Consider the following 56927-nt stretch of genomic DNA (forward strand, 5'->3'; position numbering starts at 1 on the left):
GGCCAAAAAAAGATGCTTTCCTATTTTTTAGGAAAACATTTATGTTTTTGATCGGTAAATTAAATTGTTACTTATGAACCTATAAACCGCATGAAATCAACGTTTGTTTCGTTAAATTTAGGTTATCACAATTCAAATATACACGTCAAATAGTGATTTTTATTTAAAAAAATAATAAAACAAGCAATGAAAGGGTGATGAAAGTATGATTTCAAATGAAGACAAAAAACAAACAGCTTATGAAATGTATAAAAGCGGAAAATACTCATTTAAAGAAATCGCAGCAGAATTAGAAGTCAAAGAGAGTACGCTAAACAATTGGCGTTACCGTTACAAGTGGGTAGAACTATCGGCAAATGTAGATCGTCAAAAGCTTTATGATTTACTGATGTCTAAATTGAAAGATAAAGGTCTAGAAAACGAAATGCAATTCGTAGACATGGTGAATACGTACATGAAATTTTTCGATATCAAAAACAAATTGATTGAAGATATTGAAGAGCGCGGCGTATCTGTAATGGGTGTAACGGGATCAGTCAAAAAGAATGATTCTATTTCAGAATTAACAAAAGTTATCACGTCTATGTCAAGGTTGTTGGAGTTTTTAGGTATCGACATTGAAGAAGCTGAAGACGATGAAGAACTTTATATATAAATAATATAACAGGAGGTCATGAAAACATGGCACATTTAGAAAAAAGTTTAAAATTGAAAGAATTATTGTATCAACGAATCAAAACAGAAGAAAGGAGCCTTCCGGTCCTGGAAAAGCTAAAATTAGCAGAAGAGTGTCAAAGAAACGTTACCTCACGCGATGAATATGACCATATTACAAAGATCTCTGAAGAACTAAAAAAAGAGTATGCAGCCGAGAGGAAATTCGGTTACAAGCCAACAGTTATTTTTGGTGAAGAAGACAAAGCCCAGGCGGCGAAAGTGATTAAGAAAGATATCAAAGAAATGGACAAACGGTATATCGAGTTACGCAAACGAAAAGATGACTTAGAAACGTCTATTGCTGATGAAGTTGCCGCTATTAATGTAGAACTAAATGAAATGCATGAAGCTCACAGAAAGTTAATGCATTGTAACGAGACTTACGGAGGATATTACTGTGAACTATATGAAATGGTTACATCTACGAAATCGGAGGTATTACGATAATGATTACAATATATGAAAAAATTCTATCGGCACGAGAAAGAAAACATGCTTATCATACTTATGATATTGAACTAATGCCGCTAACAGATGCAGGGAAAGTATTATTCGGTCGTATGGACTTATTAAAGGGAGAAATGGACGGACAAGTTAAAAACTGGTTAAAGAATGCTTTATCACGTAACAAAAGCAACTTTAAACCTAATGATAAATATATTTTTTACTATGATGATCCGAAAGAATCAGAAGATCAGCGAGTAAATGAAGTGTTACGCTATGTAGAAAACAAGATTTATAGAAAATGGGAAACAAGTACAAAATGGGGTAATTTAAAAACGCCGGTACTTGGAGTCGACTATTCAGTGAAGATTGGAAAGAGAGTTGACGTGATCGACGCGCCGCAAAAGTCAGGTTCGAGACAAAAACCGTTAAAAAATCCAGCGATTGATGTAGAAGGAAAAGAAGTAACCGATACATTAGTTACTGAAGGTTAACGCTTGAAAAAAATCAGATGGATTGGAAATTGAAGTTATGAAGGAAATGTATACGAATGTTAATGAAGTAGGATTGAAATTATACAACCTTCTCGACGGGAAGCTAATCTATTCAGAGGTAGAACCAACTGTGTATCGTTTGGAGATTTAACATGTAAGCCGGCTTTTTTATAAGATAAAAAATACACTCACTTTTCAGCGTGAGTGTATTTTAATATTTATTTACTTTCACATTAGATTATGCTTTTTTTATTTCTTTAAAATAATTAATTTGATCAAGAATTTTTTGTTTTTCTTTTTCTCTACAATAAATTGTCTCCTTAATATTATCAATGTTAGATTCTAACTTAATCAATAAGTTATCTTTGAATTTATATATATATTCAGCTTCAGTATGATCTTCTAAAAAACAAAAAACGTGAGCCTCAAGTATTCCATGAACTTTCTCGAAATTAATTTTTGTATAGTTATCTAATGCTAAATTAGATACTAATAGTTCAGGTGTCAGCTTAGGAGAATATGTCTCCTCATATAACTTTTCAACAATTTTTATCATTTTTTCATTTCTCCTTAAAATGATGTTTTAATGTTTGAACAACATATTCAGAGTAAGTATCGACTTGTTTAATTGCACGTTCGTAATCATCAAGTTCCCATTCATTACGACTTTTTCTATTAAAATTCCTTAAGGACGTATTAAGATACTTTCCTAAGGTAGCTCCATTATTATCTTTATTATCATAAGGCTTTTGATTAGGATTAGCAATAAATTCATGGCGTAATTCTGTAATTTCAGTCCCAGTTAAATCAAGTTCGAAATATGTAATAATATCAGGTACAAGTTCTTCTCTAATTTTTGAATCAAGCATGGATCGGAGGTTCTTTTGATATAAGTCTGGTCTTAGTAATCGTTCAGTTTTTGCATTATCTTCAACATTCATCTGTCTACTTAAATTAATTGCTAATTCTTCATTGATTCCGAATTCGTTCATTAATTTTTGTATTCGTTCTTGTTCTTCCTTTAATTTCGTCTCTCTTAGTTCTAACAGATCAGTATTCATAAAAGCATCCGCATCGGTTAAGTACTCATTTGATTCTTCGGTATTACCAAAATCTAAATCTTCAAGTGGGGTGGTTGGTTTCAAAGCTTTTTCTTTTCTAGCAAATTTTTTTATTTCTTTGATAACATCACTTTTACGTATCTCATTTTTGTAGTTATCCCACAATGCATCTAAATTTAATTCTTGATGATGTACAACTTGGGCAATATTATCTTCCTCGTTAATATTATATCCATCACTTATTGAAATTGTTCTTAAAACTCTTCCGATAAATTGCTGATAAGGTAGATCAGATTTAAAAGGTCTAAAAATAGCAGCAATAGATAAAAATTTATGGTCATATCCCTCACCTAATAATGCTACGTTTACGACTACATCTACATCATGTCTTTCAATTTTATCAAATTCTTCATTTAATGAACTCTTGTCCATTTTACTGTGAACAATCGCTACTCTCATACTTCTTTTTTCATAAATATCTTTTAACTGTAATGCGTGTTCAATACTACATGCAACAGCAACGATTTTATGAGGATTATTATTGGTTTTCTCTTTTTTCTGTTTTAGCATTTCAATTGATCTATCAACAACACTGATATTACTTTTTGGCGATAAAGCGACACTCCGTGTAATCCAGTCATCTTTTTTAATTTTTAAGATTTCTTCTAAGGAATAAAATTCATCATCTTTTTTATCCAAAGTAAAATACATTTTTTCTGGAACGTATTTAAATCTCTCAAGAGATTTTACATATCCATTTGCCATAGCCTGTCCGAGGTTATATCTATATATTTCTTTTCCTTCAATTTGTACACCATCACTCCTAAATGGAGTACCAGTAACCTTCAATACTTTAGCATCTGAAAAATATTCTATAGCTTTTTTCCAGGTATGTGCTTCTGAATGGTGGGCTTCATCAATTATTATGAAATCGAAGAATGTAGAATCAACTTTATTTAATAAAGAACTTTCTAGTCTTTCCTGTAACTTATGGACGTTTAAAATAACTATATCTGCACTCTCTAAAATACCATTGCTTATCTCTTTGGAATATTCTATTACGGTTGGAAGCTGAGGTTTCCCAGTAAAAACTTTGGTTGATAACCAAAAATTCTTTGGATACATTGGATCTAATGAACCTAAAACAGTATCTTTCACAATTGTCTGAGGTGTAATTATTAATACCCTTTTTTTAGCTATTCCATATGGGGCAATTGCCATTAAGCCTGTTTTTCCTGTACCTGTTGGTAATACTACTAAGGACATTCTGTCATTTTCTTGGTTAGAGTAATGTTGTAATAAACTTTCATAGGCAAAAACTTGAGGATCTCTTAGATTTACATTACTTCTAATATGTGGATTTGCAAGTGAAAAATGATTCATAGGTAATTTTCCTTTCCTAGTTAAGACACTATAACTCTATTAGTTTTTTAATTAGTTGCATGGTGTAATATGTATTTATTTCCATCATACCATATTCTATATTTTAAAATAACAGTAGAATACTAGATTCACTTAAATGAAAAATGCATCATACTAGAAAAGGATATATTTGTGTAATAATCTTATAAAGTTATTCAATGTTAAAAGAGTAATTCCTTTATTTCGGAAGCCCCCCTATCAAAAGTTAAAATTTCCTCTCTGGGGAGGATAGGTAGCGTAGGGGGCATCTCTATCGTTAGACAACATTTTCAAAAAATAAAAGTGGGTGTGAAATGTCTACGAAATTCTATAAATTATTACATAATAAAAGCCACAACTCATATGAGTGTGACTTAAATGTTTTTATTCAACCTCAGCCTCGAAGTGTAAAGTAATTAAAACTCAAATGAAACCATAAGATACCTAGCAGGATTTATTTTCCTAGATTTGAAATTGTTATATCAATTTTGTTTCTTTTTGCAGTGTTTAAAGCGTTGCTTAGTAAATCTAAAAAAGTTGTACCTGTTGGAGTAGCATGGTAATTGGCTAAACTAGTTATTTTATTAGGGATTTTATTTCCCCAAGGTGGCTGTTTTTCCATGTGCTCAATATCCCAAATGACTTCTGCAGGAGGTAATTCACTTAAAATTTTTCTTATCTCTTCTACATTTTGAAGTGCTTCTTCTGTGTCCTCCCAACGTAACTTGTCGAAATATAAATTCTTCATTAATAGTGGGTACTTAGTGCCCCAACCTTCAGACTCTGTATGATATGACATGGTTGAAAAAAAGCTATGTAAAAAATCAGGGTGTCCTGTTTCATAGAAAAATATATCTACTTTAAATCCTACTGCCATTAATATCAATCCTCTCGCTTAAATATTACCTCGGGTGTTTCTTTAGACTTTTCTCTTATTTTTCTTACGATATCAAATAAAGCCTCTTCAGGAACAGTTTGTCCTCGTATATCAATGATGACAGTTTGCTTTGTACCTATAGGTAAATTATCAACCCTATCATTAACTTGTTTAACAATAACTCTAACTAGATTACTTCTTTTTGATGAAGTAGACAAGTCATAATTTTTCACTTCCAAGCTGTGACCCTTTGTGTAAAAATCAGGTCTTGTACTACCTTTTGTAACTTTTGAAACTTCTTCTCTATCTTTAAAAGCAACTTGGTCGTCATAATTAGGATACTCCTTACCTACGTCAAGTTCTGATTGTCTCCAAGATGGTCTAGCAAACATAAGATAACCGCTTAAATAATTAACCCAATTTCCTGATGGTGGAAGTGTGCTTACTATTGCTTCACCAGTGAGACCAACACCTGCAAAAGCAGGTTGTAAACGTGGTGGAAAAGCTTCAGTTACTTTGTACATGTTTGCTCCTCTAGCAAGTTTAGAAGCCTTATCAAGACCTTTCCCACCAAGTAACCCTAGACCGACTGATGTTACCAAATAAGAACCCCAGCGGAATCCACTTTCGACATCGCCATACCAAACGTCATTCATAAAAGAATCTGAGAAAGCGTTCCACATAGCAGGAAGAGTCTCATCATAATTGACAACAGCATCCCACATGTCTGACCATGTTTCACCGTCACCTAACGCTTTAAATCCATCCCAAGCATCTCCAACACCTTTTCCTGCACCATCATAAAGACCATCCCAAGCTTTCTCTAAATCAGATTTTGGTTTGCCACACATTGCACCTTCTTCAATTGAATTATCAGCCTGACGATTCCTATCTTCTGCAATCACTTGAATTGAAGTCGCCCACTCCATATTTAATCCTTGTGTACTAAATGTACCACTTGCTGGACTAAAACCTTTCCCACTTTGGACTTCAGCGAGACCCGTCGCAATGCTAGCGGCTAATTGAATTGCTGTATTATAGTTATTACTAGATGTTTGGTTGAACTGATACAAATGATCTAACTTTTCTTGAAGTTTGCGCCTCATGGCAATAAAAAGATTTACCATAGCGTCCATGCCCGAAATTGGCATAGTTTGATGGAGTGCTTCTGTACTTGCTATCATTCGGTCAATTTCTCGAATTTGTTCTAATATTTCTTGTTCAATAACATCTGTTGAAGCTACCTGTGATTGAAATTGACTTGGAAAGGCATCGTTCTGATGAATTAATTCCTCACATAAGTAAATGATTCCTTGTGCCAAAGGACGAAAAGTTTCTGCAAAGAATGCTTTTGCGCTATCGTATGTTTGCCCTTGTAGAACAGTATCGCTTGTAAAAGCATCAATCGACTGAATAGCTTGTTCCATACCTTGAATAGTAGCGGTACAGAAAGCATTCATACTTTGTGTTTGAGCCTGTACTTCCCCTAGATACATATTTAAACTCAAAAATCTCCCCCCTTTAATAAGTAAATGATACCAATTTAAGGAGAGAACTGTAAATGTTACATTGCAATGAGTTTATTAGAGGTAGTAATATACCTCAAAGCGAACTTATCCATATTCCAATGGAAAGGATGATTCGATGATAATTAGAGAAGGTATTGAGGTAACTAAAATAATCTTAGATGGTTATGAATTACCGATTCCACAAGGATATTCTGAATTTCTGCTTCTTGCTGGATATTGGGGAGTTGGCGAAAAAGTAGAAAGAATAAATCGTGAGGAAATCCTAGCGGATTATGACAGAAAAGTTGTTGTGGAAGATGGTAAGTTGTGTACGATACTCACTTATAAAGGGGATAAATAGAAAGGGGTAAAAAATCTCATGAATGAAAGGGAAGAGCTTATAGAAAGAAAAGAACGAACTATATTAGATAATCCACCAAGTGAAGAAACGAGGCTGAAAATGTTTTTTTATGAAAGAGCACCTCTAATGGATGCTCCTTTTGGTTGGTTACATTTTGGTTGAAGATATTTTTCTTATTTTCATTTTTGAATACTTTAGATACACCTTGGATGAAAAGTCACATACGTAAAAAATTTCATCTTCTTCTTTGTATCTTTCGTGGAATACACTTCTTTTATCATCGATAATAAAATTATGTATCAGTTGCAACTTGGATATTTCTTCTTCACTTATGATTTCCATAAGGTATTGTGGTTGAGAAGTTTTATTGAATCGTCTGCTTAAATATAGATAAAAGAAGCTCATAAATAAAGGAATAATGATAGCAATTAGTATAAAATTGTATTTATTACTTTGAGGGATATTTACATGGAAAAAGCACAAATAAGAAAACATAAAACTAAACATGTGGATCATAGCAATCAATCTTATAATTCGATTAAACCAACTGGCTTTATTTAGTTTAACTTGAGGTAGAAGTGCTATCGGTAAAAGTATAAAAAATAGCCAAAAAAATAATAAAAAGCTTAGATTATACAGTGGTTCTAATATAAAGGTGTAGTTGGGAATGAGATTGGGCATGAAAAATTTCACATAACATGCAGGGATAATGAATACGGATATTGCAAAGGTAAGAATATCTTGGCAATATGTAAAAATATTTATTTGTTTTCGTGTGTTTTTATCTTTAAATAATTGATCGAATTCCTTGGTAGTTGAAGATTCTATGTAGAATGAACCAATCCCTTTTAAAATCCCCCAAATTCCTATGACTGCAAGAATAATTCTGGATATATTTGTCATTTCAGTAAGTGACATAAGATTATATAGCCTCGCTTATCTTTAATTTAAGTAACACGTAAAAATTATTATATCATAATATTTACATTTTGTTGGTTACGGTATGTAAAATGAAAGGGAGAGTTTTTATTATGGAATGGAAGAAGTACAAATTTTATATTTGGAAATCTGTATTTTGTTATAACTAATTATAAGCTGTGGAGGTTAGACTATGTGGTATAGTATATTTTTTGACAAAAATGGTGTTTTTCAGTGGGCAGGTGTAGCTGCGATTGTGTCATTTTTAGCATTTGTTTCAACTGTGATTTCTCTTGTGGTTACATGGATACAAGGAAAGAAAACTAGAAAATCTACTACTCTAGTAAATTTAAGAATTCAAGAATTAAAAGAAATAAGAGAAGAAGGAGCTGCTTTAATATCAACGATAAGAGTTTTTTTGAATGAAAGAAATGTGAGGATAAATCCAGAGAATAAGGTTATTTTAGAAACGGATCCAATAGTTAATAAATTGGATGCGCATTTTAATAAATTGTATTCCAAATTATATAGACAGACATTGCATGGTGGTGATTTATCAATTCAAATAAGTACAAATCAAATTTTATTATATATGTTAAAAGAAACCGATCAGTTAGTGGAAATACAGATAAATATTTCTCAGGCTCTTGATACATATTCAAGAGTTGAATATATGGAGATAGAAAACTCGATTTAAGGATGGTTAAAATAACCATATTTTTTTGTAACTTAGAATTGGCGTTTATATGATTGAAATTAGAAAAGACTTAAGTTATGAGATAATTAACTAAATAAAAAATGAACGATTACGAAAAATATTCGTTCATTTTTTATCTTATTATTTACGTTAGATGTAGTTCATAATCCCCGTCAATACTGTTTAGTCTTCCAAACAGTTCCTCGTATGGACTGTGTTTTTTTGAAAATCCATTTTTTAATGCAAAGTGGTAACCTTCTTCAGTTATAACTTCTTGTAATACTAATCGTTCGAATCCTTTTTCTTTAGCGAATGTTTTAAACCATTCAAAAACAATACTTCCCTTACCTTGATTACTTGGTGTAATGTTTATAGCAGTAATCGCTAAGTATGGATTGGGGAAAAATTCGCTTCTAAGGTTAATGGTGACTTTAGATTTTTTAGAAGAAATATCTAAAGAATACTTAGAAAGACCTTCTATGAACATTGTTTCATCTTGTACTAATTCGTCTAATAACATTTTTAATTCTTGAAAGTCTTGTACATGAAGAGGGATCTTGGTGAGTGTTTCTTTCAAAATAAGTAACTCCTTTTATCATCTGTTTTTTTTTTTGCACTTATCCATTTCTATACACACGCCAGCCATTATATTTTTTGTCCCAAAATAGCCCCACTTAGCCCCAGGTGCATACTTTTTAATGCTTTATTTTGCATTATTAGTGACAAATAAAAAAGCCCAGAACCCTTGATAAACAAGGTTTCTAAGGCTTTTAATAATACTCTTTGCAGAGTACCGAGATTAACGAGAGTAGAACTCTACGATTAATGCTTCGTTGATTTCAGCTGGTAACTCAGCACGCTCAGCGTGACGAGTGTAAGTAGCTTCTAATTTGTCAGCATCGAAAGTTAAGTATTCTGGTACGAAGTTGTTAACTTCGATCGCTTCTTTAACAACAACAAGGCTGTTAGATTTTTCGCGAACGCTGATAGTTTGGTTAGGTTTTACACGGTAAGATGGGATATCTACGCGAGCGCCATCAACCATGATGTGACCGTGGTTTACTAATTGGCGAGCTGCACGACGAGTGCGAGCTAAGCCCATACGGTAAACTAAGTTGTCAAGACGAGCTTCAAGAAGGATCATGAAGTTTTCGCCGTGCTTACCAGGCATTTTACCTGCTTGGTCAAATGTGCGACGGAATTGACGCTCAGTCATGCCGTACATGTGACGAAGTTTTTGTTTCTCTTGTAATTGTAAACCGTATTCTGAAAGTTTCTTACGTTGGTTAGGACCGTGAGGACCTGGTGCGTAAGGGCGTTTTTCTAATTCTTTTCCTGTGCCGCTTAGAGAGATTCCAAGACGACGAGACAGTTTCCAAGCTGGACCTGTATAACGAGCCATAGTTGACTCCTCCTTTAAAAATGTTTTTATTTACGTAAAATAAAAACAGACGTAATCGATATTTACGGGCATTTTGTTTTCATGTACCTTCGCTCCAGCAGCAGGGAGTTACGAGATACACCTCCGTAGAGGAACAAAATACAAACGATAAACTCACATTACAAGGCTGCCTTTTTATTTTACACAAACGCTATTATATCTTTTACCCAGAGTTTCGTCAAGCGAGTACGTTTTTGTTTTATGCATATAAATTTTGGAAATTAATATAAGAAGGAATTTAAAACAATATAAAAGAAGAGATAGAAACACAAATAAAACGCTTACATAAAATGTAGTAAAAACGTTCATCAGTTTTTATTGGTGAATATGCGGGATAAAAACATAAAGGGGATGTTTTTATGAAAAAGAAGCATATGGAGACAGCGTTAATTCATCACGGTTATACACCTGAGGAACATAAAGGAAGTTTAACACCACCTTTATTTCAAACTTCTACATTTACATTTGAGACTGCGCAGCAAGGAGAGGCGAGTTTTGCGGGAGTGGATCCATCTTATATTTACTCACGGCTTGGAAATCCAACTGTGAAATTATTTGAAGAACGTATGGCGGTGTTAGAAGGAGGAGAAGAGGCACTTGCCTTCGGATCTGGTATGGCAGCTATTTCAGCAACTTTAATTGGTTTTTTAAAGGCTGGAGATCATATTATTTGTTCAAACGGATTATATGGGTGTACGTACGGTTTTTTAGAAGTGTTAGAAGAAAAATTTATGATTACGCATTCGTTTTGTGAGATGGAGACAGAGGCTAATATTGAAAATAAAATTCGTTCGAATACAAAGCTTATTTTCGTTGAAACACCGATTAATCCAACAATGAAATTAATCGATTTAAAACAAGTGATTCAGGTTGCGAAGCAAAATGGCTTACTTGTCATTGTTGATAATACGTTTTGTTCGCCTTATTTACAAAGACCGCTTGAGCTTGGCTGTGACGCTGTTGTGCATAGTGCGACAAAATATATTGGTGGCCATGGTGACGTTGTAGCGGGTGTAACGATTTGTAAAACGAAAGCGTTAGCTGAAAAGATTCGCCCGATGCGAAAAGATATCGGCGGTATTATGGCGCCGTTTGATGCGTGGTTATTATTACGCGGGTTAAAGACGTTAGCAGTAAGAATGGATCGTCATTGTGATAATGCAGAAAAAATTGTATCGTTCTTAAGAAAACATGATGTGGTAGAAGATGTTTGGTATCCAGAAGGGGAGTTAGCATCTCGTCAAATGAAACGCGGGGGCGGTGTTATTTCTTTTTCAGTAAAAGGCGGAAAAGAAGAGACGCAAGCGTTTATTAATGATCTTCACTTTATTACAATTGCGGTAAGTTTAGGCGATACAGAAACATTAATTCAGCATCCAGCAACGATGACGCACGCTGCAATTCCGGCTGAACTAAGAAAAGAAATGGGCATTTTCGATAATTTAATACGCTTATCGGTCGGTTTAGAATCGTGGGAGGATATCGTTTCTGATTTAGAGCAGGCATTAAAGAAAATATCTACTGTTAATCAATAAAAAAAGAGTGAGCTATCGGTTTTGTACAGGACGTACTAAGTCGATAACTTGCTCTTTTCTTTTTACATATGTTTTAGGAGTGTCTCCACAAACTTTTCTAAATAGCGCTGATCTACTTCATCAAAACGATTTTTTTCAGGACTATCAATGTCAAGTACACCAATGACAGCTCCTTCTTTCACAATCGGTACAACGATTTCCGAATTAGAAGCACTATCGCAAGCGATGTGACCTGGGAATTGGTGAACGTCCGCTACAAGCTGAGTTGTTTTCGTTTCAGCTGCTACGCCGCAAACGCCTCGTCCAAATGGAATGCGTACGCAAGCAGGCAGTCCTTGGAACGGTCCAAGGACAAGCTGATTTCCTTCTGTTACATAAAAGCCAACCCAATTAACGCGATCTAAAAATTGGTTTAATAATGCGGACGCATTTGATAAGTTTGCGACTACGTTTGATTCGCCAGTTAATAACGCATCCAGTTGTTTAATTACTGTCTCATATTGCTGCACGCGAGATCCTGCATAACTTTCTTTAGTAAACATGGAAACAGCTCCTTTTTTATCGAGATGTGTAAAATATTAGCAAAATACGATGTATTTCACATGACTTTGTCGATAGAAAATTAAAGGAATTTGTCTTAAAAGTCAAGAAATTTAAACTATAGCTGTTCATTGAGAGGAAGTGAGCGCATGAAGCAGACGAAACAAAAAGTAATTGATGCGGCAATATCGTTGTTTAATACGAAAGGTTATGATGGAACGTCGGTGCGAGACATTGCAAAGCGAGCGGATGTGAATGTAGCGAATATTTCATATTATTTTGCTGGGAAGCAAGGTTTATTAGAACAGCTTATTACTGATTTTTTAGAAGGGTATATTCATGTGATTGAAATTTCGTTTGAACAGAGAGAGTATTTGTCGACTAAAGATGTGATGGTGCAAATGGTGCGTGGGATGTTACGATATCAATTTGAAAATAGAGAACTAACACGTTTCTTCTACCGAGAGCTTTCGCTTGATACGACATTAATTCGTGAAGTGATGACCGTTTATTTTTCTAAAGAAAGATATTATATAGAGCAAATTATTAGGCAAGGACAAATAAAACAAGAATTTCAGAAAGTATCATTTACAATGTTTATGACGCAATTAAAAGGCATGATAAATATGCCGTTTTTATATCCACAATATATATCAGAAGTACTGCATTCTTTCCCGTCTGAGACATTTTTCATAGAAATGTACACGAAAGAGATTGAGCAATGGATGGAACAAGCATTATGTAAAGCGAATATGTACCATGAATGGCCAAGAGCTGTTCATATGTGAAGAATCCCCACCTAACGAACTGAGGTGGGGAGTTTTATGTTTATTTTTCTTTGCCATAAATTGTTACATAATAGCGCGATAATTGTTAACGTTGCTCCAGCGATTTCAATTTTATCGACTGTATAACCTCGAAAGATAGAACCGATCAGTGCAAGAATAGGAACTAAATTCATAAATAATATGCCGTTAATAGATGAAATATAGCGATTTCCCATATTCCAGCAAAATACAGCGATAACTCCTGCGATAATCGACATATAAAAGAGCTCAAAACGAACGCTTACAACTTTACGCAGTGACGGCATAGTAACTATATTTGTGTACGTTAAGAAAGTAACAATAACGATGAGTGAAATGGAGCCAAATAAACAAGTTAATGTCGTGTACCTAAGTGGTGACCAGGATTGAAAACGAGCACCTCCGTTTGTATAAATGACCCAGCAAGTAACGCCGCATAGCATTAATATGTTTGTCGATAAGTGGCTTGCAGCTCCAAATAATAAGTGAATATTTCCTTTTGAAATGACAAGCATAACACCAAGTAATGCAACGAACATACAAAGAAATGTGTAGTTTTGTGGGCGACGATTTTTCGTTACCCATTGCAGTGATAAGGCGATCAGTGGCATAAGAGACTGAATCATAGCTGCATGAATTGCTCCGGAAGGTCCAGCAAGTTGTTGTCCGTAGAAAACGAGAAAACCATATCCTGCGAAACCGACTGTCCCGTAAAAGAACAGAGAAAGTGTTCTTTTTTCTAAGCGGAGTGAAGTCTTCCCTTCAGTAATTAATAGCAAAATAAGAAAAATAATAGCTGCTGATCCATAGCGAATCGTTGTGAAGAAGAACGGATCGATAAATTGCAGAGCATTTGCCATTACAGGAAACATAAATCCCCAGGCAGTGACGGCGAGTAAGCATAGAAAGGATCCGAGTAGCATTTGTTTTTTGTTCAAGAGTATCTTTCCCCTTTGCATTTCGTTATAGTAAGTTGATGAAATAAGTATAAAGAGTAATTGTTTATAGGAGGAAATATCGATTTCTTATAACGGTTATAACTTTTTGTTAGAGGTGTGTACGATGGATTTGGAGGCAGTACGATCGTTTATCGAAGTGAAGCATACGCGAAGTTTATCAAAGGCAAGTAAAATTTTACATATATCTCAACCAGCGCTTAGTAAGCAAATTCAAAAGTTAGAAGCGGATTTAGAGGTTACTTTACTTAAGCGTTCTGCGCAAGGAGTGGAGTTAACGGAGGCAGGAGAGTTATTTATAAAAAGAATGCTACCGATTTTGGAACAAATAAATGAAGTGAAAACAGAAATGAGGGGGTATCAAGAGAACCGAAAGTTTTCAATTGGTATACTACCGAGTTTAGCAGAGCATTACATATTAGAATGTAAAGATGTATTAGGTGATGAGTTCGAAGTAGAGTGGCAAATTGGACATACGGAAGTATTAAGAGATTTATTTAAAGCGCGGGAGATTGACGCGATGTTCATCGATTCCGTAGTAGAAGGTGCTACGTATATAAAAGAAGTGCAACAAGAGAAAATTGTTTGTTCCGTTTCAAATAATCATCCGTATAAAGAGAAGAAAGCCATTCAAATAGAAGAGCTGCAAAATGAAAAATTAATTGTATATCCAGAAATATGCGATGTAAGGAAAATGATTATGAACATGTTTCATGAGATAGGTGTAAAGCCAACTATAGCTGTGGAAACATCTTACGCACAACCGATGCTTACAATGGTAAAAGCCGGACTTGGTATCACGTTACTTCCAGAAAGGGCAGTAGAGCAGTCTGTAAGGCAGGGAAATGTACATGTAATTTCTGTTGAACCACCACTCATGCGGAAAATTTATTTCGTATCTCATACGAAAGATTGTTTGTTATTACAATCATTTGAGGATAGGTAGTGAGGTAGGCGGAATATTGAGAAAGATTACAATCGCATTGAAAGAAACATGAAATTTTAAAAAAAACTAGGTCAAAAACAAGCCATTACATGGTATGATTAGTACATTGTTAGTTGTTAAATATAGGGGAATTCCCTTTTTATACATAATGCCTTCCATTTCATAAACGGAACGGACAAAAAAAGAGATATAACTAGGAGGCTTTTTTGCATGGATTCTATCCTGACGATCGTTATCATTGTAGTAAGCTCTATTCTAGTGCTGCTCATGATAGAGCTTGTGATAAGAAATCGTTCATATAAAGATATTGAAGCACTGGAGCAGTGGAAACAAGAGATAAAAGATAAACCTGTGGCAGATGAACTAAAACGGGTAAAAGATTTAAACATGACGGGTCAAACAGAAGAACTGTTTGGTAAATGGCGTGAAGAATGGGATGAAATTGTATCAACAACCCTTCCGAAAGCGGACAAAGATTTAGCGCAAGCGCGAAAATTCGCCTCGCAATTCTCCTTCCGAAAAGCAAAGCATGCGATGAACGAATCCATAAGTGGTTTAGATGACGCTGATAATCGTATTACAGGTGTTTTAAATGAATTACAGCAATTGTTAGAAAGCCATGAGAAAAATAGCTCGGAAATTGAAGGATTACGTGATACATATCGTAGTATGAAAAAGAGTGTTCTTGCTCATAGACATATGTATGGAGCAGCAGAGCAGAAAATCGAAGAGATGCTAGACGCTGAATCTAATAAATTTAAAAGCTTTGAAGAAGCAACAGATAATGGTGACTACTTAAAAGCGAGAGAAATTGTTATTAGTTTAGAAGAAGGTTTAGCAAGTTTAGAAATCATTATTCACCAAATTCCAGATTTATTAGTAGAATGTCAAGCGACGCTACCAGTTCAACTGGAAGATTTATTACAGGGTCATAATGATATGGTAAGACAAGGTTATGTATTAGAGTATTTGGAAATCCCTAAAGAAGTTCGTGATATGACGACACAACTAAACACATGTTTAATGGATATACAGGAGCTTCATATAACAGAAGCGGCTGAAAAAGTGGAAGACTTAAAAACTCGTTTAGATGGTTTCTATGATCAACTTGAGCAAGAGGTACATGCGAGACATTATGTGGAGCAAAAAACACTTTCTGTTTATGAAGACTTAGAAGAAATGCGTATCGAAACGATTGAAACGAAAACAGAAACACAACTTGTGAAACAAAGCTATCAATTGCAAGATAAGGATATTGAGTCTCAAAAAGTAATTGAAAAGCAAATGCACATTTTAACGAAACGTTTTGAAATGCTACAATTACGCGTTGCTGAACAAGATATTGCCTTCTCTATTATTCGTGAGGAATTAGAAGAGGTTTATGAGCAATGTGAAACGTTAAAAATACTTCATGCAGAATATAAAGAAATGCTGCAAACGATGCGTAAAGAAGAATTTGAAGCGCGTGAGAAGTTACAAGAAATGCGAAATACTATTTTCGAAACGAAACGCTTTATGCAAAAGTCGAATTTGCCAGGTCTTCCAGAGAGTATTATGGAAGATTTAAAAAGAGGGCAAATGGCAATGCAAGCTGTATATGAACAATTAGAAGTGAAGCCGTTAAATATGAACGCTGTAAATAGCAGTTTAGAAGAAGCATACACAACTGTGAACGGTGTAGCTGAAATGACAGAAGAGTTAATTGGACAAGCGTATTTAGTTGAAAAATTAATTCAATACGGTAACCGTTACCGCAGTCATGATGAAAGCCTTGCAGAAAGCTTAAATTATGCGGAGAAATTATTCCGTGAATATCAATACGATGCAGCTTTAGAACAAGCAGCTTCTGTACTAGAGCAACTTGAACCTGGTGTTGTTCAAAAAATAGCTGAATATGTAGACAATGAACAAACCCTTTCATAAAAGGGTTTGTTTTTTTGTGTAATTTTGCAGACGATGTTGCTATAATGAATAGCGGAATACAGTAAGGTTATTCGTTTCAAAATAAAGTGAAACTGTAATCAGTGGGGGGGATTCATCCTCCACTGATTACTAGTTGAACCAATCGGGCATTTACGGGCAGTTGATCTCCTACCTAACTTCTTTGCTCTAGTTGAACTTTGAGGTGAGAGTCTTACTGCCCGTTAATGCGGGGTAAAGTGAAACTGTAATCAGTGGGGGTATCTCACTAATTATTATTATTCACTAATCGGGATAAAACGGAACCTTTGCGTAGTCTTAGCGTAATGACACGTATTTATGATATGATTATATGATGTGATAGCGCTGAAAGGGGAAGAACGATGATCTATTTTGATAATAGTGCGACGACGAAGCCATATCCAGAAGCTCTTCAATCGTACGTGACGGTTGCTGGGAAATATTTTGGTAATCCTTCTTCTATTCATTCGCTTGGAGGAGAGGCAGAGCGTCTATTAACACAATCAAGAACGATTGCAGCGCAGCTTCTTCACGTTAAACCTTCTGAAATTATTTTCACATCAGGTGGAACGGAAGGGAACAACCTTGCGATTAAAGGGATAGCGATGAGGAATCGTTCGCGCGGCAAACATATCATTACAACAAATATTGAACACGCGTCTGTGTTTGAGGCATATAAGCAATTAGAAGAACTCGGATTTGATGTAACATATTTACCGGTTAACGAGCATGGTGTTGTATCGGTAGAGGATGTAAAACGAGCACTTCGTGAAGATACGATTCTTGTATCAATTATTCATGTGAACAACGAAACTGGAGCAATTCAGCCCGTTGCTGAAATTGGAACGTTATTATCGAATCATCCGAAAATAAGATTCCATGTAGATCATGTACAAGGGATAGGAAAAGTACCGCTTGATTTATATGCTTCTCATATTGATCTTTGCTCAATATCTGGACATAAATTCCACAGTGTAAAAGGAACGGGTCTTCTTTATATACGTGATGGCGTAAGATTAGATCCGATTTTATCAGGTGGTCAACAAGAGCTTAAGTATCGCTCTGGTACAGAGAATTTACCTGGCATTGTAGCGATGGTGAAAGCACTTCGCATGACAATGGAACAAGTGAAAGAAAAGGTAGCTCATTTGCAAGGTTTACAAGCGGAGCTTGTCAGCTTCTTTAAAGAGATGGAAGATGTGACGATTAATACATCGCTTGCATATGCAGCACCGCACATTTTAAATGTATCATTTGTTGGTTTAAAACCAGAAGTAGTCGTTCATGCTTTAGAAGAACACGGTGTATATGTGTCAACGAAATCAGCTTGTTCTTCAAAAGCAAATGAAGTAAGCAGAGTGTTAGTGTCGATGGGAGTGCCGCATGCAGCAGCTGCAAGCGCTATTCGTATTAGTTTGGCACCAGATAACACGATGGAAGAAGTAAAACAATTTGAAGGTATTGTAAAAGAGACAATGCCAAAATTATATGAAGTGATGAGGTAAAGAAATATGATGACATATGAATATATTTTAGTGCGTTACGGAGAAATGACGACAAAAGGTAAGAACCGTTCTAAATTTGTAAGCACATTAAAAGATAACGTGAAGTTCAAACTGAAAAAGTTCCCAAACATTAAAATTGATGCAACGCATGACCGTATGTACATCCAGTTAAACGGTGAAGATCATGAGGCAATCTCTGAAAGGTTGAAAGACGTATTTGGTATTCATAAGTTTAACTTAGCGATGAAAGTACCATCAGAATTAGAAGACATTAAAAAAGGTGCATTAGCAGCTTTCTTACAAGTAAAAGATGATGTGAAAACATTTAAAATTACAGTGCATCGTTCTGATAAGCGCTTCCCAATGAAGACGATGGAGTTACTTCCAGAAATCGGTGGGCACATTTTAGAAAATACAGAGGATATAACAGTAGATGTTCATAATCCAGATGTGAATGTACGTATAGAAATTCGCAGTGGTTATAGTTATATTATGTGTGGTGAGCACATGGGAGCTGGCGGTTTACCAGTTGGCGTTGGTGGAAAAGTAATGGTACTTCTTTCTGGTGGTATTGATAGCCCGGTAGCAGCGTACTTAACGATGAAACGCGGCGTATCTGTGGAAGCAGTTCACTTCCATAGCCCACCTTTCACAAGTGAGCGTGCAAAACAAAAAGTAATCGATTTAGCACAAGGGTTAACGAAATACTGTAAACGTGTAACGCTGCACCTTGTTCCGTTTACAGAAGTGCAAAAAACGATTAATAAAGAAATCCCATCTAGCTATTCAATGACGGTTATGCGCCGTATGATGATGCGTATTACAGAGCAGATTGCTGAGGAGCGTAACGCACTTGCAATTACGACTGGTGAAAGTCTTGGACAAGTAGCAAGCCAAACATTAGATAGCATGCATACGATTAACGAAGTAACAAACTACCCAGTTATTCGTCCGCTTATTACGATGGATAAATTAGAAATTATTAAAATTGCTGAAGAAATCGGCACGTATGATATTTCAATTCGTCCATACGAAGATTGCTGTACAGTATTCACACCAGCTAGCCCGGCGACGAAGCCGAAGCGTGAAAAAGCAAATCGATTTGAAGCGAAATACGATTTCACACCGTTAATCGAAGAAGCTGTAGCGAACAAAGAAACAATGGTATTACAAACGGTTGAAGTAGTGGCGGAAGAAGAAAAATTTGAAGAACTTTTCTAAAACCATAAATTACCATATCTAAAACGTGTATGAAGTCATGTTGTTTATCACACTCTATACTCACAAGGAGGTGATACAACATGTCACGTAGCACAAATAAATTAGCGGTTCCTGGTGCTGAATCAGCATTAGACCAAATGAAATACGAAATCGCTCAAGAGTTTGGTGTTCAACTTGGAGCTGATGCAACAGCTCGCGCTAACGGTTCTGTTGGTGGTGAAATCACTAAACGTCTAGTTTCACTAGCTGAGCAACAATTAGGCGGTTACCAAAAATAATCCCATATGATGGCTTAGAAAGAGCGGGTTCTCTCGCTCTTTCTTTTTGTTGTTCATATTAGTATAAATTCATTTCGACAAAAGCATAAAAAAATTGTCAAAAGAAGAGGGTTCAAAATTTACTGAAAATTCTTTATTATATAAGGGAGGCATAAAGAAAAAGGAGGATGTTTATGAAGAGAGAGGAATTGTTGGCACCACCATCTTATAATTTAGTTTCAGAAATAGAGAAATATACAGACGATAAAGAGAAGCTTGCTTTAATTTGGCAAGATGATAAAGGGAATAGACGAGAAGTTACATATTTTGAATTAATGCAAGGTGCAAATAAAATTGGAAACGCTTTTATAAAAAGTGGCTTACAAAAAGGGGACAAGCTCCTTATTATGATGCCGCGTTTAATTGAAGCGTACATGACGTATATCGCTGCGATTAAAGCAGGATTTGTCGTAATTCCAAGTTCGGAAATGTTGCGTAAAAAAGATATCGAATATCGAATTGGACATGGCGAAGTAAAAGCGATAGTAAGCTATGAGCCGTACATTGGACAGTTTGATGATATAGAAGCAATGGAATCTCTTCAAAAATTCGTCTTGAGCGAGCAGTCAGTAGACGGATGGATCAATTTAAAAACAGCATTAGAAACAGAAAGTGACATGTTAGAAATGGCGAAAACAGATAAAGAAGATATGGTCTTTTTATCTTACACGTCAGGGACGACAGGAAACCCGAAAGGTGTCGTTCATACTCACGCGTGGGCATACGCTCATTTACGTACAAGCGCCCCGAATTGGCTCGGAATTGAAGAGAATGATGTTGTATGGGCAACGGCTAGTCCAGGGTGGCAAAAGTGGATTTGGAGCCCGTTTTTAGCAACTCTCGGTTCAGGGGCAACAGGATTTGTGTACAACGGCAAGTTTGAACCGAAAACGTATTTAAATTTATTAGACGATAATAAGGTGAATGTGCTTTGTTGTACACCGACTGAGTATAGATTAATGGCAAAGGTAGAAGATTTAAGCCAGTACAATTTAGAGGCGTTACATAGCGCTGTATCCGCAGGTGAGCCGTTAAATAGAGAAGTTATTGGAACGTTCCAAAAGCACTTTGATATTACAGTAAGAGACGGCTATGGGCAAACGGAAAATACACTACTTGTTGGTGTAATGAAAGGGATGGATATTAGACCAGGATCAATGGGGAAACCAACGCCAGGTAACCACGTCGATATCGTAAATGAGGAAGGTATCCCAGTTAAAGTAGGCGAAGTTGGTGATATTGCAGTTCACATTGAAACGCCGGCACTCTTTAAACAATATTATAAAGACGATGAGCGTACAGCGATGCAATTCCGCGGTGATTATTATATTACAGGTGATAAAGCGAAGAAAGATGAAGATGGCTACTTCTGGTTTGAAGGGCGTGGTGATGATATCATTATTAGCTCTGGTTATACAATCGGGCCGTTTGAAGTAGAGGATGCGCTTGTAAAACATCCTTACGTAAGAGAATGTGCGGTTGTCGCAAGTCCTGATGAAATTCGCGGAAGTGTCGTGAAGGCATTTATCGTATTAAGAGAGAATATAGAAAAGAACGAAGAAACATTAATTCCAACACTCCAACAACACGTCAAAGAACTCACTGCACCATATAAATACCCTCGCAAAATTGAATTTGTAGATGAACTACCAAAAACGATTTCTGGAAAAATTCGCCGTATTGAACTTAGAAAACAAGAGATGGAGATTCCGTCAAAATAATTTTGAAAACAGTGAAGTAAATAGTTGAATGAAATGCAAAACAATGATAATATAAAAACGAACACAAGTTCGATTTTATAAACTTAAAAAAGAGGTGTCCGTATGATTTTAGGTATTAATCCGTACTTAGTTTTAGATGGTAGTGGGCAAGAAGCTGTACAGTTTTATAAAGAGGTTTTAGATGCAAAAGTAGAAGTCATGCAAACTTTTGGTGACATGCCTGAAAATCCAGAATACCCGATTCCAGCTGAAGCGAAAGAGCGCGTTTTACACGCTACTTTAAAAGTTGGTAATACGGATCTTATGATTTCTGATACATTCCCAGGTCAAGGGCATGCAATCGGATCTCAAGTAACAATCGCAATTCAAATTAGTAATGCAGAAAAAGCAAAAGAAGTATTCGATAAGTTACAAGAAGGTGGAGAGGTTATCATGCCACTTCAAGAAACATTCTGGAGCCCAGCATACGGACAAGTAAAAGATAAATTTAATATTGAATGGCAAGTTACAACGTCTACTACTGAACAAAAGTAATTTTTAGAAAAGCACCATGTTTTGAAATGGTGCTTTTTTTTATACAATAAAATAAAGGAGATGGGATATATGAGAGAAATTTGGTATGGCGGCACCATTTACACAATGCGAGAAAAGAATGAAAAAGTAGAAGCTATTTATGTTGAAAATGGCATAATCGTTGATGCTGGGAGTAAGGAAGAATTAGAAAGTAGATATTCAAACGTTAAGTTGCAGGACCTAAAAGGAAAAACAATGATTCCGGGTCTCGTTGATAGCCATATGCATCTTATTGGGCATGGGGAGAGATTACTCCGTCTAGATTTATCAAATTGTACATCTTATGGTGAAGTGCTTACTCTTGTTCAGAAGCGAGTGGAAGAAGCACCAAAGGGATCTTGGGTTATTGGAGAAGGATGGAATGAAAATAACTTTACAGATACGAAAGATGTTCATGCGCGTGATTTAGATGAAATTTCGAAAGAACATCCCATTTTATTAAAGCGAGTTTGTCGTCACGTTACATGGGTGAATTCATACATATTGCAAGAAGCGAACATAACAGAAGCGACGCAAAATCCAAAAGGCGGGAAAATTGGCAGGGATTCATCAAATAAGTTAACAGGACTTTTATATGAACAAGGGCAAGAATTAATTAAACACGTTCAGCCAGAAATTGATGAAGCTTATTTACAAAGAGCTCTGCAAACAGCGATTAAAGATTGTTGGCAATATGGACTTGTTGGCGGGCATACGGAAGATTTAAATTACTATGGTGGCTTTAGAAAAACGCATAATGCGTTTTCTCACGTTATAAAAGAAATGCCATTTAAAGCACATTTGCTCGTTCATCATGAAGTAGCACAAGAACGAAAAGAATATGAAAATGAACATTATATTGAATTTGGGGCAATGAAAATTTTTTCTGACGGTTCTTTTGGCGGAAGAACAGCATTATTAAGTGAACCGTATGAAGATGCGAAGGAAACGAATGGGGTTGCAATTTTCTCACGTGAAGAACTTGCAGAATTAGTGAAGAAAGCACGAGACTTACATATGCCAGTTGCGATTCATACTATCGGTGACTTATCGCTTGAATATGTCATTAATGCACTCGAATTATATCCACCAGCAAAAGGGTTACGTGACCGTATTATTCATTGTCAGCTTGCTCGTGAAGAGTTGATTGAAAGAATGAAAAACTTGTCGGCTATTATCGATATACAGCCGGTCTTTCTTTCCTCAGATTTCCCGTCAGTCATTGAAAAACTAGGCGAGCGTCGTCTTCGTTATGCATACGCTTGGAAGACGTTACTGGAAGCAGGATTACGCTGCAACGGTGGGTCTGACGCACCAATTGAACAAGTGAATCCATTTTTAGGCATATATAGCGCTGTTACACGTAGAAGTTTTATTGACGATGTATGCTATATGCCTGAGGAAAGATTAACGGTATATGAGGCTGTTTCTCTATTTACAACAGGAAGTGCCTATGCAATCGGAAAAGAAGCGAAGCGAGGGCAAATTATAAAAGGATATGAAGCAGACTTTACGATATTAGACCGTAATATTTTTGAAATTGAGGCAGAAGAAATGAAAGAAGTACAAGCAGAAATGACCGTAATAGATGGCCAAGTTGTCTATAGAAAAGGTATGTAAAAATATATGAGCGATTATTGAAATATATCGACTTACCGACAAAAATAGCAACTAATAGTTAGAGAAATAAACAACCGCAGAATTATGGAATTCCATAATTCTGCGGTTATTTTAATTCTATAAAAACGTTCTTTGTACTTTTTCCCAGAAAGAGTTGTTTTTTAATTTAACTGTTTTAATTTGTTTATCGCTTAAGCGTACAACAGCTTTTTCCACTTGTTTAATGCTAAGCGCTTCGTTATCCATGCCGATAACAGGATAATCGTTACCGTCTGGTCTTAGTTTTAAAGTTAATGTACGTTCGTGATTTAAAATGAACGGTGAACCGAGCGTACGGTAAGTGTTGTTGTTTAAAGATGCTAGTTCGCTTACTTGGAAACATGGAATAAGTGGGTCAACAACTGCACCATGCAATGATTTATTGTAAGCTGTACTTCCTGTTGGGGTAGAAACTACTAAACCGTCCCCTCTAAATGTTTCGAAGTATAAATCATCAACGTGAACATCTACAACGAATGTTTTAATAATGCTAGAACGTAATGAGAACTCATTTAAACAATAGAAAGATGTACCATGATCTACATCTACCTGAATTGTTGGATATTTGCGCACTTCAATTTCATTTTTTGTAATTTCTTGAAGGGCTGTATCAATGTGATCAATGTGAAAATCGCAGTAGAACGAAGTTTCATCTTTCGTAGAAATCCCTGCGTATAAGCAATCTTCTCTAAAACCAGTTTTACGAACGGCTTGTAAGAAGGTTGCATCATCTCCAACACTGACGATAGCGTTTGCATTTTTTGGATGATCTAATATGGTAAATCCATTCTCTTCTAAAATACGATAGATTGGTTTCATTTTTTCAACGAGCGTTGCTTTGTCATCACCATAAAAGAAAAATAAATTGCGACGATCTGCCATTATGTATCCCTCCACTGCAGTTAAATTTTCTGTTTTTCGTGCTGCATATCATTAGAGTCCGTTCCCTGATGATATGTTCAAATAATATATTTCGATATAAATTGTCAAAATACCTTTTTATTTTTAGAAAAATTTTTATATTCAATCTTATAAAACTCTGTTTAACGATGAATAAACTTGTCGATAATGGGTATGGAGTGAAAGGATGATACGTATGAAGTGGCTCGTAATTGGAATAATAATTCTTCTCCTTTTTATTTTGCTTATACTATTGTCGAAAATATCGCTTAAGGTGACATTTTTATATTCAGAAATGGAAAAGCAATGTTTATTTCAAGTGAAAATATGGATGATTCGATATACATTTGATGTGTTGGAAAGAATTGAAAAACAGCAGAAAAAGACAGGACAGAAAATCGAAAAAGCTGAAGAGGACGGCGGACTAGATAATAAAATTATGTCGCAACTTGACAGTATTGGGGAACTGATAAAAAGGCTTCAAAAAGTTCATACTATCGTTAAAGATTTTCTCAAACGAGTGAAAATCAATGGTTGGAAATGGCATACGCAAATTGGAGCAGGCGACGCAGCTAGTACTGGAATTGTCACTGGATATGCATGGGGGACAAAAGGTATGGCTGCTGGAGTTGTCGGACAATATATGCATATTGTCGATGTACCAGAATTTGAAATTACTCCTGTTTTTCAAGGGAAGGGATTTGCATCAAGATGCGAGTTAACAGCATCTTTTCGTATATTCCGCACTATAAAAACAGCGATGAAATTGCTCATATTTATGAGGCAGCAAAAATCTGGTATGACAGAAAAATCTGTTCAAGCATAGGGGGGATATAGAATGGACCATCCAATTCAAGGTTTAATGACAACAGCAATGCAGCATTTAAAACAAATGACTGATGTAAATACAATTGTTGGTGACCCAATTAAAGCGGCAGATGGAAGTGTAATTCTTACTGTTTCGAAAGTAAGTTTCGGATTTGCTGCTGGTGGAAGTGAATTTGGTAGAGTAGAACATTCAGGCCGTCATCCATTTGGCGGGGGAAGTGGTGGAGGAGTTTCTATTAATCCTGTTGCCTTTCTTGTTATAAACGGAGATGGTGTGAAAGTATTGCACTTAGATAAACAAACACACGTCATCGATAAAATAATTGAATTAGCGCCACAAGCTGTTGATAAAGTGAAAGAAATGATGGATAAACGAAAAGAAGATGATCCTGAATTTCAAATTTAACGAATAAAGAAGCTAATCAATAGGTTAGCTTCTTTTATTTTTTTGTAAATAAAGCGATTTTATTTGCATTATCGATAGGGACAAACTATCATTTACATTGTACATATTTTGTTTAAATAAGGGAGGATTTTCAAGTGGCAAACGTAACTTTTAAAGGTAATCCAATGACTTTAGTTGGAACAGAAGTTAAAGTTGGCGATCAAGCGCCAAACTTCCAAGTATTAGCAAACGACTTATCTCCAGTAAGTTTAGAAACATACAAAGGCGAAGTAAAATTAATTAGTGTTGTACCTTCAATCGACACAGGTGTGTGTGATGCACAAACACGTCGTTTTAACCAAGATGCAGCAGGTATTGAAAACGCGAGAGTATTAACAATTAGCGCTGATTTACCATTCGCTCAAAAACGCTGGTGTGCAGCAAACGGTTTAGAAAATGTTGTAACACTTTCTGACCACCGTGACCTTTCATTCGGTGAAGCTTACGGCTTAGTAATGAAAGAACTTCGTTTACTTGCTCGTGCAGTATTCGTAGTAGATAGCAATGACAAAGTAGTTTACGTAGAATACGTAGGCGAAGGTACAAGCCATCCAAACTATGAAGCAGCATTAGAAGCAGCTAAATCTGCAAAGTAATGTGAAGGAAATGACCTCTTATAAAGAGGTCGTTTTTTCTCATATATCGCTGCGTAATGTTGCCGATATATGAGAAAAAACGTTATATCATATATAACTTGAGAGGGAGCTCTTTACAGGAGGTCGCTTTTTCTTTTTGGAAAAAATCACTTTGTGGTATGATATAAGTTATGTGTAAAAGAGAGAAGGAGGAATGTACGTGAGTCAGACAGTGGAAACATTATTTTCTATTTTTGATTCTTCTGCGGTAGTTTTACGTAAAGAATTAGATGTGACATATTTAGAGGCGCTTGTAGAAACAGGTGATAACTTGTTTGAGGGAGCGATTTTACAAGAGGAATTATCCGAATCAGCAATTGAAAGGCTGAATCGTGAATATAGTACGTTTAATGAAGAAACATATAAAGGTGAAGAAATTCGTAAAGCATTTCAGTTAGCCATCTTAAAAGGAATGAAAGAAGGCGTACAAGCGAATCATGAAATGACGCCTGATGCAGTTGGGATGTTCATGAGTTACTTATTCCATAAATTTATGCAAGGTCAAAACGAAATTACAGTTTTAGATCCTGCAATTGGAACAGGAAATTTAATGACTACAGTGTTTAATAGCGCCAAAGAAGGACTAACAATGAGTGGATTTGGTGTAGAAGTGGATGAAGTGCTAATTAAACTTGCTTTAGTAAATGCAAATTTACAGAAGCATGCAATCGAATTCTTCCATCAAGATGGACTAGCACCACTTTATATCGATCCAGTTGATGCAGTCGTTTCAGACTTACCGATTGGTTACTATCCAAACGAAATCGGTGCCAGTGAATATAAATTAAAAGCAGATGAAGGAATGTCGTATGCTCATCACTTATTTATTGAACAAAGTGTGAAACATACGAAAGAGGGCGGGTACTTATTCTTCTTAGTACCAAACTTCATTTTTGAAAGTGACCAGGCACCGAAATTACATGCATTTATTAAAGAAACATGCTTTATTCAAGGGTTATTACAGCTTCCTGTTTCCATGTTTAAAAACGAGAAAAATGCAAAAAGTATATTTGTTCTCCAAAAGAAAGGCTCTAATGTAACAATGCCAAAACAGGCGTTATTAGTGGAGTTGCCTAAATTCTCTAACATGAAGGCGATGGAGAACATTATGGATCAATTAAATACTTGGTTTGCAACACATAAATAAAGCTGGGTATATGTAACAGAGTTAGTGATTCATGTAGTACAGTTTTATATAATATGTCATATTTTTAAATATATACTAGATTTAACTGAATTTTTTTGAAATCTGTAATATATATTTTTTCTTGGTGTTACAATTTTTTCACTTGAAATATATGTCGGACGATGTTTAAATTAAAATCGTGAGTATAAAATTTGCTAATGATGAAACGTTTTCATATTTAGTAAATTTGATTAGATAAAATCGAGCGGTTTGTGGAAACATCCACACAACTACCAAGAGAAAAAGGGGCGAAAGACTAGATGTCAAAAATCATCGCGATTAACGCAGGAAGCTCTTCCTTAAAATTCCAATTATTTGAAATGCCAAGTGAAACAGTATTAACAAAAGGTTTAGTAGAACGTATCGGTTTAGAAGATAGTATCTTCACTATTACTGTAGATGGCGAAAAACAAAAAGAAATTACAAACATCCCAGATCACGCAGTAGCAGTTAATATGCTTCTTAAAAAATTAACTGAAAACGGAATCGTTAAATCTCTAGATGAGATTGGCGGTATCGGTCACCGTGTTGTTCACGGCGGCGAAAAATTTGCTGACTCTGTTTTAATTACTGATGAAGTATTAGCTGATATCGAAGAATTAAGCGATTTAGCACCACTTCATAACCCAGCAAACGTTGTTGGTATTAAAGCATTCCGAGAAGTATTACCAAACGTACCAGCAGTAGCAGTATTCGATACAGCATTCCACCAAACAATGCCGGAATCTGCATTCCTATACAGCTTACCATATGAGTACTATGAAAAATTCGGCATCCGTAAATACGGTTTCCACGGAACTTCTCATAAATATGTAACTGAGCGTGCGGCTGAATTATTAGGTCGTCCAATTGAAAGCTTAAGCTTACTTTCTTGTCACTTAGGTAACGGTGCAAGTATCGCAGCAGTAGAAGGCGGTAAATCTATCGATACTTCTATGGGCTTCACTCCACTTGCTGGTGTAACAATGGGTACACGTTCTGGTAACCTTGACCCTGCGTTAATTCCATACATCATGGAAAAAACAGGCCAAACAGTAGAAGAAGTAGTTAACGTATTAAACAAGAAGAGTGGTATGTTAGGTCTTACTGGTTACTCTAGTGACCTACGTGACATCATTGCGAAAGAAGAAGAAGGCGACCACCGTGCGAAAGTAGCACTTGATGTATTCGTAAGCCGTATCCACAAATACATCGGTTCTTACACAGCTCGTATGAAAGGTGTAGACGCAATCATCTTTACAGCTGGTGTAGGTGAAAACAGTGCGATTATTCGTGAGCGCGTATTAGAAGGCCTTGAGTACATGGGCGTATACTTCGATGTAAAACGTAATAACGTATTCGGTGAAGAAGCATTCATCAGCTTCCCACACTCTCCAGTAAAAATTATCGTAATTCCAACTGACGAAGAAGTTATGATTGCTCGTGACGTACTACGTCTTGGAGATATTGGTTAATATATAAAAAGAAAGACGAGATCCTATAGGATTTCGTCTTTTTTCTTTTGGATGTATTTTAAAATTCCATCCGGATATAATACTTTTTCTTTCTGAATGAATGCCTTAATAGGAATCCATTTCGCATACGTTACTGCTTGCTCATCTTGTATATTTAATATTTCCATTTCATATAGTGAGGTGTCTAATAAACGCAAAGAATATAGTTGAATGATTTCATGACCAATGCCCCCATCTAGATGAAAGACATTTTCTAAGCAACCTAAATAATTGGTGATTTCTATCTCCGTATGAAGCTCTTCTTTAAACTCCCGAATAACAGTATGTGCTGATTTTTCACCAAGTTCAATGGAACCGCCAAGAGGACGATAATATGTTTCGCCTTCTGTATAATATTCTTGTACGAGAAGGCGATCTTGATGTACAGCAAGACCGAAAGCTTTTGCACGTGGATACATAATAGAATCACTCCTTATTTGTTTTGTATAAGGAAGATTATAATGTATGGTGTGATAAAAGTATTCTGTATTTAAGTGTGCGGTCTAACTGTAATTCCATCAAATAAGTCTTTCCAAAATGCTTCATTGTATTGGTATACATCCATAATCGGGCATTTCATAACGCAAGTATGTTGTAATCCCCAATCTTCTTGAGTGATAGTTGGTATATCGGCAGGAATTAGTAACAGGACAGAGAATGTATGTGTAATTATTTGAGATGAAATTTGTTCTAGGGAACATGCTTCTTCGTATGTTCCTCCAGTTCGAATAAATAATATGGATTCTGCCGTTTCAATTGTAGTTAGAAAACGATTAGTTCGATGTTCGTAGTTTAACTTAATTTCTGTATAAGAAGGCCAAGTAGTTGGTGTGTTTACATCTGTTTTAAAGTCATGACAGGAGTCAATTTCATAAAGGTTGTCCCTTCATCTTAATTTTGCATCATCATCCCAAAATGAGATGAAGGATAAATTTTCTTAATTTAAAAAGCGGTCAAATCGATTTTGGAATAATAAATTTACTTTCGCTAATGAAGGACTTAGCATAAAATCAATAACACCAAAAAATGGTGATAATTCTAATTGATATAATGCCCAAGTAGGCCAGCAGTTTTTTCCTAAGCTGAATTCTGCGTTATAATTTTGTTTTAGATTGGATAGATTCATGTGAAGCATCTCATCCTTTTTGCTATTATTTTATGTCGCTTATAAAGGGTATGTGAAAAGAGATATACAAGCATATTTGTAAAGAATAAGCAGAAATATGTTACAATAGAAAAAAATCGAACGAGGTGGTTGTTACGATGCGATCGAAGCGAGAACAAGCCATTTTAGACAATATAAAAGAATGGGAAGCGCAATTAGTTGAGCAAGAAGCGACCGATTTTCAAAAAGTGTTTGATAAATGGTTACATACTACAGTTGCGAAATTACCTGAGAAAAAGCGAAAAGAATTCTTCACGAAAGCAGATGGATGGCTCTTTCATTTGCATGCATTTATTCAAAGTTCACAAGCACAGTTAGATGCACGTAATCGGATTTTAGGAACATCAAGATTATTTGATGAATCGATTGAACAGCTTGAAGATTTGAAAGCATTATCTATTGATCAATTAACATACATAGCAGAGCAGCAAACAGCACGTCATCGTCTATATTCATTTGTACAAGGCGGGGCAACAGGTGCTGGAGGTTTATTATTATTAACGGCGGATTTTCCGGTTATGATCGCGTTAAATGTGAAGGCAGTCCAACTTATTGCCACATCATTTGGACATGATGTGAACAAGCCGTATGAAATGATGCTTGCGTTAAAGGTGTTTCATGCGTCATTACTACCAGGAAGACTTCAGCAATACGCATGGTACAATTTATTGCAAGAGCTGGAACAAGAAGATTCGTTCTTCTACGAAGGAGACGAAGCAGTGTTGCAAACAGCTTCTACTGAGGTTGTGTTAAAACAAATTTTGAAGACATTTTCGATTTATGCTCTTCGTCGTAAATTATTCCAAGGTATACCGGTAATTGGAATGGCAATTGGATCTACAGTGAATTATCGTTTAACAAGAAACGTTACTGAATTTGCAAATAGATTTTATCAAGTGCGCCATATAGTCGAGAAAGAAAAAAGAGCATAAAAAAAGCGAGAGGCCGAAGCCTTTCGCTTTTTTAATTTGTTGCATGTTTTTTGGACATTGGAACAGATACTGGCTGCTTTTCTGCTGTTTTTTCTGTTTTTGGATAATAAATTAAATCCAATGTTTTTGCCTGTACGGCAATCGAAAGAATAGTAAAAGCAATTTCTGTCCAATTTAAATAATATAATGAAAGCGCAAGAACAATCGCGTCAAAGACGAAGAAAATTTGCCCAATTGTAAAACGAGTTCGTTTACTTAATACAATTGTTAAAATATCGTCTCCACCGGTTGCACCGCCAAATCGCAATATAAAACCGAGTCCAATACCAGCTAACGCACCGCCAACTATTGCAGCTATAAATAAATTATTTGATAAATCTACCGTAAATGGAGAATAATTTTCCATTAAGGAATAAAATAATCCGAATGAAATAGAACCTAAGAATGAATAGCCAACCATTTTTCTACCCAAAAATGAAGCACACAGTAAAATAATTGGGATATCCATTAATACAGTTGAAATAGATGGTGAAATATCATAAAAGTTTTGAATGAATAGTGCAATTCCTACAAAGCCACCTTCTGTTAAGTGGTTTTGGAAGTGAATGTGATATAGCGCTGCTGCTAAAATAAATGAACCGATTAAAACCATAAAAATTTCTTTAATAATTTGCCGACTTTGGATGTTCCTCATCGTTATTCCTTCTTTCCGTAGTTAGTAGTCCTTTTTGTGTTGTAAACTAACTACGAGCTCACATGTAGCTTTCAGTTAGTTTACGAAAAAACTAACTACGCTATATGTCGCTGAAGAAATAACGAATAATCCTCTCGTCCATCAATTCTCCCTACCTTCGTTTTAGTTTAAGTCTTAAAACGACTAAACAAAACGTGGAGTAGGATTCGTCATTTAGCAATCCTGCTCTTCTTTGTTTTGTTTAGTTAGTAACAATTAAGTCCTAAACAAAACGCTATGTGTAAGAAGAGTCTTTTTTTTGCCAAATTATCCTTCGGGCAATCATAATTTCCCCACTCTCGTATTTTTTTCGCTAGACTAAAGTATCTGAGCTGAAAAATACGCTACGTGTATGATTCGTCAATACGATGCCACATGCTCCTTCGAGCGATCATGATATCAAAATCCCTTCCTTCAAGATTTATACTATTATATCATACTTTTAAAAAATGTATGCGGATGGAAACCGACAATAAACGGAGGGAATCTACAAAAAATGTTATGTTTAAATATTTTTGTAGCAAAGCCTAAGTTATTTCAGAGGATTGGACAGTTTGTAACGGTTTGTCCAATAAGTAAGAAAAAAAGGGTTTTATTCCGTTGTGTTCTTTTCATCACTTTTATCTTTAAAAAATGCATCCCAACTAATTACACTTAAAAAAGTTAAAGCGATAATAACGAAAGCACGCATAAGCTTTAGACCTCCTTTTGTACATAGTATATGAATCATTCGATTCGAAATGTGTCATTTTTTTACAACTCTTAACTATTATGAGAGTATATTAATATAGATAGATGAAGGGGAGAGTGAAGATATGCTAAAAGACATGTTCAAAAGAAAAGAATTAATATGCGTTTCATGTCAGAAAAAAATTCAATATGAAGAAGAACTTGTTGCTTTTGTAAAGTTGCCGAAAGAAAGAAGTATATTAGTTGGTCCATTTGATGTGTGTTTGGCGAAAACAGCACAAGAGATATATTGTAAATCATGTTACGACAAAAAAGCATGACCCAAAGTAATTGAGGGGCATGCTTTTTTCATTGGTGTGCTTTCCCCTCAGATACATTTTGAGTGAGTCGATACCAAAGCCAAAGGTCATTAATGATGGAAGCAAGATCGGCAATTTCTGAATTTAGTTTACAAGAAACTTCGAAGTCTTCTTCGTTATTTAAATGATGTTGTTTTGTATTAATATAGTGCTCAAGTTCTTTTATACGATCAGGAATTTTCCCGCGAATTTGTTCCCATTTTAGTAAAATAGCATGCTGCATTTTTTCGGGGATATCTTCCCAATCTTCTTGTAAATGCGGAATTTCAATTCCTAGATGATTATCGTATAAGAAATACTTTTCCATAAGTTCACCCCCGTTTTCCTGCTTATATTGTACAGAAAAACAGAAAGAAGTTCGACGAAATTGTTTGAAAAAATTTGAAAATGACTCTTGATACATTTTGTAAAAGGTGTTAAAGTTTGAATTATTATAAAAGAAAATGAATATTTATTCTTTAGGGGGATGCAAAATGGAGAAGAAAAAAGTTGTATTAGCATATTCCGGAGGTCTTGATACTTCCGTTGCAATTAAATGGTTACAAGAGAATAATTATGATGTTATCGCACTTTGTTTAGATTTAGGGGAAGGAAAAGACTTAGGGTTTGTGAAAGAAAAGGCACTTTCAGTTGGTGCAATTAAATCATATATGGTGGATGTCCAAGAAGAATTTGTGAATGAATATGCATTGATGGCGATGCAAGCACACACATTATACGAAGGGAAATACCCTCTTGTCTCTGCATTATCTCGTCCGCTTATTGCGAAGAAATTAGTAGAAATCGCAGAACAAGAAGGTGCAACTGCAGTTGCACATGGATGTACAGGAAAGGGAAATGACCAAGTTCGTTTTGAAGTTTCTATCCAAGCATTAAATCCTTACTTAGAAGTGATTGCGCCTGTACGTGAATGGAAGTGGTCACGTGAAGAAGAAATTGCATATGCAAAAGAAAACGATGTACCAATTCCGATTCATTTAGATAGCCCGTTTTCAATCGATCAAAACTTATGGGGACGCAGCAACGAATGTGGAATTTTAGAAGATCCATGGGCAGCACCACCAGAAGAGGCATATGAGATGACATTAGCATTAGAAGATACACCGAATAAACCAGAGTTTGTAGAAATCGGATTTGAAGCAGGTGTACCGACGACTTTGAATGGTACTGCATATTCACTTGCAGAATTAATTAAAACGTTAAATGCACTTGCTGGAAAACATGGCGTTGGACGTATCGATCACGTAGAAAATCGTCTTGTCGGTATTAAATCTCGTGAAGTATACGAATGCCCAGCAGCAATGACGTTAATCACTGCACATAAAGAGTTGGAAGATTTAACACACGTAAAAGAAGTAGCACATTTTAAACCAGTGATTGAACAGAAAATAACAGAACTTATTTATAACGGTTTATGGTTCTCTCCTTTAAAACAAGCGCTTCATGCATTTTTACAAGAAACGCAAAAGAATGTAACAGGTACAGTGCGTGTAAAATTATTTAAAGGTCATGCGATTGTAGAAGGACGTAAATCTGAATACTCTTTATACGATGAAAAATTAGCAACATATACTGCTCAAGATGAATTTAATCATGATGCAGCAGTTGGATTTATTTCATTATTTGGTTTACCGACGAAAGTATACAGCCAAGTGAATCAAAAGAAGGTGGAAGCGTGAGCAAACTTTGGGGCGGACGTTTTACGGAAGAAGCGGAAGCGTGGGTTGAAGAGTTTGGAGCATCCATCTCCTTCGATCAACAATTAGTAAATCAAGATATAAAGGGAAGTATTGCACACGTAACGATGCTAGCAAAGCAAGGCATCGTTACGAAAGAAGAAGCCGAGAAAATCGAGGTAGGTCTTCAATATTTATTAGAAGAAGCGAAGCAAAATAAATTGCATTTTTCGGTCGAAGCGGAAGATATTCATTTAAACATTGAAAAAATGTTAATTGAACAAATCGGTGAAGTAGGAGGGAAACTTCATACAGGACGAAGCCGTAATGATCAAGTAGCGACTGATATGCATTTATATTTGAAAGAAAAAGTAGAACATATTATAAAAGCTACAAAACAATTGCAAACTGTTCTTGTTCATCAAGCAGAAAATAATATTGAAACCATTATGCCTGGTTATACGCATTTGCAGCGTGCGCAGCCAATTTCATTTGCTCATCATATTCTCGCTTACTTTTGGATGTTAGAGCGTGATGTGAATCGTTATGAAGATTCATTAAAGCGCATTAACATTTCACCATTAGGAGCAGGAGCATTAGCTGGGACAACATTCCCGATTGACCGAGAATATAGTGCGGAGCTTCTTGGATTTAATGGAATCTATGAAAATAGTTTAGATGCAGTAAGCGATCGTGATTTCATACTGGAGTTCCTAAGTAACTCATCTATGCTCATGATGCACTTATCACGCTTTTGCGAAGAACTTATTTTATGGAGTAGCCAAGAGTTTCAATTTATTGAAATGAGCGATCAATACGCAACGGGAAGCAGCATTATGCCACAAAAGAAAAATCCGGATATGGCGGAATTAATTCGTGGTAAAACAGGCAGAGTGTACGGTAATTTATTTAGTTTACTTACAGTCATGAAAGGATTACCGCTCGCTTACAATAAAGACTTACAAGAAGATAAAGAAGGAATGTTTGATACAGTAAAAACAGTAGAAGGATGCCTTCATATTATGGCAGGCATGCTAGAAACGATGACTGTCAACAAAGAAAAGATGGGGCAAGCTGTAACGCAAGATTTCTCAAACGCAACAGAAATTGCCGACTATTTAGCAAGTAAAGGACTACCATTCCGTCAAGCTCATGAAATTGTCGGGAAGCTAGTGCTACACTGCACACAAAAAGGAATTTACTTAGTAGATGTACCACTTGCAACATATAAAGAAATGAGCTCATTATTTGAAGAAGATTTGTATGAAGTTCTTTCACCATATGCAGCTGTAAAGCGTCGTAACAGTGCTGGCGGGACAGGGTTTGAGCAAATTGAAAAAGCTTTGGAGAAGGCGAAAGGATTAGTTGGAGAGTTTGTTGGAAGTTGATTTATAGGGCAGAAGGTACGCGAATCTTAGTAGAGAGAAGCGTACCTTTTTTGTGATTTTTATAACTTAAAGTTAATCATACTTATGTCGATCTTCCGTAATTCGAATATACTCAATATCCATCAAATCTCTAAGTAATGCACCATTACTTAGTTCCACACCATGTTTTTCTTTAAAATGTGTACGGAGTGTATCTAACATTTCGAGCTCTTTCCCGTTCACATCTAAAATAATACGTTCAGAATCATTCATATAGCATCCTCCTTTTTTAACATATATATTTTGTCCGTCTATTTCTAAAAAATGTATGTTAACCTAAAGTTAGGAAATAAGAAAGGAATGGAAAATGAGACGTATTTATCCCGCATTAACGGGCAGTAAGACCCCCACCTCAAAATTTAGCGAGAGCAAAGAAGTTAGGTGGGGATCAACTGCCCGTAAAAGCCCGATTGGTTCAACTAATAATCAGTGGGGGATGAACAAAACCCCCCACTGATTAAAGTTTCACTTTATTTTATAGGGCTAATTTTGTACACGCTAATTGTATTGTATGTTGCATTCCCAAACGTATTTTCATTTGGAAATGTAGAAACAGTACATGTTGCGATATTTATTTTTTCTCTATTTCTAGTAGATTGCTGTATTTCAATATGGCTTTCGAAAAGAAAACATGTACAAGATAAAAAAGAAATGGAACGGAAAAAGAGAAAACGTTCATTTTGGATGATGACGTACTGTTTGTCTTTAGTGCTTACTGCTGCTTTTTTTAGTGAGCATATTCCATTAGAAAGATTAAATATTGGATTTGGAGCGTTCGTATTCGCATACTATTTTTTTATGCACTTTCTTCCTTATATGAAAGAAAAGCGAGGAGAAGAGGAAAATCCGCTTGTAGAAGAAGCGAAAGAACAAGAGCATAAGAGAATAGAAGGGGATATAAAGAAACTTGGAGAACAAAAATGGTATTTAAAATCAAAAATCATATATGTTCTTTGTTTCATTACGCCGCCAATTGGCTATTTGTCCGTCTTCTTACTTCGTAAAAAAATGACAGAAGATGCAAAGCAAGCATACTTAACGGTTGCGACGATTATGATGGCATTATGGTCTTTGAAGTTTCTTCCTCCCTATGTATTAGCAATTACTGTTGTTATTGTGGCTTGTCTTGTATTTATAGTGAAATATGTGAAATGAAAAACACCAAGCCCATGTGGACTTGGTGTTTTATCTATAAATTAAAGATCACCTTGCTCCTCATCACCACGAACAACAAGGACATCGCATTTCGCATAGCGAATAATATGTTCAGAGACGCTACCGATTAGGAAGCGTTCAACAGCATTTAAACCAGTCGCACCACACATAATTAAATCTACTTTATGGTTTGGAGCGATTTCTTTTGAAATTTTAGATTTAGGGTTACCAAATTCTAATACAGTTTCAATTTTTTTAAGACCAGCTTCAAGCGCAGTTTTTTTGTAGTCTTCTAATAAGTCTTCTGCAAATAGATTTGCACGTTCAGCAATTGCACGGCTATAAGCCTCTACTGCTGAGTACGCTTTTACATCAACGATATGAGCGATTGTTAATGTTGCATTGTTGCGCTTTGCGACTTGAATTGCTTTTTTAAAGGCTTTTTCTGCTTCTTTAGAACCATCCACCGCGATTAAAATATTTGTATATGTATTATTCATAGTAAATTCCTCCCAATCTGTTTTATAACTGTTTACAACTTAATTATAAAACAAATTTTGGTAACGTGCTTGCCAGAAACGTTACAGAATTTTGAAAACTCTGTTTCAATTCATTTTAGTTGTAATTGGAGCGAGAACTTGTTACATATGAAGTATAGCAATTTAAAAGGAGGCATGTTTGTGAGACACGCGCTCATTACAGCCGGTACGAAAGGTTTAGGAAAGCAAGTAACAGAAAAGTTATTGGCTAAAGGATATTCAGTAACAGTAACGTATCATAGCGATATCACGGCTATGGAAAAGTTGAAAGAAACATATAAAAATATGGAAGAGCGTCTACAATTCGTGCAAGCGGATGTCACGAAAAAGGAAGATTTACATAAAATAGTAGAAGAAGCGATAAGCCGTTTTGGCAAAATTGATTTCTTAATTAATAATGCTGGTCCATATGTATTTGAACGAAAAAAGTTAGTTGATTATGAAGAAGATGAATGGAATGAAATGATTCAGGGAAATTTAACAGCGGTATTTCATTTATTAAAACTTGTCGTTCCGGTCATGAGAAAACAGAGCTTTGGCCGTATTATTAATTACGGATTTCAAGGGGCGGATAGTGCACCGGGATGGATTTATCGTTCAGCTTTTGCAGCGGCCAAAGTAGGACTTGTTTCATTAACGAAAACAGTTGCTTATGAAGAAGCGGAGTATGGTATTACTGCGAACATGGTATGTCCTGGTGATATTATTGGCGATATGAAAGAGGCAACTATTCAAGAAGCACGTCAGCTAAAAGAGCATAACACACCGATTGGTAGATCTGGAACAGGTGAAGATATTGCAAGAACCATTTCGTTTTTATGTGAGGACGATTCCGATATGATTACCGGTACAATTATTGAAGTGACTGGTGCAGTGGATGTTATTCATAGACATCGATAGAATAAAATAAGATGAAGTTTCAAATAATTGGACAGTTTATCCATTGTGCTGAGAGGTGCGGATAATACTGTCTTTTAATATAAAATTAAATCTATCGGAAAACTTGTATTATTTTTTTGTCAAATATTGAGATATTATGTTAAAATATAAGAGCGTAGAAAGCGCTTTAAAAAATGATTCAGGGGTCATTTCATAACTCAAGGGGGAACTAATCATGCGTATCGGTATTCCAACAGAAATTAAAAACAATGAAAACCGTGTGGCAATGACGCCAGCGGGAGCAGTACATTTAGTACAAAATGGTCATGAAGTTTTTGTTCAAAAAGGAGCAGGTTTAGGATCTGGTTTTACGGATGAAGAATACGTACAAGCTGGTGCGAAACTTGTAGAAACTGCTGAAGAAGCATGGAATCAAGATATGGTTATGAAGGTAAAAGAGCCAGTAGCAAGTGAATACGGCTATTTCCGTGAAGGTTTAATTTTATTCACATACTTACACTTAGCTCCAGAACCAGAATTAACGAAAGCATTAATCGATAACAAAGTTGCATCAATTGCATACGAAACAGTACAATTAGACAATCGTTCTTTACCATTACTTGCACCTATGAGTGAAGTAGCTGGTCGTATGTCTGCACAAATCGGTGCACAATTCCTTGAGAAAAACAAAGGCGGTAAAGGTATTTTACTTGCAGGCGTTCCAGGGGTAAAACGCGGCAAAGTAACAATCATCGGCGGTGGTCAAGCTGGTACAAATGCAGCTAAGATTGCAGTAGGTTTAGGTGCAGATGTAACAATCATTGACTTAAGTGCAGAACGTCTTCGTCAATTAGATGATATTTTCGGTAACCAAGTAAAAACATTAATGTCTAATCCATACAACATTGCAGAAGCTGTTAAAGAATCTGACCTTGTTATTGGAGCAGTATTAATTCCAGGTGCAAAAGCGCCAAAACTTGTAACTGAAGAAATGATTCAATCAATGGAACCAGGTTCTGTCGTTGTAGATATTGCGATTGACCAAGGTGGTATTTTCGAAACAACTGATCGTATTACAACTCATGACAACCCAACTTACGAAAAACATGGCGTTGTTCATTATGCAGTTGCTAATATGCCAGGTGCGGTTCCACGTACGTCAACTCTTGCATTAACAAACGTAACAGTACCATATGCAGTACAAATTGCGAACAAAGGCTATAAAGATGCTTGCCTAGGCAACTCTGCATTATTAAAAGGTATTAACACATTAGATGGATATGTAACATTCGAAGCAGTTGCAGAAGCTCACGGCTTACAATACGCTGATGCGAAAGAGTTACTTGAAAAAGCTCCTGCTTTATCATAATAGAAATACATTTGAGACCTTCCTTTTCATAAGGAGGGTCTTTTTTATATGGGGAAATAACATGTGAATAATTGTTATTTATTGGTGTAAATCGATTTTTATTATGATAATTTAGAATTATATAATAAAAGAGGGGATTCAATGGGGAGTAAAAAAAGGAAGCAAAAGCAAGCTAAAAGACAAAAGTACATAAAGAAAAAACAGGAACAGAACATACCTTTTTCACAAAAAGTAGTCATTATGATAGAAAAAACATTCCGGTATATTTGTATGGCTCTGTATGTAATTTTGTGTATGTATTCATTTGGAGTGTTTTACAGTTTTGGGATAACTCCCAATATTATTGAGAGCATTCTAGAATTTATACTTGTTGTAATAGAATTAGCCTTATTCGTTATACTCTTTGCTACAGTATGGCCTAGTCATGAAAGTAAAAAAGATAGAAAAAGAAGCAAAAAATCTTCATACGCTTCAAGCTCATCAAGTGGATTCGGTCACTACAGTAGCAGTGATTGTAGTAGCTCAAGTGATGGTGGAGATTAAGTTAATTTTTCAGAAGAACGACTAACGAAAGGATGGGATGAAATATGGAAACTGTGAACTTAATAGAATTAACAAAAGACATTCAAGATCAACATAAAAACTTCGTCGTTTCAAATATAAACAGTCATTGTTTACGAATCGCTGTATTTACTGGTGAATATGATTGGCACTATCATTCTAATTCGGATGAATTATTTATTGTGCTAGAGGGAGAATTACTTATTGATTTTGAAGATGGAGAAACAGCGGTTTTAAAGCCAAATAATTCTATTTTAATTCCAGCATGTACGATTCATAGAACAAGAGCATTAAAGAGAACGGTAAATCTTTGTTTTGAACATATAGAGGCTGATACGATTAAAGTGGAGCAATTATGAAAAAATTATCTGTAGCCGATTATAGAAAAGTTCTTCCGGTTTTAGAAGGTAATACAAGAACGACGACGTTTGCTTATGCGGTATGTGATCAAATGATAGATGGTGAGGTTTTTATAAACGGGCAATTAACAGCAGGATTAATTATTACAGCTAATGGTATCTATTATTTATTTGGTGATACGGATGATCAAAATTATAACGAAGAGTTATTTTCATATTTAAAAACGGCTATTGAAAAAACAGAGAAGAGATTTACACTGTTCACTTCGAGTGAAGAGTGGGAAATGATGATAGAAGAGCGTTTTAGTAATGTACTTCGGAACATCCCGCGAATGAAATTTCAAAGCGTAACCTTTGAAGAGAGTCAACGAGATTTTAACAAAAATACATATGAAGTGAAGCGTATTGATAGAAGAGATATAGAGCGCAGCAGTGAATTTAAAGAGGAGTACTACAAAGAGTATTGGGGATCAAAAGAAACGTTTTTGAACAGTGGTTTTGGATTTTGTATAGAACAAGATGGGATAATTGTAGCTGAATGTGTCTCAATATTTAACGGGAATGGTTTTGCTGAAATAGATATTGCAACACATGAAGCGCATCAAGGGAAAGGATTAGCTCAAGCTGTTGCGACAAGGTTCATTGAACATTGCATGCAAAATGACATTATACCGAGCTGGGATTGTTATGTAGACAATATTCCTTCGCGAAAATTAGCTAGTAAATTAAGTTTTTATCATCCAATAGAATATAGTTTGTTTGTACGTAAGAAAACGGGGGAATAAAAATGAATGTAGAATTAACAAGATTTAAAGTTAAGCCTGGTAAGAGTCATCGAGTAGATGAATGGATGCAGCTTCTTAATGACAATTTGAAAGAAGTGCTTTTGACATTAAACGACGAAAAAATGTACGTTGAGACAATTTTCCGGGAAATAAGAGATGGAGAAGAGTACTTATATTGGTATTCTGTGCAAGGAGAAGGTGGTATTTTTGTCGAAAATTCGCATCATGAAATTGATAAAAAGCACTTAGCATTTTGGTATGAATGTATCGATGAAGAAGCACCGTCTATTGATATGAAAACAGAAGTTGTTATGATTCAAGATGTTGTGAAGGAAGCGATGAAATAATAGATTGTTATTTTATAACCGTAAAATGATCTTCTTTTTTGTTGGAATATATATTATTGGAGATGCTGTAGGATGAAAATTAGTAATAAATATATCACTCTCGGTGAAATAGAAATAATAAGAGAACCTTTAAATAAATTACATGAATATCATAATAATAAATCAAAACATTTTTCTGGTGATTATCCAAGAATGACATTTGAGGAACGTATTGAAAATTATAAACAGAATTCAAATTACGGAGAATATAGAATTGAATTATTAGTTGAGGCGGAAACAGATGATATATTAGGGTTTTGTATAGCGTATAGTAAAAGTGTAAGCGGAAAGATTGAAGTTTTATTCGTTGATGAAAAATACCGAAGAAACGGATTTGGCTTAAAATTAATGAATAGTGCAGTGGAATGGTTTAAAGCGAAGAAGATAGATGAAATTGAATTAACAGTAGTGTATGGAAATGAAGCTGTATCGTTTTATGAAAAGTTGGAGTTCTATCCTCGTTCAATTATTATGGCAACTAAGTCATAACGATAGTATGGGGAGAGAGGAGTGGGAGTTTTTGCTTCAAAAAAATGATTCATATTTTACTAAAATATATGTGAAAAGCGCATCAAAATGGATGTGCTTTTTATTATGAAAAAATTTATAAAAGCTGCATTTGAATATCTTTAAGTGAAAATAAAGAGGGATATCGAGAATATTTTAGGATAAACTATAAAGTGAAACTTTAATCAGTGGAGTGGTTCATCCCCCACTGATTATCAGCCCTCACCAATCGGGCTTTTACGGGCAGTCCGCCCCCCACCTAATTTCTTTGCTTCCGCTGAATTTTGATGTGAGGTCTTACTGCCCGTTAATGCGGGATAAAGAAATAAAAAACACCAAACCAAAAGACTTACCAATATACGGTATAGTCGTAACAGGAAAAACAGAGGATTTACAAAGTTTACAAGGGTCACCGTATATTAAGGCTGCTGTAAGAGGTGTAACAGTTGAGAAATATTGATTACAAGTAATTAATGTGAATAATCAGAAAATTTATGTTATAATATGGGAAAAGGAGGTTTATATGAGGCAAATACATGGAGCAATTTATATTTACATAACAATGTTTTTCGTGGCGATATCCTATGGATTGGGGCACGTGTATTCGCATCCTATACTAACTTTTTTAAGTGGAGCATGTATGGCGTTTGCGCTTCTTGTCCACCTTTTCTCAGTTTGGATCGTGAAATTTCAATTAAATATTAGTGAAATAGAAGAAGGCACTTTTTGAGTGGCCTTCTTTTTTAATAATATTTTGGAAGCTCTTGTAGCAATTTTTCAATTTCGTATTCAGTTTCTTTACATATAGACATTGTACGTAATCTGAAAAATAAGCTACGTAAGAAAGATTTTGTATTTCCATATAGAAACTCGTACGATTCAATAGGTAGTACTTGTTTTTGGACCGGTAATTGAGCTGCTAAGTCACGAAGGGCTAATATGAGTATTTCTTCTTTTAGGTCATTTTGCAGCATTGCGACAATCGGATAAACGAGACGCTCGTCTTCTTCATATTTGTAGTAGATAGAATGGACAAAAACTTTGTTTAACAAAGTTTTTAATATCTCTTCGTAATGTAAAGTTTCTAGTTTAGGATTATGAACAAGCGCCTCAAATGTATCGGAAGCATGAGCGATACTATGTGCCCAGCCGTGGTCTGGAACATATCCGCGGAAATCATGTTCATTGTTCATATATAGAATTAATTGATCTTTTACATTTGAAATATCAGTTTGTGATAAGAAATTATGATTTGTATCTGCATCTATAATGAGCGCAATTAATAAGGTGGTAAATGCGCGAGTAAATACAGCATCTTCGTCATCTGAATGAATTTTATACAATAAATATTTTTCACCGATGCTTTCTAATAATAGTTTCTGTAATTGTGTGTGTGAAAGGTAGTCCTTCTTGATGAGATGATAAAAAGTAGAGTAGATGAGTTTGTCCCTTAAATAGCTATCAGTATCGCCAATATGTTCAAGCATATTAGAACTTAAAGAATCAATGTTAAGTGTGTTATCCAGTATGTAATTATTATTACGAATTTCTTCTAATTGTTGTTGTAACATATAAACCCTCCTATTTTAGAAAATTCTGTATTTAAATAGTATAATAAAAGGAAGGAATAGGCAATGAAGTGAAACTTTAATCAGTGGGGGATTCCCCACCTAACTTCTTTGCTTTCACCGAATTTTGATGTGGGGATCTTACTGTCCGTTAATACGGGATAAATAAGTGTTTTTGAATGGAGGGGGCATTATGAAGAGAGCATTATTCTTTTTCATTAGTATTTTCTTTTTAGGGAGTTGTTCGATTTGGTATGTTACTTTTTCTAGCGAGGGCAAAAGTTGGACGGGACAATATAAGGGCCATATTAAGGACGACAGTGAAGATGGAGTGTTTACGTTTCAGTACAAAGGCGGAGATGGGAATACAGAATTTAAAAATTTAGAGATTGCTATTAATGGAGCCTTTAGCACAATGACACAAACGTCAGAAAATCATAAAGGAGCAAAGATTGAAATGAAATCATCTTGTGTAAGTTGTGCGCCTTTATCTAAAGATGAACCGATAGAGGTTTTGATTAAATGGGATGATAAGTATGAGGAGAAGATGGTGTTAAATTTGAAATAGCCTAGAGTAAGGAGTTAAAAATGAATAGGCATATGAAAAAATTAATGTTTATAAGTGTATTTCTAATCATATTATCAGCTTGCACTACAAAACAAGTAGAGGTAAAAAAAGTACCTAAAGAAGGGTATATCATATTAAGAAATGACACGGTGTTTTTTGCCGATGATAAAACGTTTGAAACAAAAGTAGAGTTGCAACATTATATAGAACAACAAATGAATAAAGAGCATCCATCACATATAGTCTTGAGCTTTAAGGACAAAGACGCATATAAACAGTTAAAAACAGGGGATAAAATAAAAGTATGGTTTTCTCAAATACTTGAAAGTTATCCAGCAAAAATGATTGTAGAGAAATTTGAAATAGTAGAGAAATAGAAAAAGGCAGCAACCAAGCTGCCTTTTTTGTTATTTTACAAATTGTAATTCTTTCGGGAACTTCGTTAAAATTTCTGATCCGTCTTTTGTGATGTAAATATCATCTTCAATACGAACGCCACCTACGTTTGGTACGTAAATACCTGGCTCGATTGTGAAGACCATACCTTCTTTTAATGGAGACTCGTTGCCAGCTTTTACATCTGGATATTCGTGTACGCTAATTCCAAGTCCGTGACCAAGGCGGTGCGGGAAGAAGTCACCGTAACCTGCATCTGCGATAACAGAACGAGCAGCGTTGTCGATTGCGCCAAGTGTAACACCTGGTTTACATGCTTCAACTGCTTGTAGTTGTCCAGCAAGTACAGTGTTGTAAATGCGAGTTTGTTCTTCAGAAATCTCGCCGAATGCTACTGTACGTGTAATATCAGAGCAATAACCTTCAATGATTACACCTAAATCAAATAGTACGAAATCACCGCGCTTCATTTTGTTTGCACCAGGAATACCGTGTGGAAGAGCAGAGTTTGCACCCGCTAATACCATCGTATCAAATGACATTTTATGTATGCCTTTTGTTTTTAATTCGTGTTCAATAATTGCTAATACTTCTAGCTCGCTACGGTTTTCTTTAATTGCATTTACACCAACTTCAACAGCGTAGTCCGCCATTTTAGCTGCTTCGCGTAAAATAGAAAGTTCTTTTTCATCTTTAATTAAACGAAGTTCGCGAACTTTTTCCTCAGCTGATTTGAAAGCTGCATTTGGGAATAATTTCGTTAATTCTTCGTAGCGCTCTACGTTTAAATGTTCTTTTTCAATTGCAACTGCATTTGCATTGATGCCGCGGTCTTTAATTGCTTTTGCAATCATATCCCATGGTCTGTCAGTATCAGTAAATCCGATAATTTCATGTGCCCAGCCAGCGTTACGTGCTTGACCTTCTTCCATTTTAGGACAAATTAAAATAGGTTCTTTTTCTTGGAATACAAACATACCAAGTAATCTTTCATGCGGTTCACAGTAGAAGTTCGTCATGTAGAAGACGTTCGGTGTAGAAGTTAAGAACGCAGCTTCTACGTTTTTTTCTTTTAGCCATTGCATTAAATTTTCTAATCTAGCATTCATCGATTGGCACCCCCGAGATATTTAATTACAAATATAACTTTAACTCGGAAGAAAGCGTTATGACAAGTAAATAGATGTTAGAAAAGACAGGGAATAGAGAAATCATGTAGAATAAAAAGTGAGAATGTGAATAGGGGAGGAATGTAATAATGAAAGTATCTTATCATGGACATTCAGTTGTGAAAATTGAGGCGAATGGAAAAGTTATTTTAATTGACCCGTTTTTAACAGGTAATCCGAAAACAGATTTAAAAGCTGAAGATGTAAAAGTGGATGCAATCCTTTTATCGCATGGACACGGTGATCATGTTGGAGATACAGTAGAACTTGCGAAGAAAAATAATGCAGTTGTTGTAGCGCCATTTGAACTAGCAACATTTTTAAGTTGGCAAGGTGTAAATACACATCCGATGCATATTGGTGGTTCACATGAATTTGACTTTGGAAAAGTGAAGTTTACACAAGCATTCCACGGCTCTAGTTATATTGATGAAGCAAATAAGACGATTACATATACAGGTATGCCAGCAGGTATTTTATTTACAGCAGAAGAGAAAACAGTGTACCACGCAGGAGATACTGCACTATTCTCTGATATGAAGTTAATTGGGGAATTAAATAAAGTTGATCTAGCATTTTTACCAATTGGTGATAATTTCACAATGGGACCAGAAGATGCTGTACTAGCGGCAAAATGGATTAATTCGAAAACTGTTGTACCGATGCATTACAATACGTTCCCAGTTATTGAACAAGATCCATATCAATTTGTAGAAAAGCTACAAAATTGTACAGGGAAAGTATTAGAAGCTGGAGAAAGTATTACACTATAGAAAAGAAACCCTTCATTTGAAAAGAAAAGTGAAGGGTTTTTTACGTGTGTAGGACAGCTTTTAATGCTTGTATTTGTTTTGGTGATTCTTTTCTTTTTGTACGTGGTTGTTCAGGTGTTTCATTCAATTCCATTGCAACTTTTTTCCCATCTACGAAAGCTAAAAATATAGCACCTACAACCTCTAAAAATTTTTTCATCATGTGTACGCTCCTTTGTTTTATTTCTTGTCTTCATTGTATAGGGAATCAAGTGGGCGAACTATCGAATGAGATGACAATAGCATTACATTGTTGTAATAGAATGACTGGTGGAATGTAAGGGTCATTTTGTTATAAAAAAAATAGTACAGGTATGCAAAGAGAGAGTGTAACAGTTTTGAAAATATAGTATACTGAAAGTACAACACATGAAGAATTTAGGGAAAAGAAAGTATGGTGAAACCATTTGGCTACCAAGCATAACCAAATTTTAGAACATATTAATAGCCTGCCAGTAGGCCATAAAATTTCTGTAAGACAAATTGCGAAAGATTTGAGTGTAAGTGAAGGGACAGCTTACCGTGCAATTAAAGATGCAGAAAATAAAGGATATGTTAGTACAATTGAACGTGTCGGAACAATTCGAATTGAACAAAAGAAGAAAGAAAATATCGAAAAACTGACATATGCAGAAGTCGTTAACATTGTCGACGGTCAAGTACTTGGAGGCAGAGAAGGACTACATAAAACATTAAATAAATTTGTAATCGGAGCTATGAAATTAGAAGCGATGATGCGCTATACAGAAGCTGGGAATTTACTCATTATTGGTAACCGTACGAATGCACATCAATTAGCGCTAGAAACTGGAGCCGCTGTATTAATTACGGGTGGATTTGATACGGAAGATCATGTGAAGAAATTAGCAGACGAATTAAAGCTGCCGATTATTTCAAGTAGCTACGATACATTTACGGTCGCAACGTTAATTAACCGTGCAATTTATGATCAACTGATTAAGAAAGAAATTGTACTTGTTGAGGATATTTTAACACCAATTGAAGAAACGTTATATTTAAAGCCACATGATACAGTACAGCAATGGCATGCATATAACGAAGAGACAATGCACGGAAGATATCCAATTGTCGATGAAAATAAAAAAGTGCTAGGAATCGTAACTTCAAAAGACATGATCGGTGTAGCGAAAGAAACACCAATTGATAAAGTAATGACAAAACACCCAATTACAGTGAATGGTAAAATGTCTGTCGCAGCTGCGGCACGTATGATGGTGTGGGAAGGAATTGAATTACTTCCTGTCGTTGAGGAAGGAAATAAACTGCAAGGTATCATTAGCCGTCAAGATGTACTTCAGGCACTGCAAATGATTCAACGTCAGCCACAAGTTGGAGAAACAATTGATGATATCGTAACGAATCAATTTATGACGCCAAAAGAAGCGAAAAATGAGCATCTATATCAATTTTCGGTGACGCCGCAAATGACGAATTCAATCGGAACGTTATCGTACGGTGTATTTGCAACAATTGTGACAGAAGCGACAAATCGCGTCATTCGTGCGCAAAAGAAAAGCGATTTAATTGTTGAAAACTTAACAATTTATTTCGTGAAGCCGGTTCAAATTGATAATGTTGTATCCGTTCATCCGAAAGTATTAGAAATCGGGCGTAAATTTGGTAAGGTCGATGTAGAGGTGCATCATGAAGGTAATGTCGTTGGAAAAGCATTACTTATGGTTCAGTTAATTGATAAATAAAAAGATGGAACAAATCGTTTTGATTTGTTCCATTTTTTTTTGTTGTTTTAAATTTGAAAGGCATGATTTTAGATGAGAGTTTTAGTGAAATATGTATGGGATGGAGTGGAAAAGTAACACGATAAAAGACAGAATAGTAATTTAATTTTGGTATATATTGTGTTATGATTATATTGTAAGAAAATGGATTTCTGGAAGGTGGTATACATTATGTCGTCAGCCGTACTCTTTTTTGGTAGTATCGCACTATTTTACTTTCTTGTAATGATACCGATCCAATATTTATATTTACAAGGTTTACATGAAAAAAAGGAAAAGACAGGATTATCTCAGCGAGAGCTATATGAAAAAATGTCTTTTGGAGAAGAACAATTACATTTTCACGTACAAGGTAACCCATTTAATATACCATCTGCGTTTGTTGCATATATGATTTTGAAAGTTAAGGGTCGTAAAAAAGCATCACAATATTGATGCTTTTTTTATGTTGCTTCATAGACTTCGGCTTCTTTAACTGCTAATGGTAAGAAGTGTTTGTATTGGCGAAACCCATTAAATACACTTGCACTACCAAATAGAACGAATAAAATACCAACGATAATACGAGCGGTTGAAAGTTCTAAAAAGAATTGGTTTACCCCGAAAAATAAAACGAATGAACCGAGTGCCATTGCGGATTTTCCTGAGAGCCAACCTTTTTCCATTGGGCGGTTTGTACGAAAGTATTTTGTTTTGTAAAAGAGGTACAACATAAATGAGACGATAATACAGAAGACTAATACTGGCATAATGAACACTCCCATCGCTTTGTGAAAAATAATAGAAAAGAAAAAGAAATATCTAAACTTTCTAACTTCTATTATAAAGCAATTGTTCGCATGTATGAAATACTTTCCGTTATAATGGAGGATAAAGTGAAGAAGTTGATTAAAAAGGAGATTATACATATGCATGAGCAAATTTTAGGAGCAATTAAAGAGTTTGATACAATTATTATTCATCGCCACGTGCGTCCGGACCCAGATGCATTAGGTTCACAGGGTGGCCTTGGTACAATTCTACAAGGATCGTTTCCAGAGAAAAATATTTATACGGTTGGGTACAATGAACCGTCGTTAGCGTACTTAAGAGTAATGGATGATATTGAAGATAGTGTATACGAAAATGCGCTTGTTATCGTTTGTGATACTGCGAATCAAGAACGTGTTGATGATCAACGCTATACAAAAGGGAAAATGTTAATTAAAATTGATCATCATCCAAATGAAGATCCATATGGAGATATTACGTGGGTAGATACGGCAGCGAGTTCTACAAGTGAAATGATTTATGAGTTTTACACGTATGGAAAAGATAAAGGATTAAAAATAACAAAAGAAGCAGCTCGCCTTATTTTAGCTGGAATTGTTGGGGACACAGGTCGTTTCTTATTCCCGAATACAACAGCAAAAACACTTCGTTACGTAAGTGAGCTTGTTGATATGGGTGTGAAATTCACAGATTTATACAATGAAATGTATAAGACAAAAGAAAAAATTGCTCGTTTAAACGGTTATATTTTACAAAACTTTACGATGGTAGAAGAAGGAGCAGCTTACATTAAATTAACGAAAGAAGTATTAGAAGAGTTTGATGTACTTTCTTCTGAAGCATCTGGTGTTGTTGGAGCACTTGGCAATATTGATGGATTAAAGGCGTGGGTTCTATTTTTAGAGGAAGACGACGTAATTCGTGTTCGTCTTCGTTCAAAAGGACCAGTTATAAACAAATTAGCAATGCAATATAACGGTGGAGGACACCCGATGGCTTCTGGTGCGAAGGCATCTTCTTGGGAAGAAGCGGATCGTCTTTTTGCTGATTTACGTGAGATTTGTAAATAAGAGATTATATGTTAGAACGAAAAGAAGGAGCGGCGCTAAAGCCCTCCTTCTTTATTTTTCTTTCTCTATAGTAATGCTAATTTCAAGCACTGTATCAAAAGATATTGTATCGACTTTAAAACGGTATAGCCGATCGTAATGTTTGTACGTCTTGTTTTCGATTACCTTTTTGAGTAGGTCTTTATTTTTTGCGATACTTTGAATGTTTTTCGTTAAAAGATGCTGGAGATCATTATGGATAGATGTAGTCATATTTTCGAGTGTAAGATTGTCTAAATCGTATTTTTCTCGATTGATAAGTTTTATTTTAATCTCTTGAATGGTTAAGAGCCGTTTATTTTCAGTGTTCAATTTTTCTTGATCTTCGAGAAGGACGTGGAGTTTTGCTTCTTGTTTTTCTATAATTTCTCTTTGTTCTGCTATTTTACTAGCTTGTTCTTCTTGAAAAACACCGTATATGTACAAAAAAATAAACCAGCTCAACACGCCTCCAACAGCAGCACCAGCTAATACTAAGTACCATCTTTTTGCTGTATTGGCACTTGGTACTCTCATACATGTTCCTGCGTTAGCCATTTAATAATAATGAGACCTGTTTGCATACCACCAGTTGCGAAAAAAATAAGGAGAATTTGTTTTACGATATCTTTCATATCTCCGCCAAAGAAACTTCTTTCAAAGCTATAAAAGGTATCGAATGTTCCGCCGATTGCTGCAACGAGTGCCCAAATTCTTAAATTTTGGGCGAATTGATTAATGTAAGTTAGAGCTGGTTTTCCGATAAGAAACGCACCAAATCCACCAATTAATGAACCGCCAAGTATAACCCCAAAGGCAATAAAATAACTAATAATAAGCAGAGAGAAAAAAGTATGTTCTCTTACATCCATCGTCATTCCCCTTTCTTCTTCATATATATGGACAAAGTATAAGAAGTATGTTTTGATTTCCGCTTTCCTCATCACCTATAATAAAAGTAGTCAAATAGGTAAAGAGAGGGTACAACAGTGAAGTTTGTGCATTTACAATGTCAAACCGTTTTTAGTTTATTAAAAAGTGCTTGTAAAATTGATGAGCTTGTAGTCAGGGCGAAAGAACTTGGTTTCTCATCGCTGGCTATTACGGATGAAAATGTTATGTATGGCGTTATTCCGTTTTATAAAGCATGTAAGAAACATGGTATACAGCCTGTTATTGGATTAACCGCTTCTATTTTTAGTGAAGAAGAAGAAAGGTCTTATCCGCTTGTATTACTTGCTGAGAATGAAATAGGCTACCAAAATTTATTAAAGATTTCTAGCAGTATTATGACAAAGTCCAAAGAAGGTATTCCTAAGAAGTGGCTTGCGCATTATGCGAAAGGATTAATTGCTATTTCACCAGGTAAAGATGGCGAAATTGAGCAATTATTACTAGAAGACAATGAGAGTCAGGCTGAAGAAGTAGCTCGAACATATCAAAATATGTTCGGCCATTTTTATATGAGTTTGCAGCATCATGCAATTCAAGATGAGTTGCTTTTACAAGAGAAGCTACCTGAATTTATTAGTAGGGTTAATATTCCAGTCGTTGCAACAAACGATGTGCGTTATATCAATCAAAGTGACGCACTTGTTCACGAATGTTTACTATCTGTTGAAAGTGGAACGAAAATGACTGATCCAGATAGGCCGAGGCTGAAAACAGATCAATATTATTTAAAATCATCGGATGAAATGGAAGCACTATTTTCCCATGCGCCGGAAGCAATCCAAAATACAATAAAAATTGCAGAGCGTTGCCAAGTAGAAATACCGTTCCATGTAAATCAACTTCCGAAGTTTCCTGTTCCGTCTAACGAAACGAGTGATATATACTTGCGTCGTGTTTGTGAAGAAGGTTTGCGGAAACGATATGGTGCGCCGAAAGAAGTGCATATAAAGCGTTTGGATCATGAATTAAATGTTATTTCTCGTATGGGATTTAGTGATTATTTCCTCATCGTATGGGATTTTATGAAGTATGCACATGAAAATCATATTTTAACAGGACCAGGTCGTGGATCGGCAGCTGGTTCACTCGTCTCATACGTATTAGAAATTACAGATATTGATCCGATTGAATACAATCTATTATTTGAAAGGTTTTTAAATCCTGAACGTGTGACGCTTCCAGATATTGATATTGATTTTCCAGACGTAAGACGTGATGAGATGATTCGCTATGTGAAAGATAAATACGGTCAGCTTCGTGTTGCGCAAATTGTAACGTTTGGTACGCTTGCAGCAAAAGCAGCAATTAGAGACATTGCCCGCGTAATGGGGCTTCCGCCACGAGATATTGATATATTTTCAAAACTTATCCCATCAAAGCTCGGTATAACGTTAAAAGATGCATATGAAGAATCACAATCACTTCGTGAGTTTATACAAGGGAATCTTCTGCATGAGCGTGTGTTTGAAATCGCAAAACGTGTAGAAGGTTTACCACGTCATACGTCTATTCATGCGGCTGGCGTTATTATGAGTCAAGAACCGTTAACAGGCAGTGTAGCAATTCAAGAAGGACATAACGATGTTTATGTTACGCAATATCCAGCTGATGCGCTAGAAGAACTTGGGTTGCTTAAGATGGACTTTTTAGGGTTACGTAATTTAACGTTACTTGAAAATATTATAAAATTTATCGCGAACAAAACAGGGAAAGAAATCGATATAAGAAACTTACCTCTTCAAGATGAAAAGACGTTCCAATTATTAGGGAGAGGGGATACAACAGGTGTATTCCAGCTTGAGTCAGGTGGTATGCGAAATGTACTTCGCGGGTTAAAACCGAATGAGTTTGAAGATATCGTAGCTGTTAACTCGTTATACAGACCGGGGCCGATGGAACAGATACCGACCTTTATTGAATCGAAACATGGAAAAAGAAAAATTGAATATTTACATCCGGATTTAAAGCCAATTTTAGAAAGAACATACGGCGTCATTGTATACCAAGAACAAATTATGCAAATTGCATCGAAGTTAGCAGGGTTTTCGCTCGGAGAAGCAGATTTACTGCGCCGTGCAGTGAGTAAAAAAAATCGTGATATTTTAGATCAGGAACGTAAGCATTTTGTCCAAGGGTGTTTGCAAAATGGTTATGATGAGACGTCTGCTGAGAAAATTTATGATTTAATTGTAAGATTTGCGAATTACGGTTTTAACCGAAGTCACGCTGTAGCTTACAGTATGATCGGATATCAGCTTGCCTATTTGAAAGCGAACTATACGCTGGAATTTATGACGGCATTATTATCAAGCGCAATTGGAAATGAAGATAAAATTGTACAGTATATACGAGAAACGAAGCGGAAAGGCTTTCACGTTTTGCCGCCGTCTCTTCAGAGAAGTGGTTACAACTTCCAAATAGAAGGGAATGCGATACGTTACAGTTTACTTTCGATCCGAAATATTGGAATGGCTACAGTGACGGCATTATTAGAAGAACGAAAGAAAAAAATGTTCGAAGATTTGTTTGAATTTTGTCTCCGTATGCCGTCAAAGTTTGTGACGGAGCGCAATTTAGAAGCTTTCGTCTGGTCCGGATGTTTTGATGATTTTGGTGTTTCGAGAACGAATTTATGGAAAAGTATTAAAGGGGCATTAGAGTACGCGAATCTCGCACGTGATTTAGGAGATGCTGTTCCAAAATCAAAATACGTACAAGGAGAAGAGCTATCTTTTATTGAACAACTAAATAAAGAGAAGGAAGCACTTGGCTTTTATTTATCAAGTTATCCGACAGCGCAGTATGTAAAGTTAGCAAAAGAATTAGAAATTCCATCTCTCGCTCAGGCGATGCGACACAAGAAAAAAGTACAAAGAGCTATTGTGTATATAACAAGTGTGAGAGTGATTCGTACGAAAAAGTTTCAAAAGATGGCATTTATTACATTCTGTGATCAAAATGATGAAATGGAAGCAGTCCTCTTCCCGGAAACGTATATACATTTCTCGGACAAGTTACAAGAAGGAGCAATTGTTTTAGTTGACGGTACGATTGAGCTAAGAAATCATAAGCTGCAATGGATTGTAAATGGTCTATATCCGCTAGAGGAAATGGATGTTTATGAAGAAAAGAAAGACGCATCTGTTTACGTGAAATTGCCGTCTCAGTATGAGAAAAAGCTTTTAAATCAGGTTACGAAAATATTGTTCGACTATTCAGGTTTTGCGAAAGTACTAATTTATTATGAAAAGGAACATAAAATGGTACAATTATCTCGGAGTTTATCGATTCATCCAAGTGAAGAATGTTTAGGAGCACTTCGTGAAATTGTCGGGGAAGAAAATGTAGTTGTGAAAATATAATGGACAATTTCCCTACACTTCGATTATTATAGTAGTAGTGTTCGTGGTCAGACCACTTGGAGAAATTGATATCAGCAAGAATAATTTGAGGAGAGTGGATAGTTTGTCAACACTTCGTGAAGAAGCACTTCACATGCATAAAGTGCATCAAGGAAAATTAGAAACTGTATCAAAAGTAAAAGTAGAAAATGCAAAAGATTTAAGTCTTGCATATTCTCCAGGGGTTGCAGAACCTTGTAAAGAAATTTATGACGATAAAAGTAAGGTATATGAATATACGATGAAGGGAAATATGGTAGCAGTTGTGACAGACGGAACAGCTGTACTTGGTCTTGGTAACATTGGACCTGAAGCATCTCTTCCAGTAATGGAAGGTAAAGCTGTATTATTCAAGAGCTTTGCTGGTGTAGATGCATTCCCGATTGCCTTAAATACAAACGATGTAGATAAAATTGTTGAAACTGTAAAATTAATGGAGCCAACTTTTGGCGGCGTTAACTTAGAAGATATCGCAGCACCAAACTGCTTCATTATTGAAGAGCGTTTGAAAAAAGAAACAAATATTCCTATCTTCCATGATGATCAACACGGAACAGCTATCGTAACAGTAGCAGGTCTTGTAAATGCACTGAAATTAGTTGGAAAGAAAATGTCTGACATTAAAGTTGTCGCAAATGGCGCAGGTGCAGCAGGTATTGCAATTATTAAACTTTTATATCGCTATGGTGTACGCGACATTATTATGTGTGACCGTAAAGGGGCAATCTATGATGGTCGTCCTACAGGTATGAATCCGGTGAAGGATGAAGTTGCAAAATATACAAATAAGAATCGTATAGAAGGTTCTTTAGCTGATGTTGTACATGGTGCGGACGTATTCATTGGTGTATCTGCAGAAGGTGCATTAACAGAAGAGATGGTTCGTACAATGAATGACGATGCGATTATTTTTGCAATGGCGAATCCGGTTCCAGAAATTATGCCAGAATTGGCAAAAGCAGCGGGCGCAGCTGTTGTTGGAACAGGTCGTTCTGACTTCCCGAACCAAGTAAATAATGTACTGGCGTTCCCTGGTATTTTCCGCGGTGCACTTGACGTACATGCGACACAAATTAACGAAGAAATGAAGATGGCAGCTGTACAGGCTATTGCTGAGCTTGTAGCAGAAGATGAGTTGAATGCAGACTATATCATTCCGGCACCATTTGACGCGCGTGTAGCGCCTCAAGTAGCGGCTTACGTTGCAAAAGCAGCAATGGAGACAGGAGTAGCTCGCCGTCAAGTAGATCCAAATGAGATCGCTGAAAAAACAAAACAATTAGCGCTGATTGGTAAAGAATAAGCGAGGAATTTCCATTGACATCATCAAATACAAAAGTATATCTCGAAATTGTAAAAAAAATCCGTTCCATTATGGAAGAGGATGGATTGGTAGCGGGGGATCGTTTGCCGTCTGAGCGTGAGTTAAGTTCACGCTTAAACGTAGGACGTTCCTCTGTAAGAGAAGCATTGCGTGCTTTAGAACTGGTAGGATTGATTGAAACGAGACGTGGTGAAGGGACATTTATTCGAAACTTTTATGATAACGGCCTTGTACAATTAATTGCTCCGTTCTTACTGCAAGATGAGAAAACAATTCGTGATTTATTACAAACGAAACGATTGCTTGAGAAAGATATGATTCGAATTGTATGTAATTTACCGAAAGAAACGTTTTCTAAAGTACTAAGTAGATTACACCAAGTACTTGAAGGAAATGAAAACTCAATCCCAACGCTTCATCAAACGTTCTTTAAAACACTTATTGAACAAGTCGATAATTATTTACTATATCGCATTTGGATGATCGTAA

64 protein-coding genes and 2 pseudogenes (1 of these 66 running past the window's edge) are annotated in these 56927 nt (G+C 35.7%); 44 read left to right on the forward strand and 22 right to left on the reverse strand.

The features are described 5' to 3' along the window. Positions 1-205 precede the first annotated feature (205 nt). The 3 genes from DN403_RS06890 to DN403_RS06900 are packed head-to-tail and all read left to right on the forward strand — an operon-like array spanning position 206 to position 1655. Entirely contained in the window at positions 206-655 is a 450-nt protein-coding gene (locus DN403_RS06890; RefSeq protein WP_149185365.1) for a terminase gpP N-terminus-related DNA-binding protein, read from the forward strand. A gap of 26 nt (positions 656-681) precedes the next feature. Continuing rightward, positions 682-1164, forward strand: coding sequence for a DNA repair protein Rad50 (locus DN403_RS06895; RefSeq protein ID WP_149185366.1), 483 nt, complete (start codon positions 682-684; stop codon positions 1162-1164). Beyond that, entirely contained in the window at positions 1164-1655 is a 492-nt protein-coding gene (locus tag DN403_RS06900) for a hypothetical protein (protein ID WP_149185367.1), read from the forward strand. Before DN403_RS06895 ends, DN403_RS06900 begins: the two co-directional genes overlap by 1 nt. 238 nt (positions 1656-1893) lie before the next feature. On the opposite strand, the gene DN403_RS06910 is transcribed toward DN403_RS06900, so the two are convergent. The 4 genes from DN403_RS06910 to DN403_RS06930 form a co-directional block, all read right to left on the reverse strand. Beyond that, complete coding sequence (locus DN403_RS06910) at positions 1894-2211, reverse strand: hypothetical protein (RefSeq protein ID WP_149185369.1); 318 nt, start codon at positions 2209-2211, stop codon at positions 1894-1896. Positions 2212-2215: 4 nt separating this feature from the next. Beyond that, a complete protein-coding gene (locus DN403_RS06915) occupies positions 2216-4099 on the reverse strand; it encodes a DEAD/DEAH box helicase (protein WP_149185370.1) in 1884 nt (627 codons plus the stop codon). A gap of 472 nt (positions 4100-4571) precedes the next feature. Next, complete coding sequence (locus tag DN403_RS06925) at positions 4572-4994, reverse strand: immunity 70 family protein (protein ID WP_000268162.1); 423 nt, start codon at positions 4992-4994, stop codon at positions 4572-4574. A 5-nt stretch (positions 4995-4999) separates the two neighbouring features. Further along, entirely contained in the window at positions 5000-6502 is a 1503-nt protein-coding gene (locus DN403_RS06930) for a T7SS effector LXG polymorphic toxin (RefSeq protein WP_149185371.1), read from the reverse strand. 136 nt (positions 6503-6638) lie between these two features. Between DN403_RS06930 and DN403_RS06935 the strand changes: the two genes are divergently transcribed. Both DN403_RS06935 and DN403_RS31055 read left to right on the forward strand, forming a co-directional pair. After that, on the forward strand, positions 6639-6863 hold the full coding sequence (locus DN403_RS06935) for a hypothetical protein (RefSeq protein WP_149185372.1): 225 nt from the start codon (positions 6639-6641) through the stop codon (positions 6861-6863). Positions 6864-6881: 18 nt separating this feature from the next. Further along, positions 6882-7025 (forward strand): hypothetical protein, encoded by a 144-nt coding sequence (locus DN403_RS31055; RefSeq protein ID WP_179958925.1) that lies wholly within the window; start codon positions 6882-6884, stop codon positions 7023-7025. Here DN403_RS31055 and DN403_RS06940 read toward each other — a convergent pair. Then, the gene (locus tag DN403_RS06940) at positions 7011-7781 is read right to left on the reverse strand and encodes a hypothetical protein (protein ID WP_149185373.1); all 771 of its coding nucleotides are present in this window, start codon (positions 7779-7781) and stop codon (positions 7011-7013) included. The genes DN403_RS31055 and DN403_RS06940 overlap by 15 nt on opposite strands. 193 nt (positions 7782-7974) lie before the next feature. On the opposite strand from DN403_RS06940, the gene DN403_RS06945 reads away from it, so the two are divergent. Then, on the forward strand, positions 7975-8478 hold the full coding sequence (locus DN403_RS06945; RefSeq protein WP_086408635.1) for a hypothetical protein: 504 nt from the start codon (positions 7975-7977) through the stop codon (positions 8476-8478). Positions 8479-8623: 145 nt separating this feature from the next. Here DN403_RS06945 and DN403_RS06950 read toward each other — a convergent pair whose 3' ends face one another. Both DN403_RS06950 and rpsD read right to left on the reverse strand, forming a co-directional pair. Continuing rightward, the gene (locus tag DN403_RS06950) at positions 8624-9055 is read right to left on the reverse strand and encodes a GNAT family N-acetyltransferase (protein ID WP_149185374.1); all 432 of its coding nucleotides are present in this window, start codon (positions 9053-9055) and stop codon (positions 8624-8626) included. A 222-nt stretch (positions 9056-9277) separates the two neighbouring features. Continuing rightward, positions 9278-9880, reverse strand: coding sequence for a 30S ribosomal protein S4 (gene rpsD, locus DN403_RS06955; RefSeq protein ID WP_000135320.1), 603 nt, complete (start codon positions 9878-9880; stop codon positions 9278-9280). Positions 9881-10278: 398 nt separating this feature from the next. Here rpsD and megL point away from each other — a divergent pair, with 398 nt between their 5' ends. Beyond that, positions 10279-11454, forward strand: a complete 1176-nt coding sequence (megL, locus tag DN403_RS06960) for a methionine gamma-lyase (protein WP_000726575.1) — start codon at positions 10279-10281, stop codon at positions 11452-11454. A 62-nt stretch (positions 11455-11516) separates the two neighbouring features. On the opposite strand, the gene DN403_RS06965 is transcribed toward megL, so the two are convergent. Beyond that, positions 11517-11996 (reverse strand): GAF domain-containing protein, encoded by a 480-nt coding sequence (locus tag DN403_RS06965; RefSeq protein ID WP_044307091.1) that lies wholly within the window; start codon positions 11994-11996, stop codon positions 11517-11519. Positions 11997-12143: 147 nt separating this feature from the next. Here DN403_RS06965 and refZ point away from each other — a divergent pair, with 147 nt between their 5' ends. Continuing rightward, positions 12144-12782, forward strand: a complete 639-nt coding sequence (gene refZ, locus DN403_RS06970) for a forespore capture DNA-binding protein RefZ (protein ID WP_000814915.1) — start codon at positions 12144-12146, stop codon at positions 12780-12782. Positions 12783-12793: 11 nt separating this feature from the next. On the opposite strand, the gene DN403_RS06975 is transcribed toward refZ, so the two are convergent. Continuing rightward, on the reverse strand, positions 12794-13738 hold the full coding sequence (locus tag DN403_RS06975) for a DMT family transporter (RefSeq protein ID WP_001036055.1): 945 nt from the start codon (positions 13736-13738) through the stop codon (positions 12794-12796). Positions 13739-13862: 124 nt separating this feature from the next. Here DN403_RS06975 and DN403_RS06980 point away from each other — a divergent pair, with 124 nt between their 5' ends. The 8 genes from DN403_RS06980 (at position 13863) to DN403_RS07015 (ending at position 23579) form a co-directional block, all read left to right on the forward strand. Then, positions 13863-14702 (forward strand): LysR family transcriptional regulator, encoded by an 840-nt coding sequence (locus tag DN403_RS06980; protein ID WP_149185375.1) that lies wholly within the window; start codon positions 13863-13865, stop codon positions 14700-14702. Positions 14703-14912: 210 nt separating this feature from the next. Next, on the forward strand, positions 14913-16625 hold the full coding sequence (ezrA, locus tag DN403_RS06985; protein ID WP_016077218.1) for a septation ring formation regulator EzrA: 1713 nt from the start codon (positions 14913-14915) through the stop codon (positions 16623-16625). Positions 16626-17005: 380 nt separating this feature from the next. Beyond that, positions 17006-18148, forward strand: a complete 1143-nt coding sequence (locus DN403_RS06990; RefSeq protein ID WP_000638974.1) for a cysteine desulfurase family protein — start codon at positions 17006-17008, stop codon at positions 18146-18148. Positions 18149-18154: 6 nt separating this feature from the next. Then, the gene (thiI, locus tag DN403_RS06995) at positions 18155-19369 is read left to right on the forward strand and encodes a tRNA uracil 4-sulfurtransferase ThiI (RefSeq protein ID WP_000989272.1); all 1215 of its coding nucleotides are present in this window, start codon (positions 18155-18157) and stop codon (positions 19367-19369) included. A gap of 80 nt (positions 19370-19449) precedes the next feature. Next, positions 19450-19647 carry an alpha/beta-type small acid-soluble spore protein gene (locus tag DN403_RS07000; protein ID WP_000091640.1) on the forward strand — a complete coding sequence of 66 codons (198 nt, stop codon included), beginning with the start codon at positions 19450-19452 and terminating at the stop codon, positions 19645-19647. A 173-nt stretch (positions 19648-19820) separates the two neighbouring features. Beyond that, positions 19821-21407: an acyl-CoA synthetase MbcS gene (gene mbcS, locus DN403_RS07005; protein WP_000817728.1), complete on the forward strand. Its 1587-nt coding sequence runs from the start codon at positions 19821-19823 to the stop codon at positions 21405-21407. A 102-nt stretch (positions 21408-21509) separates the two neighbouring features. After that, entirely contained in the window at positions 21510-21941 is a 432-nt protein-coding gene (locus DN403_RS07010; protein WP_000600368.1) for a VOC family protein, read from the forward strand. 69 nt (positions 21942-22010) lie between these two features. Continuing rightward, positions 22011-23579 carry an amidohydrolase gene (locus tag DN403_RS07015; RefSeq protein WP_001207088.1) on the forward strand — a complete coding sequence of 523 codons (1569 nt, stop codon included), beginning with the start codon at positions 22011-22013 and terminating at the stop codon, positions 23577-23579. A gap of 117 nt (positions 23580-23696) precedes the next feature. Here DN403_RS07015 and DN403_RS07020 read toward each other — a convergent pair whose 3' ends face one another. Next, positions 23697-24500, reverse strand: a complete 804-nt coding sequence (locus DN403_RS07020; RefSeq protein ID WP_000785183.1) for an NAD kinase — start codon at positions 24498-24500, stop codon at positions 23697-23699. Between the two features lie 205 nt (positions 24501-24705). On the opposite strand from DN403_RS07020, the gene DN403_RS07025 reads away from it, so the two are divergent. The 5 genes from DN403_RS07025 to ackA all read left to right on the forward strand — a co-directional run bounded on the left by DN403_RS07025 (position 24706) and on the right by ackA (position 29066). Continuing rightward, positions 24706-25344 (forward strand): DUF2953 domain-containing protein, encoded by a 639-nt coding sequence (locus DN403_RS07025; RefSeq protein WP_149185376.1) that lies wholly within the window; start codon positions 24706-24708, stop codon positions 25342-25344. Positions 25345-25356: 12 nt separating this feature from the next. Further along, positions 25357-25752 (forward strand): GerW family sporulation protein, encoded by a 396-nt coding sequence (gene ytfJ / locus DN403_RS07030; protein ID WP_000350007.1) that lies wholly within the window; start codon positions 25357-25359, stop codon positions 25750-25752. 134 nt (positions 25753-25886) lie between these two features. After that, positions 25887-26387 carry a thiol peroxidase gene (tpx, locus tag DN403_RS07035; protein WP_000024531.1) on the forward strand — a complete coding sequence of 167 codons (501 nt, stop codon included), beginning with the start codon at positions 25887-25889 and terminating at the stop codon, positions 26385-26387. Between the two features lie 199 nt (positions 26388-26586). Further along, entirely contained in the window at positions 26587-27573 is a 987-nt protein-coding gene (locus tag DN403_RS07040; protein WP_000084365.1) for a class I SAM-dependent methyltransferase, read from the forward strand. Positions 27574-27872: 299 nt separating this feature from the next. Further along, entirely contained in the window at positions 27873-29066 is a 1194-nt protein-coding gene (ackA, locus tag DN403_RS07045) for an acetate kinase (RefSeq protein ID WP_000034583.1), read from the forward strand. Between the two features lie 23 nt (positions 29067-29089). On the opposite strand, the gene DN403_RS07050 is transcribed toward ackA, so the two are convergent. Then, positions 29090-29524 carry an NUDIX hydrolase gene (locus DN403_RS07050; RefSeq protein WP_016077219.1) on the reverse strand — a complete coding sequence of 145 codons (435 nt, stop codon included), beginning with the start codon at positions 29522-29524 and terminating at the stop codon, positions 29090-29092. Positions 29525-29595: 71 nt separating this feature from the next. Further along, positions 29596-30231, reverse strand: a pseudogene (locus DN403_RS07055) (DUF1796 family putative cysteine peptidase). Positions 30232-30368: 137 nt separating this feature from the next. Between DN403_RS07055 and DN403_RS07060 the strand changes: the two are divergent. Next, positions 30369-31202, forward strand: a complete 834-nt coding sequence (locus DN403_RS07060) for an EcsC family protein (protein ID WP_001256853.1) — start codon at positions 30369-30371, stop codon at positions 31200-31202. 31 nt (positions 31203-31233) lie between these two features. Here DN403_RS07060 and DN403_RS07065 read toward each other — a convergent pair whose 3' ends face one another. After that, positions 31234-31896: a YitT family protein gene (locus DN403_RS07065; RefSeq protein WP_001244514.1), complete on the reverse strand. Its 663-nt coding sequence runs from the start codon at positions 31894-31896 to the stop codon at positions 31234-31236. An 854-nt stretch (positions 31897-32750) separates the two neighbouring features. Here DN403_RS07065 and DN403_RS07075 point away from each other — a divergent pair. Beyond that, positions 32751-32945: a hypothetical protein gene (locus DN403_RS07075; RefSeq protein WP_000910278.1), complete on the forward strand. Its 195-nt coding sequence runs from the start codon at positions 32751-32753 to the stop codon at positions 32943-32945. A gap of 28 nt (positions 32946-32973) precedes the next feature. On the opposite strand, the gene DN403_RS07080 is transcribed toward DN403_RS07075, so the two are convergent. Next, the gene (locus tag DN403_RS07080) at positions 32974-33291 is read right to left on the reverse strand and encodes a hypothetical protein (protein WP_000417222.1); all 318 of its coding nucleotides are present in this window, start codon (positions 33289-33291) and stop codon (positions 32974-32976) included. A gap of 166 nt (positions 33292-33457) precedes the next feature. Between DN403_RS07080 and DN403_RS07085 the strand changes: the two genes are divergently transcribed. Then, a complete protein-coding gene (locus DN403_RS07085) occupies positions 33458-34663 on the forward strand; it encodes an argininosuccinate synthase (RefSeq protein ID WP_149185377.1) in 1206 nt (401 codons plus the stop codon). After that, entirely contained in the window at positions 34660-36048 is a 1389-nt protein-coding gene (gene argH / locus DN403_RS07090; RefSeq protein WP_046958733.1) for an argininosuccinate lyase, read from the forward strand. Before DN403_RS07085 ends, argH begins: the two co-directional genes overlap by 4 nt. A gap of 72 nt (positions 36049-36120) precedes the next feature. Here the strand turns inward: argH and DN403_RS07095 are convergent, their stop codons facing one another. Continuing rightward, complete coding sequence (locus tag DN403_RS07095; RefSeq protein WP_000999985.1) at positions 36121-36300, reverse strand: hypothetical protein; 180 nt, start codon at positions 36298-36300, stop codon at positions 36121-36123. Between the two features lie 243 nt (positions 36301-36543). Here DN403_RS07095 and DN403_RS07100 point away from each other — a divergent pair, with 243 nt between their 5' ends. Continuing rightward, positions 36544-37242 (forward strand): hypothetical protein, encoded by a 699-nt coding sequence (locus tag DN403_RS07100; protein WP_074790337.1) that lies wholly within the window; start codon positions 36544-36546, stop codon positions 37240-37242. A gap of 41 nt (positions 37243-37283) precedes the next feature. Here DN403_RS07100 and DN403_RS07105 read toward each other — a convergent pair whose 3' ends face one another. Continuing rightward, complete coding sequence (locus DN403_RS07105; RefSeq protein ID WP_149185378.1) at positions 37284-37742, reverse strand: universal stress protein; 459 nt, start codon at positions 37740-37742, stop codon at positions 37284-37286. Positions 37743-37889: 147 nt separating this feature from the next. Here DN403_RS07105 and DN403_RS07110 point away from each other — a divergent pair, with 147 nt between their 5' ends. The 9 genes and pseudogenes from DN403_RS07110 (at position 37890) to DN403_RS07155 (ending at position 43357) form a co-directional block, all read left to right on the forward strand. Beyond that, positions 37890-38681 carry an SDR family oxidoreductase gene (locus tag DN403_RS07110; protein WP_003280286.1) on the forward strand — a complete coding sequence of 264 codons (792 nt, stop codon included), beginning with the start codon at positions 37890-37892 and terminating at the stop codon, positions 38679-38681. A 214-nt stretch (positions 38682-38895) separates the two neighbouring features. Further along, positions 38896-40029, forward strand: coding sequence for an alanine dehydrogenase (gene ald, locus DN403_RS07115; RefSeq protein ID WP_001219401.1), 1134 nt, complete (start codon positions 38896-38898; stop codon positions 40027-40029). A gap of 141 nt (positions 40030-40170) precedes the next feature. After that, a complete protein-coding gene (locus DN403_RS07120) occupies positions 40171-40572 on the forward strand; it encodes a hypothetical protein (RefSeq protein ID WP_017763649.1) in 402 nt (133 codons plus the stop codon). A 44-nt stretch (positions 40573-40616) separates the two neighbouring features. After that, positions 40617-40949 (forward strand): cupin domain-containing protein, encoded by a 333-nt coding sequence (locus tag DN403_RS07125; RefSeq protein WP_000450934.1) that lies wholly within the window; start codon positions 40617-40619, stop codon positions 40947-40949. Continuing rightward, positions 40946-41734 (forward strand): GNAT family N-acetyltransferase, encoded by a 789-nt coding sequence (locus DN403_RS07130; RefSeq protein ID WP_000736717.1) that lies wholly within the window; start codon positions 40946-40948, stop codon positions 41732-41734. Before DN403_RS07125 ends, DN403_RS07130 begins: the two co-directional genes overlap by 4 nt. Before the next feature lie 2 nt (positions 41735-41736). Beyond that, on the forward strand, positions 41737-42081 hold the full coding sequence (locus DN403_RS07135) for a DUF6176 family protein (RefSeq protein ID WP_001100204.1): 345 nt from the start codon (positions 41737-41739) through the stop codon (positions 42079-42081). 72 nt (positions 42082-42153) lie between these two features. Continuing rightward, a complete protein-coding gene (locus DN403_RS07140) occupies positions 42154-42609 on the forward strand; it encodes a GNAT family N-acetyltransferase (RefSeq protein ID WP_000703677.1) in 456 nt (151 codons plus the stop codon). A gap of 337 nt (positions 42610-42946) precedes the next feature. Continuing rightward, positions 42947-43087: pseudogene (locus DN403_RS07150) on the forward strand (anti sigma factor C-terminal domain-containing protein); the annotation flags it as partial. A 63-nt stretch (positions 43088-43150) separates the two neighbouring features. Then, positions 43151-43357, forward strand: a complete 207-nt coding sequence (locus DN403_RS07155; RefSeq protein ID WP_001248905.1) for a hypothetical protein — start codon at positions 43151-43153, stop codon at positions 43355-43357. A gap of 13 nt (positions 43358-43370) precedes the next feature. Here DN403_RS07155 and DN403_RS07160 read toward each other — a convergent pair whose 3' ends face one another. Continuing rightward, positions 43371-44198: a DUF2785 domain-containing protein gene (locus DN403_RS07160; RefSeq protein WP_000941471.1), complete on the reverse strand. Its 828-nt coding sequence runs from the start codon at positions 44196-44198 to the stop codon at positions 43371-43373. Positions 44199-44388: 190 nt separating this feature from the next. On the opposite strand from DN403_RS07160, the gene DN403_RS07165 reads away from it, so the two are divergent. Together DN403_RS07165 and DN403_RS07170 are read left to right on the forward strand one after the other, a co-directional pair. Beyond that, the gene (locus DN403_RS07165) at positions 44389-44763 is read left to right on the forward strand and encodes a hypothetical protein (RefSeq protein WP_000816722.1); all 375 of its coding nucleotides are present in this window, start codon (positions 44389-44391) and stop codon (positions 44761-44763) included. 20 nt (positions 44764-44783) lie between these two features. Continuing rightward, complete coding sequence (locus tag DN403_RS07170) at positions 44784-45140, forward strand: DUF3221 domain-containing protein (protein ID WP_001079383.1); 357 nt, start codon at positions 44784-44786, stop codon at positions 45138-45140. Between the two features lie 30 nt (positions 45141-45170). Here DN403_RS07170 and pepQ read toward each other — a convergent pair whose 3' ends face one another. After that, on the reverse strand, positions 45171-46268 hold the full coding sequence (gene pepQ, locus DN403_RS07175; protein ID WP_000994053.1) for a Xaa-Pro dipeptidase: 1098 nt from the start codon (positions 46266-46268) through the stop codon (positions 45171-45173). A 149-nt stretch (positions 46269-46417) separates the two neighbouring features. Here pepQ and DN403_RS07180 point away from each other — a divergent pair, with 149 nt between their 5' ends. Further along, entirely contained in the window at positions 46418-47101 is a 684-nt protein-coding gene (locus DN403_RS07180) for a metal-dependent hydrolase (RefSeq protein ID WP_000868923.1), read from the forward strand. 40 nt (positions 47102-47141) lie between these two features. On the opposite strand, the gene DN403_RS31060 is transcribed toward DN403_RS07180, so the two are convergent. Further along, the gene (locus DN403_RS31060; protein ID WP_000976014.1) at positions 47142-47303 is read right to left on the reverse strand and encodes a hypothetical protein; all 162 of its coding nucleotides are present in this window, start codon (positions 47301-47303) and stop codon (positions 47142-47144) included. 244 nt (positions 47304-47547) lie between these two features. Between DN403_RS31060 and DN403_RS07185 the strand changes: the two genes are divergently transcribed. Together DN403_RS07185 and DN403_RS07190 are read left to right on the forward strand one after the other, a co-directional pair. Further along, on the forward strand, positions 47548-48861 hold the full coding sequence (locus tag DN403_RS07185; protein WP_000201579.1) for a CBS domain-containing protein: 1314 nt from the start codon (positions 47548-47550) through the stop codon (positions 48859-48861). A gap of 210 nt (positions 48862-49071) precedes the next feature. Next, positions 49072-49335 (forward strand): DUF3949 domain-containing protein, encoded by a 264-nt coding sequence (locus DN403_RS07190; RefSeq protein ID WP_000093045.1) that lies wholly within the window; start codon positions 49072-49074, stop codon positions 49333-49335. Between the two features lie 8 nt (positions 49336-49343). On the opposite strand, the gene DN403_RS07195 is transcribed toward DN403_RS07190, so the two are convergent. Continuing rightward, positions 49344-49649 (reverse strand): YtpI family protein, encoded by a 306-nt coding sequence (locus tag DN403_RS07195; protein WP_001144782.1) that lies wholly within the window; start codon positions 49647-49649, stop codon positions 49344-49346. 159 nt (positions 49650-49808) lie between these two features. Here DN403_RS07195 and DN403_RS07200 point away from each other — a divergent pair, with 159 nt between their 5' ends. Then, positions 49809-50741: a DHH family phosphoesterase gene (locus tag DN403_RS07200; RefSeq protein ID WP_025989092.1), complete on the forward strand. Its 933-nt coding sequence runs from the start codon at positions 49809-49811 to the stop codon at positions 50739-50741. A 51-nt stretch (positions 50742-50792) separates the two neighbouring features. On the opposite strand, the gene ytrI is transcribed toward DN403_RS07200, so the two are convergent. Further along, positions 50793-51296: a sporulation membrane protein YtrI gene (ytrI, locus tag DN403_RS07205; RefSeq protein ID WP_001265736.1), complete on the reverse strand. Its 504-nt coding sequence runs from the start codon at positions 51294-51296 to the stop codon at positions 50793-50795. Then, positions 51293-51706 (reverse strand): YtrH family sporulation protein, encoded by a 414-nt coding sequence (locus tag DN403_RS07210; RefSeq protein ID WP_002005839.1) that lies wholly within the window; start codon positions 51704-51706, stop codon positions 51293-51295. The genes ytrI and DN403_RS07210 overlap by 4 nt, the downstream gene beginning before the upstream one ends. A 42-nt stretch (positions 51707-51748) precedes the next feature. On the opposite strand from DN403_RS07210, the gene dnaE reads away from it, so the two are divergent. From dnaE to DN403_RS07225, 3 genes are all read left to right on the forward strand, one after another. Then, on the forward strand, positions 51749-55075 hold the full coding sequence (gene dnaE, locus DN403_RS07215; RefSeq protein WP_000673721.1) for a DNA polymerase III subunit alpha: 3327 nt from the start codon (positions 51749-51751) through the stop codon (positions 55073-55075). A 133-nt stretch (positions 55076-55208) separates the two neighbouring features. After that, the gene (gene ystJ / locus DN403_RS07220) at positions 55209-56417 is read left to right on the forward strand and encodes an NADP-dependent malic enzyme (protein ID WP_161635086.1); all 1209 of its coding nucleotides are present in this window, start codon (positions 55209-55211) and stop codon (positions 56415-56417) included. 14 nt (positions 56418-56431) lie between these two features. After that, a protein-coding gene (locus tag DN403_RS07225; protein ID WP_000204445.1) for a FadR/GntR family transcriptional regulator crosses the window boundary here: on the forward strand, positions 56432-56927 show its 5' portion. The gene runs 149 nt beyond the window's last position; the window shows 496 of its 645 coding nt (coding positions 1-496); the start codon lies at positions 56432-56434; its stop codon lies off the right edge, out of view.

The sequence above is a fragment of the Bacillus sp. AY2-1 genome (assembly GCF_008368965.1).
Taxonomy (GTDB): Bacteria; Bacillota; Bacilli; order Bacillales; family Bacillaceae_G; genus Bacillus_A; species Bacillus_A thuringiensis_S.

Excerpts from the sequence above, each read along its gene's own strand:
- DN403_RS07130 (WP_000736717.1), top strand. The coding sequence starts at position 40,946 with ATGAAAAAATTATCTGTAGCCGATTATAGAAAAGTTCTTCCGGTTTTA.
- DN403_RS07170 (WP_001079383.1), top strand. The coding sequence starts at position 44,784 with ATGAATAGGCATATGAAAAAATTAATGTTTATAAGTGTATTTCTAATC.
- DN403_RS07135 (WP_001100204.1), top strand. The coding sequence starts at position 41,737 with ATGAATGTAGAATTAACAAGATTTAAAGTTAAGCCTGGTAAGAGTCAT.
- DN403_RS06910 (WP_149185369.1), bottom strand. The coding sequence starts at position 2,211 with ATGATAAAAATTGTTGAAAAGTTATATGAGGAGACATATTCTCCTAAG.
- DN403_RS07015 (WP_001207088.1), top strand. The coding sequence starts at position 22,011 with ATGAGAGAAATTTGGTATGGCGGCACCATTTACACAATGCGAGAAAAG.
- ystJ (WP_161635086.1), top strand. The coding sequence starts at position 55,209 with ATGCATAAAGTGCATCAAGGAAAATTAGAAACTGTATCAAAAGTAAAA.
- ackA (WP_000034583.1), top strand. The coding sequence starts at position 27,873 with ATGTCAAAAATCATCGCGATTAACGCAGGAAGCTCTTCCTTAAAATTC.
- ald (WP_001219401.1), top strand. The coding sequence starts at position 38,896 with ATGCGTATCGGTATTCCAACAGAAATTAAAAACAATGAAAACCGTGTG.
- DN403_RS07120 (WP_017763649.1), top strand. The coding sequence starts at position 40,171 with ATGGGGAGTAAAAAAAGGAAGCAAAAGCAAGCTAAAAGACAAAAGTAC.
- DN403_RS06940 (WP_149185373.1), bottom strand. The coding sequence starts at position 7,781 with ATGTCACTTACTGAAATGACAAATATATCCAGAATTATTCTTGCAGTC.
- DN403_RS06945 (WP_086408635.1), top strand. The coding sequence starts at position 7,975 with ATGTGGTATAGTATATTTTTTGACAAAAATGGTGTTTTTCAGTGGGCA.
- DN403_RS07200 (WP_025989092.1), top strand. The coding sequence starts at position 49,809 with ATGCATGAGCAAATTTTAGGAGCAATTAAAGAGTTTGATACAATTATT.
- megL (WP_000726575.1), top strand. The coding sequence starts at position 10,279 with ATGAAAAAGAAGCATATGGAGACAGCGTTAATTCATCACGGTTATACA.
- DN403_RS07180 (WP_000868923.1), top strand. The coding sequence starts at position 46,418 with ATGAAAGTATCTTATCATGGACATTCAGTTGTGAAAATTGAGGCGAAT.
- DN403_RS07095 (WP_000999985.1), bottom strand. The coding sequence starts at position 36,300 with ATGAATGATTCTGAACGTATTATTTTAGATGTGAACGGGAAAGAGCTC.
- DN403_RS06990 (WP_000638974.1), top strand. The coding sequence starts at position 17,006 with ATGATCTATTTTGATAATAGTGCGACGACGAAGCCATATCCAGAAGCT.
- DN403_RS07190 (WP_000093045.1), top strand. The coding sequence starts at position 49,072 with ATGTCGTCAGCCGTACTCTTTTTTGGTAGTATCGCACTATTTTACTTT.
- DN403_RS06935 (WP_149185372.1), top strand. The coding sequence starts at position 6,639 with ATGATAATTAGAGAAGGTATTGAGGTAACTAAAATAATCTTAGATGGT.
- pepQ (WP_000994053.1), bottom strand. The coding sequence starts at position 46,268 with ATGAATGCTAGATTAGAAAATTTAATGCAATGGCTAAAAGAAAAAAAC.
- ytrI (WP_001265736.1), bottom strand. The coding sequence starts at position 51,296 with ATGAGAGTACCAAGTGCCAATACAGCAAAAAGATGGTACTTAGTATTA.
- DN403_RS07010 (WP_000600368.1), top strand. The coding sequence starts at position 21,510 with ATGATTTTAGGTATTAATCCGTACTTAGTTTTAGATGGTAGTGGGCAA.
- DN403_RS07025 (WP_149185376.1), top strand. The coding sequence starts at position 24,706 with ATGATACGTATGAAGTGGCTCGTAATTGGAATAATAATTCTTCTCCTT.
- DN403_RS07065 (WP_001244514.1), bottom strand. The coding sequence starts at position 31,896 with ATGAGGAACATCCAAAGTCGGCAAATTATTAAAGAAATTTTTATGGTT.
- ezrA (WP_016077218.1), top strand. The coding sequence starts at position 14,913 with ATGGATTCTATCCTGACGATCGTTATCATTGTAGTAAGCTCTATTCTA.
- DN403_RS06915 (WP_149185370.1), bottom strand. The coding sequence starts at position 4,099 with ATGAATCATTTTTCACTTGCAAATCCACATATTAGAAGTAATGTAAAT.
- DN403_RS07105 (WP_149185378.1), bottom strand. The coding sequence starts at position 37,742 with ATGAATAATACATATACAAATATTTTAATCGCGGTGGATGGTTCTAAA.
- DN403_RS07125 (WP_000450934.1), top strand. The coding sequence starts at position 40,617 with ATGGAAACTGTGAACTTAATAGAATTAACAAAAGACATTCAAGATCAA.
- thiI (WP_000989272.1), top strand. The coding sequence starts at position 18,155 with ATGATGACATATGAATATATTTTAGTGCGTTACGGAGAAATGACGACA.
- DN403_RS07060 (WP_001256853.1), top strand. The coding sequence starts at position 30,369 with ATGCGATCGAAGCGAGAACAAGCCATTTTAGACAATATAAAAGAATGG.
- DN403_RS07085 (WP_149185377.1), top strand. The coding sequence starts at position 33,458 with ATGGAGAAGAAAAAAGTTGTATTAGCATATTCCGGAGGTCTTGATACT.
- DN403_RS06895 (WP_149185366.1), top strand. The coding sequence starts at position 682 with ATGGCACATTTAGAAAAAAGTTTAAAATTGAAAGAATTATTGTATCAA.
- DN403_RS07000 (WP_000091640.1), top strand. The coding sequence starts at position 19,450 with ATGTCACGTAGCACAAATAAATTAGCGGTTCCTGGTGCTGAATCAGCA.
- DN403_RS06965 (WP_044307091.1), bottom strand. The coding sequence starts at position 11,996 with ATGTTTACTAAAGAAAGTTATGCAGGATCTCGCGTGCAGCAATATGAG.
- DN403_RS07050 (WP_016077219.1), bottom strand. The coding sequence starts at position 29,524 with ATGTATCCACGTGCAAAAGCTTTCGGTCTTGCTGTACATCAAGATCGC.
- DN403_RS07155 (WP_001248905.1), top strand. The coding sequence starts at position 43,151 with ATGAGGCAAATACATGGAGCAATTTATATTTACATAACAATGTTTTTC.
- DN403_RS06900 (WP_149185367.1), top strand. The coding sequence starts at position 1,164 with ATGATTACAATATATGAAAAAATTCTATCGGCACGAGAAAGAAAACAT.
- rpsD (WP_000135320.1), bottom strand. The coding sequence starts at position 9,880 with ATGGCTCGTTATACAGGTCCAGCTTGGAAACTGTCTCGTCGTCTTGGA.
- DN403_RS07080 (WP_000417222.1), bottom strand. The coding sequence starts at position 33,291 with ATGGAAAAGTATTTCTTATACGATAATCATCTAGGAATTGAAATTCCG.
- DN403_RS06925 (WP_000268162.1), bottom strand. The coding sequence starts at position 4,994 with ATGGCAGTAGGATTTAAAGTAGATATATTTTTCTATGAAACAGGACAC.
- DN403_RS31055 (WP_179958925.1), top strand. The coding sequence starts at position 6,882 with ATGAATGAAAGGGAAGAGCTTATAGAAAGAAAAGAACGAACTATATTA.
- DN403_RS31060 (WP_000976014.1), bottom strand. The coding sequence starts at position 47,303 with ATGATGAAAAAATTTTTAGAGGTTGTAGGTGCTATATTTTTAGCTTTC.
- DN403_RS07160 (WP_000941471.1), bottom strand. The coding sequence starts at position 44,198 with ATGTTACAACAACAATTAGAAGAAATTCGTAATAATAATTACATACTG.
- ytfJ (WP_000350007.1), top strand. The coding sequence starts at position 25,357 with ATGGACCATCCAATTCAAGGTTTAATGACAACAGCAATGCAGCATTTA.
- DN403_RS06890 (WP_149185365.1), top strand. The coding sequence starts at position 206 with ATGATTTCAAATGAAGACAAAAAACAAACAGCTTATGAAATGTATAAA.
- DN403_RS07020 (WP_000785183.1), bottom strand. The coding sequence starts at position 24,500 with ATGGCAGATCGTCGCAATTTATTTTTCTTTTATGGTGATGACAAAGCA.
- DN403_RS07165 (WP_000816722.1), top strand. The coding sequence starts at position 44,389 with ATGAAGAGAGCATTATTCTTTTTCATTAGTATTTTCTTTTTAGGGAGT.
- refZ (WP_000814915.1), top strand. The coding sequence starts at position 12,144 with ATGAAGCAGACGAAACAAAAAGTAATTGATGCGGCAATATCGTTGTTT.
- DN403_RS07140 (WP_000703677.1), top strand. The coding sequence starts at position 42,154 with ATGAAAATTAGTAATAAATATATCACTCTCGGTGAAATAGAAATAATA.
- DN403_RS07195 (WP_001144782.1), bottom strand. The coding sequence starts at position 49,649 with ATGCCAGTATTAGTCTTCTGTATTATCGTCTCATTTATGTTGTACCTC.
- DN403_RS07075 (WP_000910278.1), top strand. The coding sequence starts at position 32,751 with ATGCTAAAAGACATGTTCAAAAGAAAAGAATTAATATGCGTTTCATGT.
- DN403_RS06980 (WP_149185375.1), top strand. The coding sequence starts at position 13,863 with ATGGATTTGGAGGCAGTACGATCGTTTATCGAAGTGAAGCATACGCGA.
- mbcS (WP_000817728.1), top strand. The coding sequence starts at position 19,821 with ATGAAGAGAGAGGAATTGTTGGCACCACCATCTTATAATTTAGTTTCA.
- DN403_RS07110 (WP_003280286.1), top strand. The coding sequence starts at position 37,890 with ATGAAGTATAGCAATTTAAAAGGAGGCATGTTTGTGAGACACGCGCTC.